The sequence below is a fragment of the Armatimonadota bacterium genome, from assembly GCA_029907255.1.
Taxonomy (GTDB): domain Bacteria; phylum Armatimonadota; class UBA5829; order DTJY01; family DTJY01; genus JAIMAU01.
In genome coordinates this window covers 1-57,671 of record JARYMF010000006.1, presented here as the reverse complement: position 1 = coordinate 57,671, position 57,671 = coordinate 1, and the positions used below count along the sequence as shown (strand labels likewise).

56 protein-coding genes and 1 tRNA gene (1 of these 57 running past the window's edge) are annotated in these 57,671 nt (G+C 47.9%); 25 read left to right on the top strand and 32 right to left on the bottom strand.

All coding sequences use genetic code 11. The features are described from left to right. The 8 genes from ppdK to QHH26_06725 form a co-directional block, all read right to left on the bottom strand. Positions 1–332: the start of a pyruvate, phosphate dikinase gene (ppdK, locus tag QHH26_06760; GenBank protein ID MDH7481661.1), read on the bottom strand. 2,350 nt of this gene lie to the left of the window's left edge; only the first 332 of its 2,682 coding nucleotides appear in the window; the start codon lies at positions 330–332; the stop codon falls past the left edge of the window. A gap of 106 nt (positions 333–438) precedes the next feature. Further along, on the bottom strand, positions 439–1,278 hold the full coding sequence (locus QHH26_06755) for a BsuPI-related putative proteinase inhibitor (protein ID MDH7481660.1): 840 nt from the start codon (positions 1,276–1,278) through the stop codon (positions 439–441). A gap of 12 nt (positions 1,279–1,290) precedes the next feature. Beyond that, positions 1,291–2,082: a nucleoside triphosphate pyrophosphohydrolase gene (mazG, locus tag QHH26_06750; protein ID MDH7481659.1), complete on the bottom strand. Its 792-nt coding sequence runs from the start codon at positions 2,080–2,082 to the stop codon at positions 1,291–1,293. Further along, positions 2,072–2,752: an SAM-dependent methyltransferase gene (locus QHH26_06745; protein ID MDH7481658.1), complete on the bottom strand. Its 681-nt coding sequence runs from the start codon at positions 2,750–2,752 to the stop codon at positions 2,072–2,074. Before QHH26_06745 ends, mazG begins: the two co-directional genes overlap by 11 nt. Then, positions 2,752–3,735, bottom strand: a complete 984-nt coding sequence (locus tag QHH26_06740) for a peptidyl-prolyl cis-trans isomerase (GenBank protein ID MDH7481657.1) — start codon at positions 3,733–3,735, stop codon at positions 2,752–2,754. The genes QHH26_06745 and QHH26_06740 overlap by 1 nt, the downstream gene beginning before the upstream one ends. 66 nt (positions 3,736–3,801) lie before the next feature. Continuing rightward, positions 3,802–4,596: a FliA/WhiG family RNA polymerase sigma factor gene (locus tag QHH26_06735; protein ID MDH7481656.1), complete on the bottom strand. Its 795-nt coding sequence runs from the start codon at positions 4,594–4,596 to the stop codon at positions 3,802–3,804. A gap of 322 nt (positions 4,597–4,918) precedes the next feature. Further along, positions 4,919–6,421 (bottom strand): glycogen synthase GlgA, encoded by a 1,503-nt coding sequence (gene glgA, locus QHH26_06730; GenBank protein MDH7481655.1) that lies wholly within the window; start codon positions 6,419–6,421, stop codon positions 4,919–4,921. A gap of 25 nt (positions 6,422–6,446) precedes the next feature. Continuing rightward, positions 6,447–6,824 carry a response regulator gene (locus QHH26_06725; GenBank protein MDH7481654.1) on the bottom strand — a complete coding sequence of 126 codons (378 nt, stop codon included), beginning with the start codon at positions 6,822–6,824 and terminating at the stop codon, positions 6,447–6,449. A gap of 311 nt (positions 6,825–7,135) precedes the next feature. Between QHH26_06725 and QHH26_06720 the strand changes: the two genes are divergently transcribed. Next, a complete protein-coding gene (locus tag QHH26_06720) occupies positions 7,136–7,624 on the top strand; it encodes a hypothetical protein (protein MDH7481653.1) in 489 nt (162 codons plus the stop codon). A gap of 293 nt (positions 7,625–7,917) precedes the next feature. On the opposite strand, the gene QHH26_06715 is transcribed toward QHH26_06720, so the two are convergent. Continuing rightward, positions 7,918–14,886, bottom strand: a complete 6,969-nt coding sequence (locus tag QHH26_06715; GenBank protein ID MDH7481652.1) for a family 10 glycosylhydrolase — start codon at positions 14,884–14,886, stop codon at positions 7,918–7,920. Positions 14,887–15,414: 528 nt separating this feature from the next. Here QHH26_06715 and ffh point away from each other — a divergent pair. The 12 genes from ffh to QHH26_06655 all read left to right on the top strand — a co-directional run bounded on the left by ffh (position 15,415) and on the right by QHH26_06655 (position 22,546). After that, positions 15,415–16,746 carry a signal recognition particle protein gene (ffh, locus tag QHH26_06710; GenBank protein ID MDH7481651.1) on the top strand — a complete coding sequence of 444 codons (1,332 nt, stop codon included), beginning with the start codon at positions 15,415–15,417 and terminating at the stop codon, positions 16,744–16,746. 85 nt (positions 16,747–16,831) lie between these two features. After that, entirely contained in the window at positions 16,832–17,365 is a 534-nt protein-coding gene (gene rpsP, locus QHH26_06705; protein MDH7481650.1) for a 30S ribosomal protein S16, read from the top strand. Between the two features lie 124 nt (positions 17,366–17,489). Then, positions 17,490–17,720, top strand: a complete 231-nt coding sequence (locus tag QHH26_06700) for a KH domain-containing protein (protein MDH7481649.1) — start codon at positions 17,490–17,492, stop codon at positions 17,718–17,720. Between the two features lie 92 nt (positions 17,721–17,812). After that, complete coding sequence (locus QHH26_06695; protein ID MDH7481648.1) at positions 17,813–18,217, top strand: YlqD family protein; 405 nt, start codon at positions 17,813–17,815, stop codon at positions 18,215–18,217. Continuing rightward, positions 18,217–18,738 carry a ribosome maturation factor RimM gene (gene rimM, locus QHH26_06690; GenBank protein ID MDH7481647.1) on the top strand — a complete coding sequence of 174 codons (522 nt, stop codon included), beginning with the start codon at positions 18,217–18,219 and terminating at the stop codon, positions 18,736–18,738. The genes QHH26_06695 and rimM overlap by 1 nt, the downstream gene beginning before the upstream one ends. Next, on the top strand, positions 18,728–19,474 hold the full coding sequence (gene trmD / locus QHH26_06685; protein MDH7481646.1) for a tRNA (guanosine(37)-N1)-methyltransferase TrmD: 747 nt from the start codon (positions 18,728–18,730) through the stop codon (positions 19,472–19,474). The genes rimM and trmD overlap by 11 nt, the downstream gene beginning before the upstream one ends. Positions 19,475–19,565: 91 nt before the next feature. Beyond that, the gene (rplS, locus tag QHH26_06680) at positions 19,566–19,919 is read left to right on the top strand and encodes a 50S ribosomal protein L19 (protein MDH7481645.1); all 354 of its coding nucleotides are present in this window, start codon (positions 19,566–19,568) and stop codon (positions 19,917–19,919) included. Next, positions 19,919–20,539 (top strand): signal peptidase I, encoded by a 621-nt coding sequence (lepB, locus tag QHH26_06675; GenBank protein ID MDH7481644.1) that lies wholly within the window; start codon positions 19,919–19,921, stop codon positions 20,537–20,539. Before rplS ends, lepB (QHH26_06675) begins: the two co-directional genes overlap by 1 nt. A 72-nt stretch (positions 20,540–20,611) precedes the next feature. Beyond that, entirely contained in the window at positions 20,612–21,232 is a 621-nt protein-coding gene (gene lepB / locus QHH26_06670) for a signal peptidase I (GenBank protein ID MDH7481643.1), read from the top strand. A gap of 83 nt (positions 21,233–21,315) precedes the next feature. After that, entirely contained in the window at positions 21,316–21,996 is a 681-nt protein-coding gene (locus QHH26_06665) for a ribonuclease HII (protein ID MDH7481642.1), read from the top strand. Further along, the gene (locus QHH26_06660) at positions 21,945–22,316 is read left to right on the top strand and encodes a YraN family protein (protein MDH7481641.1); all 372 of its coding nucleotides are present in this window, start codon (positions 21,945–21,947) and stop codon (positions 22,314–22,316) included. Before QHH26_06665 ends, QHH26_06660 begins: the two co-directional genes overlap by 52 nt. 2 nt (positions 22,317–22,318) lie before the next feature. Continuing rightward, positions 22,319–22,546, top strand: coding sequence for a hypothetical protein (locus tag QHH26_06655; protein ID MDH7481640.1), 228 nt, complete (start codon positions 22,319–22,321; stop codon positions 22,544–22,546). Positions 22,547–22,624: 78 nt separating this feature from the next. On the opposite strand, the gene QHH26_06650 is transcribed toward QHH26_06655, so the two are convergent. The 5 genes from QHH26_06650 to QHH26_06630 all read right to left on the bottom strand — a co-directional run bounded on the left by QHH26_06650 (position 22,625) and on the right by QHH26_06630 (position 26,089). Then, a complete protein-coding gene (locus QHH26_06650) occupies positions 22,625–23,914 on the bottom strand; it encodes a tetratricopeptide repeat protein (GenBank protein ID MDH7481639.1) in 1,290 nt (429 codons plus the stop codon). Positions 23,915–24,036: 122 nt separating this feature from the next. Continuing rightward, positions 24,037–24,267, bottom strand: coding sequence for a DUF3343 domain-containing protein (locus QHH26_06645; GenBank protein ID MDH7481638.1), 231 nt, complete (start codon positions 24,265–24,267; stop codon positions 24,037–24,039). Positions 24,268–24,307: 40 nt separating this feature from the next. Beyond that, a complete protein-coding gene (locus QHH26_06640; protein ID MDH7481637.1) occupies positions 24,308–24,529 on the bottom strand; it encodes a sulfurtransferase TusA family protein in 222 nt (73 codons plus the stop codon). Continuing rightward, the gene (gene yedE / locus QHH26_06635; GenBank protein ID MDH7481636.1) at positions 24,513–25,646 is read right to left on the bottom strand and encodes a YedE family putative selenium transporter; all 1,134 of its coding nucleotides are present in this window, start codon (positions 25,644–25,646) and stop codon (positions 24,513–24,515) included. Before yedE ends, QHH26_06640 begins: the two co-directional genes overlap by 17 nt. Positions 25,647–26,013: 367 nt before the next feature. Then, positions 26,014–26,089: transfer RNA gene (locus QHH26_06630), tRNA-Lys, on the bottom strand. Between the two features lie 229 nt (positions 26,090–26,318). Here QHH26_06630 and ftsY point away from each other — a divergent pair. The 9 genes from ftsY (at position 26,319) to QHH26_06585 (ending at position 35,757) form a co-directional block, all read left to right on the top strand. Beyond that, positions 26,319–27,194, top strand: coding sequence for a signal recognition particle-docking protein FtsY (gene ftsY, locus QHH26_06625; protein MDH7481635.1), 876 nt, complete (start codon positions 26,319–26,321; stop codon positions 27,192–27,194). A gap of 366 nt (positions 27,195–27,560) precedes the next feature. Beyond that, positions 27,561–29,282, top strand: a complete 1,722-nt coding sequence (locus QHH26_06620; protein MDH7481634.1) for an ABC transporter permease subunit — start codon at positions 27,561–27,563, stop codon at positions 29,280–29,282. A gap of 4 nt (positions 29,283–29,286) precedes the next feature. Continuing rightward, positions 29,287–30,597 carry a nitrate/sulfonate/bicarbonate ABC transporter ATP-binding protein gene (locus tag QHH26_06615; GenBank protein MDH7481633.1) on the top strand — a complete coding sequence of 437 codons (1,311 nt, stop codon included), beginning with the start codon at positions 29,287–29,289 and terminating at the stop codon, positions 30,595–30,597. A gap of 45 nt (positions 30,598–30,642) precedes the next feature. Continuing rightward, a complete protein-coding gene (locus QHH26_06610; GenBank protein MDH7481632.1) occupies positions 30,643–31,083 on the top strand; it encodes an arsenate reductase ArsC in 441 nt (146 codons plus the stop codon). Positions 31,084–31,259: 176 nt separating this feature from the next. Continuing rightward, complete coding sequence (locus QHH26_06605) at positions 31,260–32,234, top strand: GDP-mannose 4,6-dehydratase (protein ID MDH7481631.1); 975 nt, start codon at positions 31,260–31,262, stop codon at positions 32,232–32,234. Then, complete coding sequence (locus QHH26_06600; protein ID MDH7481630.1) at positions 32,224–33,183, top strand: GDP-mannose 4,6-dehydratase; 960 nt, start codon at positions 32,224–32,226, stop codon at positions 33,181–33,183. The genes QHH26_06605 and QHH26_06600 overlap by 11 nt, the downstream gene beginning before the upstream one ends. 295 nt (positions 33,184–33,478) lie before the next feature. Further along, positions 33,479–34,102, top strand: coding sequence for a DUF47 family protein (locus tag QHH26_06595; protein ID MDH7481629.1), 624 nt, complete (start codon positions 33,479–33,481; stop codon positions 34,100–34,102). Positions 34,103–34,115: 13 nt separating this feature from the next. Further along, a complete protein-coding gene (locus tag QHH26_06590) occupies positions 34,116–34,754 on the top strand; it encodes a DUF47 family protein (protein ID MDH7481628.1) in 639 nt (212 codons plus the stop codon). Continuing rightward, positions 34,747–35,757, top strand: a complete 1,011-nt coding sequence (locus tag QHH26_06585; protein ID MDH7481627.1) for an inorganic phosphate transporter — start codon at positions 34,747–34,749, stop codon at positions 35,755–35,757. The genes QHH26_06590 and QHH26_06585 overlap by 8 nt, the downstream gene beginning before the upstream one ends. 235 nt (positions 35,758–35,992) lie before the next feature. On the opposite strand, the gene QHH26_06580 is transcribed toward QHH26_06585, so the two are convergent. Continuing rightward, positions 35,993–38,170, bottom strand: a complete 2,178-nt coding sequence (locus tag QHH26_06580) for a DUF6259 domain-containing protein (protein ID MDH7481626.1) — start codon at positions 38,168–38,170, stop codon at positions 35,993–35,995. Positions 38,171–38,307: 137 nt separating this feature from the next. Here QHH26_06580 and QHH26_06575 point away from each other — a divergent pair, with 137 nt between their 5' ends. Then, a complete protein-coding gene (locus QHH26_06575) occupies positions 38,308–41,592 on the top strand; it encodes a polysaccharide lyase family protein (protein ID MDH7481625.1) in 3,285 nt (1,094 codons plus the stop codon). A 41-nt stretch (positions 41,593–41,633) separates the two neighbouring features. Here QHH26_06575 and QHH26_06570 read toward each other — a convergent pair whose 3' ends face one another. Next, positions 41,634–41,984: a prepilin-type N-terminal cleavage/methylation domain-containing protein gene (locus QHH26_06570; GenBank protein ID MDH7481624.1), complete on the bottom strand. Its 351-nt coding sequence runs from the start codon at positions 41,982–41,984 to the stop codon at positions 41,634–41,636. Between the two features lie 195 nt (positions 41,985–42,179). On the opposite strand from QHH26_06570, the gene QHH26_06565 reads away from it, so the two are divergent. Then, on the top strand, positions 42,180–42,677 hold the full coding sequence (locus tag QHH26_06565) for a nitroreductase family protein (GenBank protein ID MDH7481623.1): 498 nt from the start codon (positions 42,180–42,182) through the stop codon (positions 42,675–42,677). 40 nt (positions 42,678–42,717) lie between these two features. Here the strand turns inward: QHH26_06565 and QHH26_06560 are convergent, their stop codons facing one another. From QHH26_06560 to amrB, 16 genes are all read right to left on the bottom strand, one after another. After that, the gene (locus tag QHH26_06560; protein MDH7481622.1) at positions 42,718–43,584 is read right to left on the bottom strand and encodes a M55 family metallopeptidase; all 867 of its coding nucleotides are present in this window, start codon (positions 43,582–43,584) and stop codon (positions 42,718–42,720) included. A gap of 118 nt (positions 43,585–43,702) precedes the next feature. Next, complete coding sequence (locus tag QHH26_06555; GenBank protein MDH7481621.1) at positions 43,703–43,987, bottom strand: hypothetical protein; 285 nt, start codon at positions 43,985–43,987, stop codon at positions 43,703–43,705. A gap of 94 nt (positions 43,988–44,081) precedes the next feature. Next, the gene (locus QHH26_06550) at positions 44,082–44,882 is read right to left on the bottom strand and encodes an LptA/OstA family protein (GenBank protein MDH7481620.1); all 801 of its coding nucleotides are present in this window, start codon (positions 44,880–44,882) and stop codon (positions 44,082–44,084) included. Positions 44,883–44,897: 15 nt separating this feature from the next. Next, a complete protein-coding gene (locus QHH26_06545) occupies positions 44,898–45,458 on the bottom strand; it encodes a hypothetical protein (protein ID MDH7481619.1) in 561 nt (186 codons plus the stop codon). Positions 45,459–45,474: 16 nt separating this feature from the next. Next, a complete protein-coding gene (locus QHH26_06540) occupies positions 45,475–46,899 on the bottom strand; it encodes a carboxypeptidase-like regulatory domain-containing protein (protein ID MDH7481618.1) in 1,425 nt (474 codons plus the stop codon). Between the two features lie 32 nt (positions 46,900–46,931). Next, complete coding sequence (gene csaB, locus QHH26_06535) at positions 46,932–47,996, bottom strand: polysaccharide pyruvyl transferase CsaB (GenBank protein ID MDH7481617.1); 1,065 nt, start codon at positions 47,994–47,996, stop codon at positions 46,932–46,934. Continuing rightward, complete coding sequence (locus QHH26_06530) at positions 47,986–49,902, bottom strand: DUF5693 family protein (protein ID MDH7481616.1); 1,917 nt, start codon at positions 49,900–49,902, stop codon at positions 47,986–47,988. The genes csaB and QHH26_06530 overlap by 11 nt, the downstream gene beginning before the upstream one ends. 51 nt (positions 49,903–49,953) lie before the next feature. Continuing rightward, a complete protein-coding gene (locus QHH26_06525) occupies positions 49,954–50,667 on the bottom strand; it encodes a rhomboid family intramembrane serine protease (protein MDH7481615.1) in 714 nt (237 codons plus the stop codon). 154 nt (positions 50,668–50,821) lie between these two features. Next, entirely contained in the window at positions 50,822–51,172 is a 351-nt protein-coding gene (locus QHH26_06520; GenBank protein ID MDH7481614.1) for a hypothetical protein, read from the bottom strand. Positions 51,173–51,316: 144 nt separating this feature from the next. After that, on the bottom strand, positions 51,317–52,384 hold the full coding sequence (locus QHH26_06515; protein ID MDH7481613.1) for a deoxyguanosinetriphosphate triphosphohydrolase: 1,068 nt from the start codon (positions 52,382–52,384) through the stop codon (positions 51,317–51,319). 81 nt (positions 52,385–52,465) lie between these two features. After that, a complete protein-coding gene (lepB, locus tag QHH26_06510) occupies positions 52,466–52,984 on the bottom strand; it encodes a signal peptidase I (protein ID MDH7481612.1) in 519 nt (172 codons plus the stop codon). 125 nt (positions 52,985–53,109) lie between these two features. Further along, the gene (sigH, locus tag QHH26_06505; protein ID MDH7481611.1) at positions 53,110–53,763 is read right to left on the bottom strand and encodes an RNA polymerase sporulation sigma factor SigH; all 654 of its coding nucleotides are present in this window, start codon (positions 53,761–53,763) and stop codon (positions 53,110–53,112) included. Beyond that, positions 53,763–54,128 (bottom strand): hypothetical protein, encoded by a 366-nt coding sequence (locus tag QHH26_06500; GenBank protein ID MDH7481610.1) that lies wholly within the window; start codon positions 54,126–54,128, stop codon positions 53,763–53,765. The genes sigH and QHH26_06500 overlap by 1 nt, the downstream gene beginning before the upstream one ends. A gap of 240 nt (positions 54,129–54,368) precedes the next feature. Further along, positions 54,369–55,226, bottom strand: a complete 858-nt coding sequence (locus tag QHH26_06495) for a PEP-CTERM sorting domain-containing protein (GenBank protein MDH7481609.1) — start codon at positions 55,224–55,226, stop codon at positions 54,369–54,371. 340 nt (positions 55,227–55,566) lie between these two features. After that, the gene (locus tag QHH26_06490; GenBank protein ID MDH7481608.1) at positions 55,567–56,076 is read right to left on the bottom strand and encodes a CvpA family protein; all 510 of its coding nucleotides are present in this window, start codon (positions 56,074–56,076) and stop codon (positions 55,567–55,569) included. Between the two features lie 8 nt (positions 56,077–56,084). Then, positions 56,085–56,957 (bottom strand): AmmeMemoRadiSam system protein B, encoded by an 873-nt coding sequence (gene amrB, locus QHH26_06485; protein MDH7481607.1) that lies wholly within the window; start codon positions 56,955–56,957, stop codon positions 56,085–56,087. 113 nt (positions 56,958–57,070) lie between these two features. Between amrB and QHH26_06480 the strand changes: the two genes are divergently transcribed. Then, the coding region (locus QHH26_06480; GenBank protein MDH7481606.1) for a glycosyltransferase family 39 protein at positions 57,071–57,671 on the top strand (601 nt) is incomplete at its 3' end.

Below are 57,671 nucleotides of genomic sequence, written 5' to 3'. Positions count from 1 at the left end.
CCGAGGTTGAGAACTGTGTCCATCATGCCGGGCATTGAAAACTTTGCGCCGGAGCGGACGGATACGAGCAGCGGGTTGTTTGGATCGCCCAACTTTTTGCCCATATCCTTCTCGACCTCGGCGAGAGCGGCCATGACCTCTTCCCAAAGGCCATCGGGAAGGCGGCCAAGCTTGAGATACTCGTTGCATGTTTCGGTTGTGATGACGAACCCGGGCGGGACAGGTAGGCCGATATTTGTCATTTCACAAAGGTTGGCCCCTTTGCCGCCGAGGAGGTCCCTCATCTTCGCGTTGCCCTCGCGGAATAGGTAAACGCGTTTCTTGTTAGACATGAGTCATCCTCCTTAGTTTTTATTTAAAATTGGATATGCGCATCATTAGCTGATGCATGCTGGCATTTATGTTATCCGTTCGGCAGTCGATATTTCTGCCGCCAGCTTATTGTATGGTAATTTTAATCGGTCCTGCGCTTGGCCTTGCATTTCGGTCGGCTAATGTAAGTACTGCAGTGACCGAATACTCACCCGCCGTCAGCTGGGTTCCTTGGCTTCCTGTTTGCCGCCAGGTTTCTCGAAAGCTCTTCGATTCTCCAGCTTGCAGGGTCAGCGATACAAACGCTTGAGTGAAGGCTTTGCCTTTTGACCAACGCCAGACTTCGCGTCCGCCTTGAGTGATGACGAAGTCATACATTTGGCTTGAAGAGAAGTTATATGTCACCGGTGCGGTACCTACGTTTGTGATTGTGAAGGTGAGCGTTACCGGTTGACCTTTCTGGTAGGTTTCCTTATCAGCCTCTAAGGTTAACATTATATTGCCATGCATGCTTGTACTTTTTGGCGGTGTACTTGGCGTCGGATTTGGGATGGGAGCTGGTATGTATTCCATGCTACGGCTTATCCCATAAATTAGCCATTCGCACCCCTGAATGACACCGGACATTAGTTTAGCACGTATCTCATCTCCGGGCAACAGGTAGTAAGCTGCCAAAGAGTCTATATTTCGACTATCCTTGTAATCAATCTGACCGCCACTTTTCCAGAGGTAGTTTTCTGCTGTAATAATCCGTGCTCCATACGATGGGTTGAGTACTTTGTGGTTTGAGCTTGAATTAACCCGAAGTTCGAGCTTTGCACGCGGAAACTCCATTCGGCGAATGCTCAACACGGTTGCTTTGATGTCGGAAATCTCGCTTGCTGAGAAGAATTCCCTCGATTGGGCGAACACAGCCGTAGACACCCATAGAAGGATGGCGACCCAAGGTACAAATTTTGATGACATTACAGGCACCCCCTAATTAGGTTGCGTTTTTGCTCTGTCCCAAATGGCATCCATTTCTTCAATACTCATTTGACTTAGTTGTCTGCCACTTGATTGTGCGACTTCTTCGATTTGTTTGAATCGCTCGATGAAGCGGTCAATCATTCGCCTCAACGCATCTTCAGGATCGACTTTTGCCCACCTAGCGACGTTTACTACAGTAAAGAGGAGGTCGCCAATTTCGTCGGCGATTCTTTCTTTATTCCCGATTTGTATCTCGTTTTCTAACTCGGAAATTTCCTCACGAACTTTTTCAAGGACGGCATGCATATCAGGCCACTCGAACCCTGCGCCGGCGGCACGTTTTGAGATTTCCATAGCGCGTGCGAGGGCTGGAAGCGTTTTAGGCACACCGTCTAGAATTGATTTCCTTTTTTCATACCCAGGCTCGCAGGCTTTGATTTCCTCCCACCGATGGAGAACCTCTTCCGCGCAGGCAACTTTTGCATCGCCAAAAACGTGTGGATGGCGACGAATAAGCTTTTCGGAGATTGCCTCGAGCACATCCTTGATGTTGAATACCCCCTTTTCGGCGGCAATCTGGGCGTGAAAAAGAATCTGAAGCATTAGGTCGCCTAGTTCAGTTTTTAATTCAGCCATGTTGCCAGCATCAATTGCTTCTAGCACCTCGTATGTTTCTTCGAGTAGGTATTTTTTCAGCGTCTGATGAGTTTGCTCCCGATCCCATGGGCAACCATCCGGCGCTCTAAGTTTTGCCATTATGCTGACGAGTTTCTCGAAGGATGTTCCTACATTATCGTTCACTTTGGTCTCCCATTGGCGGAATATATACTGTTGTCAGGTGATCGAATTCATATCTGTCAAGCTCAAAAAGTGGGATTTCGCGCACCTTTTGTTCTGGCGTTCCAGCGGCGGAGATGATGTTAATCTGATAGTCGTCTGGATACACTTCCATAAGAGCGAGCTTTACCTCGGATGCAATTAGCTTGTCGTAAACTTGGTAAATTAGATTACCCGTGTCAAGGTCAGGCCTAACCTTGCCAATAGCTAAGGCATCGAGGATTTTTAGACCCTCGCCAAGAACAATCCCAAGTGCCTCTAAAGATGCTTCGATAAAACTTTCTGAGCCAACTATCCTTATAGGTATTCTTTTATTGGAAGCCTCGCGCAGGAGGATTCGCACTGATTCTTCACCGATTAGTGGGTGACCCGGCACTGCGTATACTACTTCAGCCGAACGATTAGCCTCTTCGAGTACTAGTTTGGCAATGCGCGAATACACTTCATCAAAGCTTTTCGCTGATTCATAAATATTATCGAAGGAAATGAATTTAATGCCATCCTTTGCTAGACCATCTATGGCAGGATGCCTGGATGTGCGCACAAAAACAGTGGGTGCAGACCGGAGAGCTTTCCGCGCACCCACCGAGATTTGTTTATAGTCGGATGGCCCAAGGCCAACTACAGTAATCACTACTTCTTCTGAGCCGCAGGGTTTGGTGTCTGCTGTCCTGGAATAGGCTGAGCCTTCGGTGGCTGTAAGAACCGCCTATATCGTTCGATGTTAATCTTGATATCCGATTCCTCGCGGAACTTATTGAGCATTGCTTCAAGGTCGTTCTTCTTTGAGCCTCGCTCTATCATCAGCTGGTTCCAAATACCGTATTTTACTTGTTCGAACGGCTGGACCTGCTTTGGCTTCTTTTCAAGTACCTTGAATATCACGTATCCATTGCCGCCAAATATTGGCTTTGTATATTCGCCTTTCTTTTTGCTGAGGACGGCGTCTTGTACTTCCTTAGGAAGCTCAGGGTCACCGCGGACAATTGCTTTTCTTAGCCGCCCGCCAACTGCGGCAGATACGCGGTCAGTAGACTTTTGCAGCGCAACCGTCCCAAAGTCTACTCCCTTTTGAAGAAGTGCATAGGCTTCATCGGCGGTCTTCTTGTCATCTGTAAATATGGCGGCAACCAATGCATATTCAGGTTGGGTATATATGGTGTCTTTATGCTTTTCGTAGTATTCGCGAACTTCCTTATCGGTAACTTTGACTCCGCGAGTCACGAGGTTGAAATGTGCTTGTTGAACTCTAAGAAGGTCCCTCGCTTGCTCTTGGGTAACGCCAGCCGCTCGTAGCCTATTCATAAAGAATGGCTGTTTTTTTGCATGATTGTAGCGTTCTTCAACCTGTTTGTCGGTGGGAGGTACGTGTTCTTTTTCAGCGAGCCCAAGTAGCAGTTGTTCGTTGATAAGATCGCGTAGCACTAAAAGACCCACTTCTTGCTGCCCGTTCGGGGTGTCAATCAGTGTTCGCTCCAACCTGTTGTAATAATCTTGCCTGGTGATTTTGTGGCCATTGACTTTGGCGACCGCTGCGCGACCGCATCCGCTTATTATACCTGCGAATATCAGGCCCACAATCGCCAGAATTAATGCTTTCTTTTGCGCATGATTCATACCCTTATTTTTCTCTCCTCTCGGTTTTTGGCCGCTATTCTCAATTTTTGCGGCAATTTTTTTTGTTTAATGGAAAAGAGCAACGTCTCTGGCAAGGTAACCACGGAGTCTCAGCACCGCCTGAGTGTGAAGTTGATACACCCTGGATTCTGATACCGATAGAACCTTACCAATTTCTTTGAATGTAAGCCCTTCATAATAGTATAGGGCAATGACCAGCCTTTCGCGCTCTGGAAGTCTGTCTATTGCAGCTGCCAAAGACCTCTGCATCTCCTTTAGTTCGACTTCCGCTAATGGCGCTGCAGCCTGGTCGTTTATCACATCAGACAAATGGATTCGTTCATTGCCATCTGTGCTTACGATTACATCATCTAGCGAAAGGAGTGTGGCCCGACCACTATCGCCTAATAGTGAATGTAGGTCATCCAGTTCGATTCCAAGAGCGTTTGCAACTTCTTCTTCGGTGGCCGGCCTTCCCAGCTTCATTTCAAGCTGTAGATACGTTCGCTCTAGATTCTTAACTCGCTCTCTTACCGACCGCGGCACCCAATCTTCCTCGCGGAGCATTTCGAGTATGGCGCCTCGGATTAAAGCGATAGCGTACGTTTCGAACTTAACTTTTCTGTCAAGGTCATATTGGTCAACGGCTTTGATGAGGCCGACGACCCCCGCGCTAACCAAATCGTCTCGTTCGACGTTGGGAGGTAAGCTAGTTACCACTCTCCCCGCCGTAATCTTGACGAGGTAGGAATACTGATTGATTAGCGCGTCTCGTGCGTTTTGGTCCCCGCCTTGCTTATACTTCCTCCAGAGCTCCTTGATATCCGGGACCGTAGTTGTTTTGCTATCTTTATTACGCATGAGAATAGGCAGTGGGTTCCTCTACGGAGGAACTATGTAAATAAAATTGTTGACATTTCTTCGAGTAAATGTAACCCCACAGATTGCAAAATTGCTTGCTCGTCGTGCGTAACCCCATCTGCCGGCTACCCACTGTGCAAAATTGTATACCACAATCATATTCTATGTCAACAATTAAACTTTTCCATAATCTGTAAAGAAATTGCATATTTCGTTTGCCAAGGCAAAAAATTAAAGACGTTTTTCTAAATAGAAAAAAAGCCGGGCCGGAGACCAAAGTCTACCGACCCGGGTGGCCGTCGAGATTATGTACCAATGCTAATCATGCCGCTGAACGTACTTCACCCATGCAATTTCGTCTTCGCAAAGAAACTGCTTCCCAATAGAGTTTTACGTATTTTTGTGCTGATGTGTTCCATGAGTAGTCACTAGAAAGCGCTCTCCGAACTAGTTTGTCCCATTCAGCCTTGTCTTTGTATACTTCCACTGCTTGCTTTACTGCTTTGAGTAGTGCTGTAGGGCTATATTCGCAAAAGCAGAACCCATTCGAATTAGGATTTGATGGTTCGTAGCCGATTATTGTGTCTGCTAAGCCACCTGTACTGCGGACGATTGGAATTGTTCCATACCTCAAGCTGATTAGCTGTCCAAGCCCACAGGGCTCGAACCTCGATGGCATAAGGAACATATCACAACCAGCGTAGATTCTTTGTGCAAGCTTAACATCAAAGCCAATATTTGCCTTGACTTGTGATGGGTATTTTTCTTCCAATTGAGTTAGGAATTTCTCGTATTTGCGGTCACCCGTGCCTAGAACAACCAACTGCACACCAAGCTTCATAATCCTTGACGCTGCTCCCCTGATGAGGTCAAGGCCCTTCTGGTCAGCGAGTCTTGATACCAATCCAATTAATGGGATGTTTGGATCCATCGGTAGGCCTAGTTCTGATTGGAGCTCTGCCTTGTTTTTTGCCTTACCTTCGGGATTGCTTGCGCTATAGTTGAAGCGTATTCGTTTGTCTGTGGCGGGGTCGAATTCTTCATAATCAATGCCGTTAAGTATACCGCGAAGGCGTCCCAAACTGTTCATATAAAAGAGTAGTCCTTCCAGCCGGCACCCATATTCGGAGGTCTGGATTTCGCAGGAATATGTTGGACTTACGGTGGTCACAAGGTCCGAGAAGACTATGCCAGCTTTTAGGAAGTTGACCTTTCCATAGCACTCGAGTTTGTCCATTGTATAGAGCGATTCCGGAAGGCCATAGTCCGGCAGGATTGAGGCATCGAACTCACCTTGGTAGGCTAAGTTGTGAATGGTAAAAACCGACGCCGCTTTCCCCAGCACGTGGTCATTGTCGTAGTAGACGCTCCGATATACCGGAAGCAGTCCAGTGTGCCAGTCGTTGCAGTGGATTATGTCGGGCTTCCATGTGGGTTTCATTGCACAAATTGTGTCCAGCACTGCCTTGGCAAAGAAAGCGTAAGGCTCGCTGCCAGGAATATAAATGCTTTTTGAATCTACACACTGCTCAAAGTATGGAGCGCAAATAAGGTACACTGGAATGGCGTCTCCCAGAGTTGTTTCTTTTATGGAAGTGCCCACATTTCGCCAGCCAAGTGTTACATTTAGGTTCTTTAAGCGCTCAGAGATATTATATGCTGGGTTATCTTTCACCATCTTGTAGCCTGGCATGGCAATTCGCACGTCATGCCCCATTGCCTTGAGTGCTTTTGGAAGCGACCCTGCCACATCTGCAAGACCGCCTACTTTTGCAAATGGTGATACCTCTGCGGAAACAAATAGAACCTTTAGCATCTTGGACATTTTCTGCTCCTGACTTTTTAGGGATTTATGCTGCCATGCGCTCCTTAAGGAGTTCCGTTAGGATTTTCAAGAGGCGCCTTGGGTTTATAGGCTTTGTAATAAAATCCTTTGCGCCTGCCTGCAATGACTCCATTGCCAGTACTCGCTGTCCCTGGCTTGCGCACATTAGAATTACTGCGTTTGGGTCAATGCGTGTAAGCTCTCTCACAGTGCTGGGGCCATCCATGTCGCGCATGGCTACATCAACAATGACCAAATCGGGCTGGAGTTCTTTGTACTTATCGAGCGATTCCTGCCCATCCTTCGCCTCACCGACAACTGAGTAGCCGAGGGACGCAAGAAGGTCCCTTAAAATCATTCGGTCGGCGAAAGAATCATTTACAACAAGCACCCTTTTGCTCAATCTGTTTACCTCTTTTGTAATTCGCAGCGAGTTTTTGAATTCGCCGACAGCCCCACATTTGCCAAGCGGCGCTAGGATTTTTTATGGCGACTGCCGGCGATACCGATTGGTTAGTATGAAACTTGGGTGCATTGCCCCTCGTTTTCGATTATTGGAAAACAGAGACATTTCTTCACAAGGTTGTGACTTTTATTTGAGAAGTTTTTGGTGGAGTGTATTGTTGAGTCTTGTGTTGAGTTGCTAAATGTCCGATATATATGATATAATTACTGCGCTTTGCTGCATCTGATGCTTCGAAACAGGAAACAAATATGAGAAAATCGAGAATAAAGCCGTGGCATCGATTATGGGTTATTATACCTGCATTAGTCATATTCCCTTTAGGCTTTTTCTTTCTTTGGTCATCGCCCCGCAGCTTGCGAAGTAAGCTTGTTATAACTTTTCTGTTTGTTGCGATAGTAGGTGGAATGGCGGTAGGGGTAGTATCTTCGGGTTTATATGATAGAATGAGAGGCGCGCATGAATTTGTTGGCGAGTACGACACATCGATGGATTCTCGAGGGAACTACCGCACGCCAGAAATACTCCCCTTTGAGCGCGAAGTATTTTCTGCTGTCGTCCGCAAAATGCGCAAACTGCAAAACGAGTATTCACCCCAGCCGGAAGATATGTCTTTGGATGTAATAATCCCTGAGGCAAAGGCATTCCAATCCGTTGCAGAGGAAAAAGGGATTCCAGTCGAAGACGTCCAACAGATATATTTCAAAGTCTCACATCAGATATATCGCAAGAAGCGCTAAAGGCTGCTGAGATGTGTTTTTGTGTTCTTCTCAGGATTTACTATGCTAACTAGCTGTTTATTGTGTTGTTTTTTATGATGCGGCTGCACCTCGATTAAAAAGATATCCTCCATCCAACTGTTTTTACTCCACTTAATCGCCATGCCAACCACGAACAATTTCTTGAAGGCTTTTGGGTAACTGCCATATTTTCAGAATGCTTGAAAAAAAAAGAGGGGGCCGGCTTTCGCCGGCCCATATCTCACTCTCGGTGGAGAGAGTCATGCTGGTCTTTTAGTACAGCACTGCTTTTCCTACTGCCGAACCAGCTTTATGGCATCAGCAACTACTATGTAGCCGGTGGTCGCCCAGCAAGAGAGGTTGACGTGGTTGCTCCCTCCTGCGAATGTCTTCGTTGTAAGGGAGTTCCACTTTCCACCATTGGTCTGCTGGTTTACCTTTATGGTTGTATTTCCGCCACTATAGTAGACGATGTATGGGGCTTGAGTAGACCGGTTTGTTCCAACCGTCCACCACGCGTAGACGGTAAAGCTTCCCGGACCTATGAGGCTGAAGTTCCATACTGCATGGTCGCTGGTGGCGGCAGTGGGTCTCCAGCGGTAGTTCGACCCATACTTGTCTGTGGAGGAAGTACCTGTGGACCAGTTGGCCGATGCGGAGAATCCAGCGTCGGAGTTGTCTACGATCACTTGGGATTCCCATGTAGTTGCGGTTGCCTGATTGCTCTGGCTAGACTCGTTTTCAGCCGCATCGTATGCCGACACTTTGTATGAATAGGTTGTCTTCTCTGGAAGCCCAGTATTCGAGTAACTAGTGCCGGTTACGGATGTCAGGTACGTGCCGTTCCTGTAAATCTTGTAGCCAGCTACGCCGACGTTATCCGTGGATGCGGTCCAGCTTAGGTTAATCTGGCTCTTCGAAACAGCCGTGGCAGTAAGGTTGGTTGGTGTGCTCGGCGGTGTAAGGTCAGACGAGGTCATCTGGAAGCGCACTGCATCTGCAACAACGATGTAGCCGGTCGAGCCGGTGCCGTTGTGTAGCTTTACTGAGCCGCTGATGCCTTGCATGTATACTTTCCTAGTAACCAGCGTGACCCATGTACCTCCGCCGGACTGCTGGTTGATGTTCACTGTTTGCGAGCCATTATACCAGGTGACTACATAGGGTGCATTAGTCGCCCTGTTGGAGCCCTGGGTATACCAGCAGTAGACAGTGTAGTAGCCTGACACGTCAATAGGCGGGGTCCACGTCGCCGAGCCTGTTTCTGTCACCGCAGTGCTTCGGTAAATATAGTCCGCACCGTACTTGCCTGTTGTAGAAGTTCCTGAGGTCCAGGCTCCTACAAGCGTGGCTGCGGTGTTGTCCATGATAATGTCTGTAACAGCTGGGGTTGTTCGTACCGAGGCTGAGCTTTGCGCCGATTCGTTGCCTCGAGCGTCGTAGGCGCTTACCTTGTAGGTATAGGTTGTGTTCCCCCAGCAGGTGGTGTCAGAGTAGCTAGTCGTGGTGCTTGTGCCGATCTGGACGGAATTCCTATAGATCTTATACCCTGCCACACCAACGTTGTCTGTGGAAGCTGTCCACGACAGGTTAATCTGCGACCGCGATACTGCCGTGGTAGTCAAGTTTGTTGGCACACTCGGCGGAGTCGAATCCTGATTCGTGGTGGCAGTCACAGGCGAACACAAGGCTGACACGTTATGGTCTGCATCCTCGGCCGCTACCTGATAGGTGTAAGTAGTTGATGGGACGAGGTTTGTATCCGAGTAAGTCGTCGTCACCGGTACGGCGATTTCAACGCCGTTTCGATATAGCCTGTAGTTGGTTACCCCAACATTATCAGTTGAGGCATTCCAGCTCAGGTCAATTCGACTTTCGGATATGGGAGTCGCGGTCAGCCCCGTAGGCACGCTAGGAGGTGTGCCATCAAGTGTCCTGCCTTCATAAGGGGCACTCCTGGATGACTCGTTATTTGCGGCGTCGGATGCTGACACCTCGTAGGTATAAGTCGTAAGTTCAGCCAGTCCAGTATCGCTGTAAGAGGTATTGGTTGTCGTTGCAATCTGGTTGCCGTTGCGATAGACCTTATACCCAACGACCTCTACGTTGTCGGTTGAAGTTGTCCACGCAATGTCTATTTGCGATGGCGACTTCCCGTCCGCCTTAATGATTTGAGGTACACTCGGCGGAATTCTGTCGCCGCCAGGCATGGTTATCTCGGCGGGAACGCTTCTATCCGACTCGTTTCCTGCTGCGTCATAAGCCGAAACCTCGTATGTGTAAGACATTCCAGCCTCACAGGTTGTGTCAGAGTAGCTGTTTGTGGAGCTGGTGCCTATCTGCGTATCATCTCGGTAAATCTTGTAGCCAGCAACTCCGATGTTATCGCTCGAAGCTGTCCAGCTCAGATTCGCCTGGGTTTCGGAAACAGCCGTTGCCACGAGGTCGGTAGGTACGCTGGGTTTGGTAGTGTCGGCATAAGAGAGCTTGACGGCATCTGCCATTACGTTTAGCGAGCTTTCGCCTGTGCCATTGCCAAGTTTAATGTAGCCAGACGTGCCAGTTGCGAATGGATGCCTGCCAAGCAGGTTCCATTTGCCGCCGTTTGTCTGCTGGTTCACGTTATATGTCTTCGAGCCACCATTGTAATAAATGGTGAATGGCGCCTTCTGCGAGCGGTTGGTGCCTTGAGGATACCAAACGAAGACATCGTAACTGCCAGCAACTATGATGTTAGGCGTCCACCTTGCCGACTTATCTTCAGTCTGCTGAGTCGTGCAGTAGTAGTAGTCTGCCCCGTACTTATCGGTGGAAGAAGTACCGGTAAACCAAGAACCAACAAGCGTTGCCTGCGGGTTGTCAATGATTATATCGGCAACGACATCGTTCCCAATAGTGGTGAACGTGTAGTCGGAGGAAGTAGCCAGATTACCTGCACCGTCCCTGCTCTTCACGCGATAGTGGTATAGGGTATTCTGCGTGAGATTGACAAGCTGAACGGTATGGTCTGTTACGAGCTGGTTGTCTTCTGCAGTCTGGTTGCCATAGGATTGCGTCAACCCATACTCGACCTGGCTGGTTGCAGGCTCATTTGTATCCCATACAACCTGGGCATTGGTCCCCCAGACATTCTTTGTTTCCACGTTCGTAATGACAGGCGGAGTGTTGTCAACGCCAAGGATTATGTCCTGCGTTGTTACCACTCCTTCAGTTATTGTCACCTGGGCAGAATTGGCAACATATCCCGGAGCGCTTGCTGTGACAGTGTAGGTTCCCGGAGTCAAGTCAACGAATCCATAGAAGCCGGTTCCGCTGTTCTTCGTTGATTTGCCCTGGATGGTAACTGTTGCCGGATAGATCGCCGTGCCAGAGCTGGTCTTGATAAAGCCCTTGAGCATGCCGGTTGTTGGCGCATCAATCCAGTACATTGGCGAAACAGTGCGGGGTGCCGAGAATGGCCCACCTGTGCCAATCAGAGCATCCCTGAAGGCAGGTCTGTCGACCGTGCCGCTATTAGTTCGCCGGTAGTCATACAGGGTTACACCCGGGAAGCCTAGATTCTGTACCGAAAGAATCTGGGTCATTGAGTTGCTGATTGTATTCAGGTAGCTGCCCTGGGCGGGGTAGATGTGGCGTCCGTACTGTCTTCCTATGCTGTCCTGGTTGTCACCATCGAAGACGTTGTTGTTGTCGGTGTAGTTCATTGGGCAGACATAGTCAAGCCAGTGGTTGCTCATCCACTGATCCCAATTCTGCAGGTAGCTTGCATTTCCAGTCGATGCCGGGCTCCAAACAGCAGCGCCTATTTTGATGTATGGCTTGATGGCTTTGGCTTCGAGATAGATCCTTTTCACCATGTTGGTAACCTGGTCTCTTCTCCAGTTCAGCCAGCGTGTATCCGTTGTGGATGGGTTGCCTGAAGTGCCATACTCAGCATTATATCGGGCGACTGCAGTTGGATTATAACCAAAGCTCGTGCTCGGATATCGGATATAGTCCAAAGTTAAGCCATCAATGTCGTAGTTCTGGACTATTTCCATGAAGACGTTCTTGTGGTAGTTCTCGACATCTGGATGGCCTGGGTCGAGCCAACTGTCGTCTCCATAGAACATCGACCCAGTGGAGCTTAGCGAGAACCACTCCGGGTGGGTGTTGAACACATGGTTGGGTGTCGTTTGAGGCGGAGGAGTTTGGCTAGTCCATACGCGGTTCACGACCACCCAAGCATGCACCTCGATATTCCGGTTATGTGCCTTCGTGACTATATCTGCAAGACAGTCGTAGCCAGGCTCGGGGGTTATATTAGTTCCCGTTGGCTCATATGAGGATGTGTAATATGCGTCTCCGCGTTTTCTCATCTCAACCAAGACTGCATTTGCATTGCACGACTGCACATAGTCCAGCATAGTTGTAGTGGCTGAGGAATTCTCATAACCGGATCCCCAAGCGTCTACCCAGAAAGCACGGAATTCGTTCATGCCCTCGGTTGTTGCTGGAGCACTCTGCGCCGACTCGTTATTCGCGGCGTCATATGCGCTCACTGTGTAGGTATAAGTAACATTCGGCTGAACTGTCGTGTCTGAGTAGCTGGGTCCACCTGCCTTTTGGGCTAGGAGAGCGCCGTTTCGGTAAATCTTATATCCGACGACTCCTACGTTGTCGGTCGAGGCTGTCCAGGTTAGGTTTACTTGGTTTAGCGATACCCTGGTCGCCACTAGGTTGGTCGGAACGCTCGGCGGAATTGTATCAGGGCCGGTGTCAACTGAGATAGTCACAAAGCGGACTGCATCCGCCACAACGATATAACCTGTGCTACCTGTGCCATTGCCCAGCTTTACATAACCCGATGTACCTGTGGCGAAAACATTCCCTGACCGCAGGAGGTTCCATCGGCCGCCGTTTGTCTGCTGATTCACCCTTACGGTCTCGTTTCCGCCATAGTAGAACACGGTGAACGGTGAGGCGGTAGATCTATTGGACCCCTGTGGGTACCAGACGTAGATGTCGTACGTGCCGCCGTATGCCAGGTTTGGCCGCCATATTGCGGTCTTGCCCTCAGTCTCAGCCGTGCTTGCGAATGCATAGTCTGCGCCATACTTGTCGGTAGACGAAGTGGCTGTAGTCCACACGCCAGTGAATTCGGCGGATGGATTGTCAATAATTATCTCCGCTGGCGGAGTCGTTGCTGAAGCAGGCGAGCTCTGGGAGGATTCATTTCCGGAGGCATCATATGCGCTCACCGTATAGGTATAGCTGGTGCTTGCGGAACAAGTGGTGTCCGTGTAGCCGCTTGCGTTTGGCGCCGTTCCTATGAGAGTGCCGCCACGGTAAATCTTGTAACCAGCCACCCCTGTATTGTCCGTTGATGCCGTCCAGGTTAGGCTAATCCTTGTCGGCGCGGTTGCGCGAGCTACGAGGTTGGTTGGTGTGCTCGGCGGTGTTGTGTCAGTCGGCACCAAAGCAAAGTTCTTTGTGGTCGTCGCACCAGCGGTTACGGTAACTGATGCGCTCTTCGCGGTGTAGCCCGACTTGCTTACGGTTACTGTGTAAGTTCCAGCGCTCAGGCCAGTGATGTTGTAAACGCCCGAGGTATTTGTGGTAGTTGACGGACCGCCTGTTACAGCTACCGTGGCTCCCGAAATTGCTGCTCCTGTAACTGAGTTGGTGACGGTGCCAGTGATGTTTCCAGTAGCGGCAGTAACCGTAATAGTCCACGTAATTTCAGGGCCAAACCACGTTACTCCTTCCTGGACCAGCCTGTATTTTTCGGTGTACGTGCCTGGGGTGGTGGGCGCCTTCAATATGAAGGTGAAGCGTCCAACCTGTCCATTGGTAACACTGCTTTGGTCCACATCAGTGGGCCTATTGCTGCTAATCCAGTTTGAGGAGTTGTAGAATGGGCTCGCTCTGTCTTGTGGACTCGAGGTTCCAAGTCGGGTGTTCCCATGGGTCCAGGTGCCTGTGCCGGTGTTTGTAAACTCCACCCATGCGATGGCGGTTGACCCAGCGACCATGCTGGACGGATAAGACTGCGCTTTGTAGCTGGCAGCCCAGGTCGGCGTTGTTGGCGTACCCTTCACTACGCTCATGAAGTAGTTCCAATCCCAGCCGTTGCCTGGATCCCAGTGGTCGCCACCGCAAACGCATACATTTATATCCTTGTGGCCAAGGACACCAGGAGGACAAGAGCGATGCTCCTTTACGATTCCCCAGTCGTTGCACATGTCGCGCGTCAACAGGCCGGCTGCATCATACAAGGTCTTTGGATGAGAGGAAGATGCGGCATATCCCTCGTTCTCAATGCCAAGGGAGTAAGAGTTCGCACATCCGCAGTGCCAGGCCGTGTATATCTCTCGCACCATCTGCCACACGCCTCCGGCTTCGGAGACGACATAGTGGGAGGTTACGTTGGAGTCACAGTTTTTCATCCACGCCCGAGCACCTGCTGCAGTGCCCTCAATGGTGTGGATTACAACCGTGGTCTTGTTGTACTGCGAATAAGAGAAGTTGCAGCTAGGTGCAGGGTCCCAAATTGCTGGGCCATAGTCGGTGGATAAGACACTTGCACCACCATTCCCTGTTGCTTCTGCATCCGCGAGGCTTCCTGATTCTTTTTGTCTTCCAACGCCCTCCTTGGGGAAGAGATCAGAAAGATCTATTGCCCCTATCTCCTGAGGTGGGAAATAAAACCGTTCCCCTGCAGAGTTTGTGTAGTCCATGCCAGTGAGGAGTTTTTCATAAACCTCAGCAGCAAAGAAGCGGCTGTTCTCCTCATCCAATCCAGCATACTTGATAATAGGCTCAAGCCATGCTTCGAGTCCTTTGCTACGGTCAATTTTGAACTTGTTCGCATAGGCCGATAGCACAGCTGCCGCAGCGTTGATGTTGCCGGCAGCATGAACTTTGAGAAGCCCTGGTGGCATTTTTATAAGGTCTGCGCCCTCTAAAAGCGAGTTGCATCCCCATTTGTTGTTTTCACGGAGTGCCATTACGCCGTAACCGCCTTCGATGGTTGGCGCATCACCTCGGTTTTCAAAGTTGCTGCCAAAGTATCCCAATGTGAGCAACAAAGGTAAGGGAACGTTGTGTCGCTCAGCGGCTGCTTCGAAGAGTGGCATGAGCGGTTGGTTCCAACGCCCTGGTGGAGCGGGAACCAACGAAGCACAAACTTCGCCTTCATAACAGAAGGCAGGGGGTATGTTTGCCGCCACCAGTAGCACTACAGCCACCAGCAGCGACATCAGCACCCATGATCTCGCCATTCCTTTGCTCCTTTCCTTTTTCACGGTTGTTGTTCTCCAAAAAACCAATGGCAAATGTCGGCATCTTTTATCTTGCAAAACACCTCCTTCCCCCGACAGTTTTTTGCAAGATTTGGCACTTTGGAGAACCAAACAACCTCGCTACTGGCTGGTGGCCGAGCCAAAAACTAACAAGGTGCACATCCTTAAACTTCTATGGGGGAAATTATTGGGTGATATGCTAGCATTTAATTAAGAAAACTGCAATAGTTTTTTTCTGGAAATAAAAAATTTAGTGATTTTTTGATGAGGAAGATGCTACTTGAACAATCTTTGATGCGATTCTCGCCAATTCTGCTACTTTGCAAGCAAGTTGGGGATTCGTTTTAATGTAATTCCATACAAGAAACACTCGATGATAATTTTTGTTTTCTTCTTTTTGAAGCTATCGCTAAGGAAAATTTACTAAGGTATTGAAGTAAAGTTTGACAGAGAACCTTTATTTTTGTATACTTTACTTCTGTCCATCTTTTGGAAGCTTGCAACAAAATGTTTGAGAGCCTTACCGAAAAACTTCAGAATGTTTTCAAAAAGCTGCGTGGCAAGGGCACGCTCTCCGAGCAAGATGTCGCAGATGCCTTGCGAGAGATACGGCTCGTTTTGCTTGAGGCAGATGTCAATTATAAGGTTGTAAAAGATTTTACAAACACTGTGAGGGAGCGAGCAATTGGCCAGGATGTCCTCAAGAGCCTAACGCCAACACAGCAGGTAATTAAAATCGTTAACGAAGAATTGACGAGTCTGCTGGGTGGTTCAGAAGTTGGGCTTGACTTAGCTGGCAAACCGGCTGTTGTAATGCTTGTCGGTCTCCATGGATCGGGCAAGACGACAAGCGCCGCCAAGCTTGCAAACATGGTGCGTAAACAAAACCGAAAACCGCTCCTTGTCGCACTTGATGTATACCGACCGGCAGCTGTAAAGCAGCTGCAGGTGCTAGGAGATCAATTGGGCATACCAGTATTTGCATTAGGTGACAAGCACGATCCCGTAGACATAGCAAAGGCGGCAGTGAGTTCAGCGGCAAACGCAGGCCAAGACGTGGTAATTATGGATACGGCAGGCCGGCTGCACATTGATGAAGAGCTGATGGGCGAACTTTCACGCATCCGCGACGCTGTTTCCCCGAAGGAAATTCTTCTTGTTGTAGATGCGATGACAGGGCAGGATGCTGTAAACATTGCAGAGCAGTTTAACAATGCTCTTGGGGTAACCGGTTTCATCCTGACCAAGCTTGATGGGGATGCACGAGGTGGTGCAGCGCTCTCTATAAAGGCTGTTACAGGCAAGCCCATCAAACTTGTAGGCGTGGGTGAGAAGCTTGATGCTCTTGAGACGTTCCATCCCGAAAGAATGGCGTCGCGGATTCTGGGCATGGGCGACGTGCTTAGCCTAATTGAGAAAGCCGAGGCTGTTCTTGATAAACAAAAAGCAGAAGACCTTGAACGCAAGCTTAAGGAGAACAAATTTGATTTTGAGGACTATCTCGATCAGCTTCAACAGATGAGGAAAATGGGGCCGCTTGATCAAATTCTCAGCATGCTTCCAGGGTTCAACGCACGTGCAATGCAAGGTATGGAAATTGACGAGCGGCAGTTGGCGCGGACCGAAGCGATTATTCGTTCTATGACCAAGCAAGAGCGTCGGCACCCAGAGATACTAAATGGCAGCAGAAGGCGCCGGATAGCAAATGGGAGCGGCACCAGCATTCAGGAAGTAAACCGCTTGATAAAACAATTTGAAGAAATGAAGAAAATGATAAGAGGTTTTGCTGAAATTGAACAAGGGGGACGCCGACGAAAAGCAATTTCATGGCCCTTCTGATATAATAGATTTCGTTGCCGTTAGAATATGGGCACGATTAAACATATGGTAGTGAAAAATTTGTAAACACCGAGGAGGTTAGGCTTTGGCAGTAAAGATAAGACTTAGGAGGATGGGAGCTCGCAGCAAGCCGTTCTATAGGTTGGTGGTAGCGGACAGCCGGTCGCCACGTGATGGTCGGTTCATCGAAATGGTGGGATATTATGACCCACGAGCTGAACCGCCGGTGATAAATGTAAATGCAGAGAAGGTTCTTTTGTGGCTAAATCGCGGAGCTCAACCAACGGATACAGCTGCGGCGCTACTAAAAAAAGTGGGTATTTCTCATAAAGCCCTAGGAAATAAAGAGCGAACGAAGGAAGAACCAGAAAGTCCAGCTAAACCGGCCGCTGGGGAGCTTAAAGCAGAGGCTGCTTCTGAGGCAGTCAAGGGAACGGTTGCGGAGGCTGAGCCGGCGGTAGAAACGGAAGTTGAGCCTGAATCAAAAACTAGGTCTACTCGCAAAAAGAAGGCTTCTTCGGAAGACGAGGGAGCTGATACAGAAACTGCGCCTTCTGCGACCGAAACAGAAACTATTGGCAACGCTGAGGCCGCAGACGAAAAAGAGACAACTGGATAGCAGGGGCTACGGGACAGAGATACAGGCCGTAATGGCCACCGGCATGCCACGTCTAAAAGGTGTTTCATGTCGCGTGCCTGCGTCTTGCTTCCTTTCAGCCCTGCGTCTGAAAGGAGTGTTCAGATTGAAGGAATTGATAGAGTATCTAGTCAAAGCGTTGGTTGATGAGCCCGCGCAGGTGGATATCAGGGAAGTCGTTGGCGAAGAATCCACCACGTTTGAAATTCGCGTGGCACCAAACGACCTAGGCAAGGTGATTGGCAAACAAGGCAAAATTGCAAATGCGCTCCGTACCGTAGCCAAAGCTGCGGCAATGCGTGAAAAAAAGCGAGTCTATCTAGAAATCATCCCCTAAGAAGCATATCGCTGTATAATTCGGCCATTGCGAAAATGGTAGAGAAGGACTAATAGTGCCTGCCGCCTATTGGCAGGCGAATTGCTGCCAAAATGCTAGTCAAACGCAGAGTTATTATAAAGGCGGTAGTTACTGAGAAGTTCAAGAAGCAACTGATTTCGCGGTTGGAGCAGGCTCTTCAAGAGGTAAAACGCACACAACAGCAGATTGAAACTCAAGGTACGCGATATCTTGCAGAGCTAGAAGGAAGGGATCCAACGCAAGCAGTAGCTTTCGCTAAAAAACTCGAGCGCCAGAAGCGCAAGCAGGAGGCGGTAAGAGCGCGGCTAGACGAGGAGCTCTCAAAAGTCCGAATGCTTGAGTTGGGTGCTGAGCACCCCCAAGGGACGGTTGAGGGGTTAGTGGAGATAAATATAGGCGACAACATTAATGAAAAGCTTTGTGCCACTGAAGTAATTGTTGAAGACGGCTTTGTCAAGGAAATACGCAACCCCTGATGACAAGCGACGAGTGGAACGTTCTTATTGGCGAAGTGGTTGCACCGTTTGGACGTAGGGGAGAAGTGAAGGTGCTCCCCTACACCGATTACCCAGAGCACTTTTTTGAGCTTAAGGAAGTTCGGCCAGACCGCGCCACAGAAGAGCAAAACCTGAAAATTGAAGCAGTTCGACAGCATAAAAACCTACTGCTCGTGAAGTTTGAAGGTTTCAACGATATTTCGGCTGCAGAGCGGCTTAGGGGAGCAAAGCTTTATATTCGCGAAAAAGATTTAGTACCGCTTGGAAAAGACGAGTATTACATTCATGACATAATCGGACTTGAAGTGGTTACCCCCGAGGGGAAGAGCCTTGGCAAGATTAAGGAGGTCATTCGTGGGCCAGCGAATGATGTGTACGTAACTGAGCGAGCGATGATCCCGGCCGTGAAGGAGTTCGTTGTGAGTATCGACCTCCGCGAAAAGCGAATGGTCGTGCGCCCTATTCCAGGAATGGTCGAGGAAAATGAAAATGAGAGTTGATGTTCTCACCATCTTTCCGGAAATGGTGCGCTGTGGGGTGGATTATAGCATTCTTAAACGCGCCCAAGAGAACAATCTTCTCACGGTTTGCGTACATAATATCAGAGATTTTGCGGAGGATAAACACAAAACCACCGACGAGCCGCCATATGGCGGGGGCGCCGGCATGGTAATGAAACCTGAGCCAATCTTTAAAGCTGCAGAACATGTAAAAGCCGAATACTGGACTGACCAAAGCAGGATAATCCTGACCACGCCTCAAGGACAGCTTTTTAATCAAGAAAAAGCTGCCGAGCTATCAAAATGTCCTCATTTGGTTTTTATCTGTGGCCATTACGAAGGCGTGGATGAACGTGTTCGAGAGCATCTAGTAACAGATGAGCTATCAATCGGAGATTATATTTTGACTGGCGGTGAACTGCCTGCACTTGTCATACTCGATGCAGTGGCAAGGTTGATTCCGGGTGTGTTGGGGAGGGAGCAGTCTGCTCTTGAGGAATCGTTCTCGGAGGGTTTGCTCGAATACCCACAGTATACTAGGCCGGTAGAATTTCGAGGCTGGCGGGTGCCAGATGTCCTTCTATCTGGACATCATGCGGAAATTCAGAAGTGGCGTCGCTTTCAATCGTTGAAACGAACGCTAGAGCGTAGGCCAGACCTTTTGGAAAAGGCACATCTTACTGAGGAAGATTTGCGAATCCTTGATGAACTGAGGAGGTCAAAGGATTCAAGGTAAAATCGGCAAAACTAGCCGGAAGTAAGAGTCTTTTTATTTAAAAGGCTCCTCTGCCATACTAAACGCAGTACTAGCAAAAGGAGTAGTTGGAATGTCTACAGTAATACAAGAGATTGAGAAGGAACAACTGAAAGCTGAAAAGCCAGAAATTAACGTTGGCGACACAGTTCGAGTCCATGTTCGGGTCGTCGAAGCCGGTAAAGAACGAATACAGGTTTTCGAGGGCATTGTCATCGCAAAGCGCCATGATTCAGTGCGGGAAACTTTTACGGTTCGTAAAATCTCTCATGGCATTGGAGTTGAACGCACTTTCTTACTACATAGCCCCAGGATTGCTAAAATCGAGGTGGTGCGCAAAGGAAAGGTGCGTCGCGCAAAGCTCTTCTATCTGAGAGAGAAGGTAGGAAAAGCGACACGGATAAAGGAAGATAAGAACCGCGGATAATGGAGTGGCTGGCTAACCTAAAAATCGAATATGTCATAATCATATCCGTTGTTTTACTTATACTTCGCCTATGGCTTGGCCGCTACAAAACCGTGGTGGCAAAGTCGGCCGCTGAAATAGTCGAGTCGGTGCTAATTGCCATCGTACTCGTCTTCTTGATTATCCGGCCATTCATAATCCAGGCGTTTTTCATTCCATCGGGATCGATGGAGCCTACCCTTTTGGTGCATGACCACATTTTGGTCAATAAATTCATTTATCGATTCAAGGAACCTCAGCGGGGGGATATAATCGTTTTCAAGGCGCCGGAGAATGCTACTACCGATGGAGTGGAGCGAGACTACATTAAACGGCTCATTGGCTTGCCAGGTGACGTAATAGAGGTTCGCAATGGTATACTTTATAGGAATGGCAAACCCGTCCGCGAGCCATACATCAAAGAGCCAATGGATTATGAGATGCCGCCGTTTAAGGTTCCGAAAGGAATGCTTTTCGTTATGGGTGACAACCGCAATGACAGCAACGACAGCCATAGGTGGGGCCCACTCGATCGAAACCGTGTTCTCGGCAAGGCGTTAGTAATCTTCTGGCCGCCCAGCCGAATCGGAATTCCCCGCTGAAAACCTCGCTCCGCTCGTCTAGCTGGAGGCCAACTAGCCGAAGGCGGTTGTAAAAGCAGGAGCCCACGGACAATGGACTGGCTTGCAAATGTCAGAATTGAATATGTTGTCGCGGCAATTGTCATACTTTTCATCGCGCGGCTGTGGCTTGCACGTTATAAGACTCCCATTGGTAAATCGGCCGCCGAAGTAGTTGAATCTGCCCTCGTAGCAATAATCCTTGTTTTCCTCATTATCCGTCCGTTTTTTATTCAGGTTTACACCATTCGGTCGGCTTCCATGGAGCCAACGCTTCGCGAAGGCGACCACATACTTCTAAATAAACTTGTCTATCGCTTGCGGCCGCCAAGGGATGGAGAAATAATTGTATTTAGAGCACCCAAAAGTTGGACTGCTGACGGGACCGAGCGGGAATTTATAAAGAGACTTGTTGGTGTGCCTGGTGACCTAATAGCCGTTAAAAATGGAAAACTGTTACGAAATGGAAAACCTGTAGACGAACCATATATCAAAGAGCCAATGAACTACGAAATGGACCCGATTCGTGTGCCCCGCGGCAAGCTCTTCGTGATGGGGGACAATCGAAACAACAGTAATGATAGCGTAAAAGAAGGCTTGCTAGATTTGAAACGAGTTCTGGGGAAATCAATAGCCATATTTTGGCCACCTAACCGAGCGAGAATAATAAAATAAGTTGCCAATAAAACCCTATTGCTACGTATAGTTGAAAGACTAACGCAAAATGAGAAAATTTGGGCAAGGATGATAAGCTAGGGATGGAGGAAAGCCAAGATTCTGCAGACTTGTGGCATTACGAGCGAGCAGTCCGGGCACAGGGTTATCGCGTTGTCGCCGGCGTTGATGAATCAGGCCGAGGGCCGCTTGCTGGACCGGTGGTTGCGGCTGCGGTAATTCTTCCTTTCGAATGTGATATCGGCGGCATATACGATTCAAAGCAGCTTTCTCCAGCAAATCGCGAGGCCGCTTACGATAAAATTCTAAGCATTGCTTTAGGTGTTGGGGTTGGCATAGTGGATGCCGACGAAATAGACCGCTTAAATATCCTTCAAGCTACCTATCAGGCAATGCGAATTGCCATTGGCAAGCTGACCACTGCTGCCGATATCTTTCTGGTGGATGGTTATCCAATTCGCAATTTTGAATTTCCACAAGTCGGAATAATTGACGGCGATTGCAAGAGCGCAAGTATAGCAGCTGCTTCTATAATCGCAAAAGTTACGAGAGACCGCATTATGCTGAACTATGACAGATTGTATCCTCAATATGGCTTTGCTAAACACAAAGGCTATCCTACGGAAGAGCATTTGCGAAACCTTGCCATTTACGGACCTTGCGATATCCATAGGAAAACGTTCGGTCCAGTGGCGGAGGAGTTAAACCTTCTATGGGCACGGCAAGATCTGCTCTCGGCAGAGCAGGCGAAGAAAGAGCTATAAGGCATTTGGAGTCAATTGGCTATAAGGTTGTTGAGAGAAATTTCCGATGCAGCAGCGGCGAAATTGACGCAATCGCCTACGACGGAAGCGACCTGGTATTCATTGAGGTCAAAGCCAGACGAGGTACTTCATTTGGCTATCCTTCTGAGGCTGTTGACTCATTGAAACAAGCGAAGTTGATACGCTCAGCAGAGATATATCTTGCCGACCGCAACCTGGGGGAGGTTGGCGCACGCTTTGACATTGTAGAAGTCTATTTTGAAAAAGGGAAACTAGTAAGGATAGAGGTTATCAAGGGCGCTTTTATGGAGGACCGCTGAGCATGAACTATGAAGTTCGAGAAGGGAAGGAACGGCTGCCTGAAGAAGAAGATGTCTACGGAGTTAATGAGAGTACAGAGAATGAATATGATTATGAGTTCTGGATGCCCCATGAGGCGAAGCTTCGCCGCCGCAAGACACGCCTGCGCGCTCTTGCCGTTGTTGTCATCCTCGCCTTTGTCATTACAATAGGATTTTTCGAGATTATACAGCTCCTATTGAATAAGTGATACCCCTTTCATAAACCGCCAGCTTAAGGTTCTGCCGTCGGTTAAAAGTATTGGGATAAAAAAGAGATAAAACGCTTACTAAAGCACACGCAAGACTTGTTGAGCAAGAGAGTCCATGGCAGGGGCAATGTTGGGTGGAACTTTCTCAAAGCGTTTGTGCTCAAAGTCTCCTGAGTAGAGGACTGCCACGAAGTTACCTTTGCGAAAAATTAGGCGGATGTTACCGTTTTTGTCGTCGGCGGAATATGTTTCGTCTCCAATTATTCTTCCTTCAAGAGAGTGGTTGGCCCATGGGAATGAGGACCACTCGGCGCCCGGGAGGGAAAGCTTTCTTAGCGCGGAAACTGCCCATTTAGCATGGTCAACGGTGGAGAAAAAGTAATAGCATGCGACAAAGCCGTATTCAAACCTACGTGGATCGCCGACTTCATAATCAGCTGATACCATGCAATCATTGGCGTAAGCTAGAAGAACATCGCGAGAAAAACCGGCGTGATGTGCATTTATTTGTGCAAACTCATATGATAGCGGAAATTCGCGTCTAAAACCAGGAACTGTGATTTGGGCGCAGTATATTTTTGTGGCTATGCTCCTAGCTTTTGCATGTTGATTAGCTTTTTCTATCAGCTTGTCGAATCCAGGCAAAGTGCGAACTTTCTCAAAAAGCCTGCTATTTGTTGCGGCATTAATCCATCCTTGAATGCGGACATTTTGGCTTCCGTCCCCGGCGCCTACGCCAATCATGAATGGATGGTTGAAAAGGCTAGATAGATATTCGAATGCCTTGCCAGCTTCCCCATCGCGTGCTTTGCAAACCGCGGCATCAAAGTATATTTCAGGCCTACGTACCGCGGCTTTATACTTAATTGCTTTCTCATACTCGCGAGCCGCGGAGGAGTAATCTCCCTTCTTGCGGTAAAGTTCGGCGAGCCTTACTCGCAAAAAACCCTGCCTGGCAGAAGTAAAACCTGAGGTCAAGTTTCTAGTGTAATAGTCTATTGCTGCGTCGTAGTCGCCCAAGTCCTCATACAATTCTGCTAAAGCCGAGTTGATTCGTCTCTTAATAAACGCGGATTCCTTGCTAGATTCAGAAAACTTCAAACCACTTTTGAATACCCCTATGGCTGCCTTGTGCTTTCCTTGCTGTGCAAGCGATTCACCTAGCAGAAAATATACGCTGGGGTTGCGCGGTTGAATTTTAAGACACTCACGCATTAACCTTTCGGCTTCTTGGGGTTCTGCCTCAAGAGCAAGGCGAAAATATTCTCGTGTTTTCTCTTTAATTTTTTGGGCTTTGAAGTAATGAAAGACCCCCAAAATAGCTACAATGGCGACAATAACGACACTTACTTTTTGTGTTTTGGACATAGGCTTCACTTGGTTTCCTTTGAATTAAAAATTTCTTAGCGGCACGCAAAATAAAGTCTATTTCTATTAGCTATGACGAGTTGGCTTGCCCCACGGTTTCAAAAACACGCCGCTTATTCGATTTACCGTGAGGGCATTGGATGAATCCCTTGGATTTCAACATCCGCAGCATTGAGCGCTCGTTCGACATCAGCAACTCGTGCCCATTCGAATCGTGCTGCCACACCGCAGTCGCTTGATAAACTGCGTGGTATGGGAATGAGGCGGCACTCAATCCCAGCCTTAAGGAGAATCTTCTCGGCGCGGAATGCTGAGGACTGACTGTGAAAGAGTACCACCCCGTATTTTTCCAATTTTGTTTCTCCTTTTAGATTGCTTTAGCTGTGCTACGGGTCATTTTGATATGGTTAATCGGAATTCGCCAGAGCCAATGTCTTCGATGATAACATTCCATCCAGAACTTTTGGCGATTCGCTCCACGTTATCGCGTGCAGCGTATGAGTCAACTATTATCTCTATTTTTCCACGTTCACGACCCTTGATTGCCTTTTTTGCCATCATTGCAGGCATCGGACAAGATAGCCCGCGTGCATCAAGTTTAATCAAGTCGCTCATTAAAGATCCTCCTTGGATTTTTTACTTCGCGCATCGTCAGGCCAATAACAACGCAAAATACTAGTCCGATGACGAGCGCCCAAAGTCCAAATGCACCTGGTCCTTTTGGCGAGCTGGCGAGTGAGAAGTTATGTGCAAAGCCAGCTCCCACCAACATCCCGAGTACAAAAATGCCAGCATCACCATCGCCCTCCCCGGAGAGGAAAATTTGGCGTCCTGGGCACCCACCTGCAAGTGTGAACGACAATCCTGCTAGGAGCATCCCGCCAAAGTTGAAAAGTTGATTTGTATGCGCTACTGGTTGCTGGGCGAACCCTGGCTTGAACTGCCCAAGCACTACATTGGTTATGAACGCAGTGGCAATAAGTGCCAATATTCCACTAAAGAGATGTGCATCCCTAAGAAGAACAAGGTCTCGTAGTGCACCAACCGTACAGAATCTCGACCGCTGGGCAAGTAGTCCGATAAGAGCTCCTACCCCAAGAGAGATGAGAATGGGCGCATGCATGCTCCCGGGTCCTTCCGCGGAGAAAAACACGGGGCCAGTCGGTTTCCCACTGGGGTCGAAGCCCAGCTTAGGTTCGGTAATTAAAAGTACAAGCAATCCAATTGCAACCAGCGGCATCATCCATCCCAAGGCTACTGGCGCTGGTTTGCTCCTTCCAAGGTTGAATCCAGATTTCACGAAGGCTGTGCCGAGCAGTACCCCAGCAAATAGCCCTGCAATTCCAAAAATTGCATTCCAATCGCCGCCGGAAAGCCTTAGGTATGCGCGCCATGGGCATCCAAGGAACATAAGCGCCCCTATCATTGAAAACGCTCCGAGAAAAAAACGCACAATGGGTGAAGAGCCGGTCCGTGGTTTGAATTCTCGGAAGACTAAAGCGGCGACCAATGACCCGAGAATGAAACCTATTATTTCCGGGCGGATATACTGAACCACCGATGCTCGATGGAGCCCAAGAGAACCGGCAATGTCGCGAGTGAAGCATGCAACACAAATTCCCATATTGCCAGGGTTGCCACTTCTTACCAATACTGGAGCGAGTACCCCAACGGCAATACCTGTGATGATTGGTCCTGAGCTAGAACTTAGAAACCGACGAAAAGAAAGCATAGCTTGGCTCCTTTCAAATTAGGTTTAGGCTGCCACAACCGGCACGAAAGGAGCGAGAGGTTGTTTAACTTAAGAGGAAGGGTATTCGGCCGGAAACGGCAGCATTATTCTGTAATCCAATTTTTGAGCGCAACACGTGCGCCGTTGTTGAGGCATATCAAGTCTTTCTATATGCTGGCACGGTTTCCGACCTCCTTCCGGATGGGTTTGCGGGATTTAATTTGGCACTATTATATTATGGAATTGTCGGTATATACAATGCCGGCTAATGAGACATGAGGCTTTATGGAATGCTGCAAGTATTTGTTTTTGAGGTGGCTGAATTGGGGGTTTGTTGACTAGTTTGTAGGCTAGTTGATTAGAGAAATGGTGAGCCCGGTGCGAATCGAACGCACGACCCACGCCTTAAAAGGGCGTTGCTCTGCCGACTGAGCTACGGGCCCACGTTGGCGAACACATAATTATACCACATGTGGTACAAAATAATCAATAGTTTAGATTTCGCGGAAGACAATAAATGTGTTTGGAAATCGCGCCGAGTTCATGAGGAAGCTTATTAGGTATAAAAGGACGGCGTGCTTGACGGCGTCGTAAAATCATGTTAAATTTTATATAAAACGCCCCGACATAGTCGGGGTATTTTTATTGCGTAAAGTCGGGATTGATTGCTAAATGAGGTTGTTCAAAGGATTATTTCAAAAAGTTGACCAGCTTCTTTCTCGTGGCAGGCTTGTGGATGACGAGTTTTTTGATGAACTTGAGGAGGCGCTCATACAGGCCGACTTAAACGTCCACACTACAATGCGCATAGTTTCTGGCCTGAGGGAAGACGCTCGAAAAGAGCGAATCTCAGAACCAGAGCAGGTGCGCGAAAGGCTCAAGCAGCAGCTGGCTGAAATATTATCCCAAGGAGAGGGTCCTGCACTGCGTAGTTCTGATGGGCTTTCTGCCTACCTTATAGTTGGCGTAAATGGCACGGGGAAGACGACTTCGATTGCGAAACTTGCGCACAGATTCAAATCGCAGGGGAAGCGTGTAATCCTAGCCGCGGCAGACACCTTCCGTGCGGCGGCAATTGACCAACTCGAGATATGGGCGAATCGAATTGGAGTTGACCTCATTAGACAGCGCGAAGGTGCCGACCCAGCAGCAGTAGTCTATGATGCTATTCAGGCGGCAAAATCGAGGAAAGCCGATGTTCTGATTGCTGATACAGCAGGTCGCCTTCACACAAGAAGCAATCTTATGGAAGAACTGAAAAAAATTAGTCGAGTAATTGAACGTGAGCTAGGCCGCCCCGCCGATGAAACGCTGCTGGTGCTTGATGCGACCACCGGCCAGAACGCAATCAGCCAGGCTAGAGAGTTTCTAAGCGCCGTTAAGGTTACTGGAATTGTGCTGGCAAAGCTTGACGGTACTGCAAAGGGCGGAATTGTTGTAACAATAAAGGACGAATTGGGTATACCTATCAAGCTTGTTGGTACTGGAGAGAAACTTGAAGACTTGGAAGAGTTTAACTGCAATGACTTCGTGGAGTCTCTTTTATAGAAATTGATTTCCTTTCAACTTAGTTATTTAAGAGGCGCCAAAAAGCACAGTCGCGAGTAAGTACACATAATTTAGCTAAAATTGGCGAAAAGCCCCCGGAGAATTCGGAACTAGCCGGGGGCTTTTTATTTCAATGCCTCAGAGCTGCTACGAGTATTATTGCTGTTTGCGACAATTTTAGGCGTTGAATTGCCAGCCCTATTAGATTTTTACAGGAAATTGCAAGTTTTGATTGATATTTGGATTGGTGATTAATGAATTAGGGAATGGTAGCAATATCGTTTGAATTTGCACGAGGTTACCCTTAAAGTTGGCTAGTTGAAAGGAACGTATCATTTATACGCTGAAACCAGGGGAGATGTTCTAATGAACCGTCAGCCTCGAATTTTTGGTCTTGTATGGCCGCCAAGCAGATTTGCTACGTGGGCGGATGTTATCATCATAGTTGGAATCGGCGTTTTAATTTATATAGGGGTTGAGTTAGCAAGAGGTGCGCCTAGGGTAATTAGCGGGCCTAAGATATCCCTTGAACCGTCTGCATTGGCGCTGTACGCTGTGTTATCTACTGCAAGAATGGCTGCCGCATACATACTATCTATGTTATTCACGATTGTGTATGGTTATATCGCCGCGAGAAACCGAAGTGCCGAATGGATAATGATACCGCTTCTCGATGTCTTTCAAAGTGTGCCAATACTTTCTTTTCTTCCGGTCGTTTTACTAAGTCTTTCTGCGATAATGCCAGAAAAAATAGCTGCTGGGTTGGCATCTATCGTGCTAATATTCACCAGCCAAGTTTGGAACCTAACATTCGCTTGGTATCAATCGCTTACGACAATTCCAAGCGAGCTCAGCGAGGTCAGTGCGATCTTTCGATTTAACACCTGGTTTCGCCTTAAGGTTCTAGAGCTTCCGTTTGCCGCTATTAGCCTAATTTGGAATAGTATGATGAGCTGGGCAGGCGGTTGGTTTTTCTTAATGGCAGCGGAGATATTCACGGTTGGCAACCGCGATTTTCGGCTGCCTGGGCTAGGTAGTTACCTACAGACCGCCGCAAACGAAGGCAACGTGCGCTCTATTTTACTGGGAATTTTGACCTTAGTTTTGGTTATAGTTGCTTTGGACCAGCTTGTTTGGCGTCCTCTTCTGGTATGGGCTAAACGTTTCAGATTGGAAATGGTTACTGGCGCTCCTGAGCCTCATTCTTGGTTTTACGATGTTTTACATAATTCATTACTTGTTAAGCGGTTCAATAGCAGCGTATTGCAGCCACTTGGGGAAAAACTCGATGCTTGGTCATTGCGGCACTTCCCGGCCGATATCAAAAAAGCTGAAAGTCATCGCAGGCCTTCCATGGCTATCGCTGTGTTTGCGATTTTAATAGGCGGGCTTGCGTATGGTGTATATCGTGCGTCGGAAATGCTTGTCGAATTATCGTTGGCAGAATGGTTGGATATAGGCATAGGTGTGCTTGCAACGTTAGCACGCGTGGCAATTTCGCTCGTTGTGGCTCTTGCGTGGACAATACCCGTGGGAACCATTTTGGGAACTAACCGAAAGCTGGCAACTTGGATTCAGCCAGTGGTTCAGGTGATGGCGTCAATTCCTGCTACTGCTTTCTTCCCCATTCTAGTTATGTTGCTAATCGGTCTGAAAGGTGGAATTAATTTTGCGGCGGTTCTTCTAATGCTGATGGGCACCCAGTGGTATCTTCTTTTTAATGTGATTGCTGGAGCAAGCGAGATCCCGCAGGACCTTAAGTATACATCAATTTTATTGGGATTAAACAAATGGGAGCAGTGGCGAACACTTACGCTTCCTGCGTTGTTTCCCTATATTATCACAGGAGCAATAACAGCAAGTGGCGGAGCGTGGAATGCTAGCATTGTTGCCGAATACGTTGAGTTCGGCAAGAAAACTATTTTTACAACCGGTATAGGTTCCACTATTGCGCGTGCGACTGCCACGGGAAACTTCCCGCTTCTGCTAGCATCTACAATCAGCATGATTCTGGCAGTCGTGCTTATAAACCGATTGTTTTGGCGGCGCCTTTATCGGATAGCCGCAGATAGGTATAAATTGGAGTAAGCCTATGGCAGTTGAAGCGTTGGTCAAGCTTGATAGGGTGACTCAGAAATATTTTACGGGCAAAAAAGAATTCATTGCTATTCGCGATGTAAGCCTTACTGTATACGATGGCGAATTTGTTGTGCTCGTTGGGCCTTCGGGTTGTGGAAAGAGCACTTTGTTGAGGATTGTTACTGGCTTGCAAAAACCAACCGAAGGAGAAGTTTTTTACCGTGGACAGCCTGTCGTAGGTGTAAACCCTCATGCAACGATTGTCTTTCAAACATTTGCGCTTTTCCCATGGCTGACTGTCCAGCAAAATGTGGAGGTTGTTCTTAAAGCTCGTGGTGTTCCAGGTCCTGACCGCATTCGCAGAACCATCGAACTCCTTGACCGTGTGGGACTAGATGGTTTTGAAACGGCGTATCCACGCGAGCTTTCAGGAGGTATGCGCCAAAAAGTTGGATTTGCACGGGCAATGGCGGTTGAGCCAGAATTATTATGTCTAGACGAACCCTTCTCAGCACTGGATGTGCTGAGTGCTGAATCATTGCGCGGCGAGCTACTTGAGCTCTGGTTGAGTGGGGGCATTCCTACGAAGGCGATACTGATGGTTACGCATAATATAGAAGAAGCCGTTTTTCTGGCAGATAGGATTGTTGTAATGGAAAAGGAGCCTGGTAGAATAGTGGCGGATGTAGTCGTGGATTTACCGCAGCCTCGCCAACGTAAATCTCCAAGTTTTGCGAACTTAGTAGACCGTGTCTATTCAATACTTGCAGGTCAGACGCAGCCCGAGCATATCGAGCTTGGCACGGCGCCTGGAGAGCCAGGGCACACTCGAGCTTTGCCCAACGTGGCGATAGCTGACCTAGCAGGCGTGCTTGAGCGGCTAATAGAAATGCCCAATCATACTGCTGATATATTCAGGCTTGCGGAGGAACTGCGAGTTGATTCAGATCGTTTGCTAAGGGTTACTGATGCGGCGGAGCTCCTAGGGTTTGCAACTCTTTCTCAAGGCGATATTACTTTAACCCCACTGGGTGAGGCATTTGCCGAAGCCCGAATCAACACCCGAAAAGAGATATTTGCAACGCGCATACGCAGGTTACCGCTATTTCAATGGTTGCTTAGAATGCTTGATGCAGCAGATAAGCACCAAATTGAGCGGGACGTTGCAATTGCAGCGCTTGAATTGGAATTTCCGCCGCGGGAAGCCAAACGTCAGCTTGATTTGATCATCGAGTGGGGTCGATATGCTGAGTTATTGGAATATGACCATGCGAGCGGCTTGATATTCCTTAGCGCCAGGAGTGTTGTTACAGCACAGGCTTAGTCACGCATGAAAAAGTTTTTATAATTTCAAGAAGGAGTTTTTCAAGTGAAAAAAGTTCTTTTTGTTTGTATTCACAATTCGGGGCGAAGTCAGATGGCCGAGGCTTTCGCAAAGGAATTTGGCAAGGGCAAAATCATTGCCGAGTCAGCCGGAACATCGCCTGCAAAAACTATTAATCCATCGGTCGTTCAAGTGATGGAAGAGATAGGCTATGATATGAGTGGCCACTATCCAAAGGTTTTGACGCTAGACATGATTAAGAGTGCGGATAGGGTAATTACAATGGGCTGTGGGGTGAATATGGGTGACGCAGGCCGCAATAGTGCTGTGTGCCCGGTTGTATTTGTCGAATCCGAAGATTGGGGCATTGAAGATCCCGAAGGTCAGCCTATTGAGAAAGTCCGCGAGATTCGAGACCGGATTAAAGCGAAGGTAAAAAAGCTAGTTGAAGAGTTGACGGGGATTAAGACCAACAATGAAGGATAATAGGGTTGGTAACCTAAGTCTGTTATCATTTTTTGAAAAGATGTCATCAAATTGACATCTTTTGGCGCTAGGGTTAGAATTGGCTAGAGCCAGGGTGACCGATTAGAACATTTAGTTCTAGACCAATCATCCCGACAATTACTTTGTAAGACCATATTAGTCATCGGAGGCACTGCATGAGGGTACTCATCACTGGAATTACAGGAATGGCAGGCAGCCATTTGGCGGACTATCTGCTTTCACTCCCTGAAAAAATTGAAATATACGGTACTTTTCGCTGGCGTAGCCGCATGGAGAATGTTGCTCATCTCGAGGGCAAAATAAATCTCATCCAATGTGAGCTGACGGATTTTAGCAATACCGTCAGAGCGTTAGAAATCTCCAAACCTGATTTCATATTCCATCTTGCCGCTCAGAGCTATGTCCTTGCCAGCTGGAGTTCGCCGACTGCGACCATGCTAGAAAATCCCAGGATGCAAATAAATTTATTCGAGGCAATGTTGCTCCTAGGCATAGATTGTCCGATTCAGGTTGCCTTAAGCTCGGAAGAATACGGTATGGTTTATCCTAATGAACTGCCAATTAACGAGGATAACCCGCTGAGGCCATTGAGCCCTTATGCCGTTAGCAAGGTAACGCAAGATATGATGGCATATCAGTATTATAAAAGCCATGGGTTGAAGACAATTCGCACGCGCGCATTCAACCATGAAGGTCCTCGTCGTGGCGATGTTTTCGTAACAAGCAACTTTGCCAAACAAATTGCACTGATAGAGGCCGGGAAGCAGGAGCCTGTGATTTACGTTGGCAACCTAAAAGCCAAGCGAGATTGGAGCGACGTCCGAGACGTGGTTCGTGCCTATTGGCTTGCGGTTAACAAATGCATTCCTGGCGAAGTCTATGTAATAGCGTCAGGCAAGTGCTATAGTGTTGAAGAAATGCTAAACATGTTGCTTGATATGTCAACAGTCAAGGTTGAAATACGAGAAGATCCAGCAAGAATGCGGCCTTCTGATGTCATGGTACTTCAAGGTGATGCCTCCAAATTCAGAGCCCAAACAGGATGGGAGCCGACGATTCCACTGGAGCAAACGCTAGCTGATCTGCTGAACCATTGGAGGGAGGAGGTTCAGCGACAAAATGCCCCATGAGACGACGCTGATAACGGGAGTTGGCGGTTTCGTCGGGCGACATCTTGCCGAGCTATTAGTCAAATCAGGCGCCTTCGTATATGGAACAATACTTTCGCCTGAGGAAGTATCCTCAGACAATCCAATTCCCGGCGTCGAGCTGATGGTTTGCCATCTTGAAAACCAGTCCAATGTCGAGGAAGTAATAAATAGCGTACAGCCTTCGGTTGTGTATCATCTGGCGGCTCAAAGCTCGGTTTCACGTTCACTAAGCGATCCCATTGGGACCTTCAAAACGAACGTGATGGGAACACTTCATTTGTTGGAATCGCTAAGGGGCCTGCCAAATTTGAGAGTGTTGGTGTTAATAAGTTCAGCCGAAGTGTATGGCATAGTTTCCGAATCTGACCTTCCCATTACCGAAAGGGCATCCCTTGACCCTGCTAATCCATATGCATGCAGTAAGGCTTGTGCGGACCTGCTTGGAGTTCAATATTTCCGCATATTCCAAGTCCCGGTAATTAGGTTGCGGCCGTTCAACCATATTGGGCCTGGGCAATCGGACGCTTTTGTGGCATCAAACTTTGCACGTCAAATTGCTGAAATCGAAGCTGGAATTCGTCCCCCAAAGCTGATGGTTGGTAACCTTGATGCAAAACGTGATTTTACTGATGTTAGAGATATCGTTCGTGCATATGTGTTAGCAGCAGAGAGGTGTTCGCCTGGAGATGTATACAATATTTGCTCTGGCAAGGCAGTAAGCATACGTGAAGTGTTAGACCAGCTTCTTACTTTGACATCTGTTCAGATTGAGGTTGTCCAGGAACCCGACCGCATGCGTCCGTCGGATCTCCCAATACTTGTAGGTGATTGCTCAAAGTTCCATGCTGAAACAGGTTGGGCTCCCGAAATTTCGCTCGCCCAGACACTCAAAGATCTTCTGAATTTCTGGCGTGCGAGGGTATCCTGAACAGAGTTTTATGGTTTTTAGAAAATATGTCGTTTTAGCAGTAATATAGAATCGAACCTTCTAGGTTATTGAGGGATAAGCAATTGACATCTTTTGCCACCACTGATATAATAATTCGGTTTTCTTAACGCGGTGTGTTGGTGGTTTCAACAAGTGAGATACATTTGGAAAATCTTAATCTAAAAGGTCAGCAAAGAAGCAGTGCTGACCTTTTATTTTTTACTGCTCATCCAGGACTACGGTCACTTTTTAAGTACGGTGAACGATCGCTTCTTAGATCGGGAGGATTTATCGCATGATACGCCTTTTACCTAAGCAGGAGTCATTCTACGATTTACTTGAGAAACAGGTTCAGATGGTAAACGAAGCAGCCCATATTCTTGTCCAGCTGATGGCCGATTGCCGTGATGCCGAAGACATTGCCTTCAAGATAAGAGCAATGGAGCATGACGCAGATGAGCTAACCCATGAGGTAATTCGGAAATTGAATACTACTTTTGTCACCCCACTTGACCGCGAGGACATTCATGCCCTCACAAGCGCTCTCGACGACATCATGGATTATATTGAGGCTGCAGCCGACCGAATACTTCTATACGAGATCACTCAGCCTACGGAGGCGGGGGCCAAGCTTTCGAAGATTCTTGCTGAAGCCACTGAACAGACCGTTCAAGCTGTTGGATGTCTTAGGGATATCAAACGCTCGGCGCCGGTGCGCGAAGCGTGCATTTTGATAAATCGTCTAGAAAATCAAGGCGATCAAGTAAATCGTGCCGCTCTTGCAAAGCTATTCCAAATGCATGATAAGCCAATTGAGGCTCTCAAATGGCGTGAAATCTATGATCATATTGAGACAGCAATTGATAAGTGCGAAGATGTTGCCGATATAATTGAGTCAACTTGCCTGAAAAATGCTTAACGCGGGATGAAAAATGAAACGCTTTCGCTTCATGCCTACGGAAGAAAACTTTTTTGAGCTTTTTGAGGAAATAGCCCAAGCCCTTGTCGAAGCCGCCAAGGTGCTCCACGAATTAATCACTAATTACGAGGACATTGAGCATAAAACTCACTTACTTCGTGAGATGGAGAAGCGGATAGACCGAGCGACTGGTGGAATATGCGATCGATTGAATATTAGCTTCGTAACGCCAATTGACCGGGAAGATATACACAACCTTGCGGTTTCAATGGATGAGGTTCTGGATTATATAGAGGCATCTGCCGACCGCATGAAGCTTTATGGTGTTGAGGACCCGGCAGCGGAAGTGCCTGAGACGGCGGAGATATCTGCTATCCTTGTCCAGGCAACTGAGCAAATTCAAATAGGCATCAAGGCGCTTTCAAATCTTCGGCAGATTGACCAAGTACTGAATCCTTGCGTTAGAATAAACGAGCTGGAAAACGACGCGGATAAGTTGCTTAGGAAAGCACTGAACCGATTGTTTAAGGAAAAGACGAGGCCACTCGATATAGTCAAGTGGCAGGAGATTATCTACAGATTAGAATTAGCCACAGATAAGTGTGAAGATGTGGCAAATGTTTTGGAAAGCATAGTGGTGAAAAATGCCTGATGCAACAATTATACTTCTCGGGACAGTAGTTGTTCTTGCACTAGCTTTCGACTTCATAAATGGCTTTCATGATACAGCAAACGCCATAGCTACTTCGGTTCTCACTCGCGCGCTCTCCATTCGGAATGCGATATTTCTTTCTGCTATGCAAAATTTTGTGGGAGCGATGATGTGGACAGGCGTAGCGCAAACGATAGGAAAGGGTATTGTAGACCCAAGCCTGGTTACTGGCAAAGGCGGGCAGATTCTTGTGCTTTCAGCACTTGTCGGAGCAATTACGTGGAATCTCATAACATGGTACTTCGGCCTTCCTAGCAGCTCGTCTCATGCGTTAATAGGCGGGGTTATGGGGGCTGCCGTTGCATATAAAGGAATTGGCGTGCTCAACGAGGAAGGACTTAAAAAAATCTTTATTTCCCTTATAGGGTCTCCTATCGTGGGCTTCCTGGCGGGCGCAACGCTAATGATTTTGGTGATGAACATTTTTGCCCAGCAGGCCCCTTCGAAGCTTAATAGATATTTCAAGGTTCTCCAAGTCCTCTCAGCCAATTTTATGGCTTTCACCCATGGGTCCAACGATGCTCAGAAGTCAATGGGAATTATTACCATGGCGTTGGTTGTTGGCGGTTTTTTACCCACTGTGCAAGTTCCACTTTGGGTGAAGGTAACATGTGCGGCAGCGATGGCATTGGGAACTGCAGCTGGTGGTTGGCGGATTATTAAAACTGTTGGAAAAAAAATTATGGGGCTTCAACCTGTTCACGGTTTCGCCTCCGAGACAGCAGCCGCGTTGGTAGTTCTTTCCGCAACCTTATGGCATGCACCGGTTAGCACCACTCATGTGATATCATCCTCAGTGATGGGTGTTGGTTCGGCAAAACGACTTTCGGCAGTAAGATGGGGGATCGTCGGCCAAATTGTCCTAGCTTGGCTGATGACGCTGCCTATTTCGGCGCTGCTTAGCATGATTAGCTATGCCCTACTACACATTGTATTACATTAAGAAGCTGAACTTGGAAAGCTTGCTTGCTATGCTTCCCAAAAATGACAGCAAAAATTTGCAAGCGTTACTGGCTCGGCACAGATTTCCTGATCTGTGCATTTTCTCGGATGTCCTCGTCCGTGCCGCAGTTGGAATTTACGCAGATGAAGGCGCGATACGCAAAGAACCTATAACGTAAAAAGGTAGCTGGGTTTAAAACTGGCAACGGTTTATAAAATCAGCTAGGGCGCTTAGCTTACTTTTTAATTTTAAGCAGAATTGCATTTCTGGCTGGGATTGTTACTTTTTGGATGGCTGTTGTACTTTGCCAATCGGATTCCTTGCCTTCAGAACCAAATTTCTCAACAGAAAATCCTTTATCAGCTTGAATCCCCACTTTGTTAAGCGGGAGACACACCTGCACATTATGATCTTCATTTGATTGGTTTACCATAAGGATGCCCAAGCTTCCGTTCTCCGCAAGCCAAGCGGATGTGAGAACCGATGGCAGTTCCATGGCATAAGTTCCACTGCCGAATGAGGGTTTACCTTCAATTCGTAACAGTGGATTGTCTCCTTGCGCATTAAGCATTCCCAGGAAGCGCCCAGTAACAACATATTCGTGCGCAAATCTTCGGCATCTTGCAAGCGTGCGCAGGAATTCAGCTTCCTGCCTAACTTCTGGTGCCATGAGAACACTTAGGCTCACCCAGCCGAGCTGTGAGCCAAATACAAATGCTTGCGCCATCTTTGCCCTCCACGGAGCGGAATCTCGGAGGTCTTCTGGAAGTGTGTATTGAAATCCAAATGTGATTGTTCTGCCTGAGTATACAGCCGGGAATAGAGGGATGACCTTCTTTGTGCCAACGGGTGTGTTCACAAGAAGCAAAGCGTCAAATTGGTCTAGCCAGCACTCGGCATTTTCCTCGGTAGTCAAAATTTTTCCTTTGGGCAGACGTGACCTTGCCATATCGAGCATCTTTCGGTAGCCATCTGCCCAGAACTTACCACCGCCTATTGGGTGGTTATGTTCGCTATTGAAGCACTGGACTGAACTAGCCGCGCTGATTTGGTCGATATAAACCCCATCCACATTATATTCATTCACTAAACGGTCAACCAACGCTGTAATCTTTTCTTGCCACTGCTGGGTGTAGGGACACATAACGTTGAGCGGGACTTTTGAGCCATAAATCTCGGTATATGGCTCTCCGTCTTCCTTCCTAGCTGCCGACCGGTCGGCTCGCTCTTCGATCCAGGTCTTTGATTTCGGGTCGCATAGCCGTCCGTTGATGTAGGGCATAACATGGAAGCCAATTGCTTGGAGTGCTTTTACTCCTTCGGCGAAGTTTGGTTTTGCGGGGAAGTATTCGGGATAAAGAGTGTCAAATGGAATTTGGTGCCAGGTATACCAGTGCAATGCAATAGGGATGCCGAAAAAATCGGCGGCCTCTTTGGCCATTTCGAGGTTTTCAACTGGCTCGGATTCGGTATCGCTCCAAACATCTTTAACCCTAATCCATAAATCGGTGTCTTTCAACCACTGAGGGATTGTTCGCTTGGATATCGGTCCACCTTTTCCCCATGGAGCGTCGAATGTCCATTCGCGGTAAATCTGTGCTGCATCGTAGTAATCGCCCGTAAAGACACCAACTGCCGCCTCGTAAGGAAGCTTCCATGCACCGCCACCTTTCTCGGGAATTGCTGGGAGGTTAGTTATTGTAAAGCCGATGCCGTCTTGACGGGCTTTCATGCTAAAACGCTTGTGGTTCGCCTGCGGGTCATGCGTTCCAATATAGAGACCGTGCCCACGGTTGTAAAATGCAACGAACTGCATAGCAGCGACAAGCGATGGGTATGTGGCATCGTATGCTTCTCCGGGTTTCAACTCATATTCGAGTCCCCAGCCAAATGGAGCGGCCATTCTTAAACCCTTCTCGGGCTTTATGTTGGGTATTATTGGGAAATCTACCCTATAGATTTTCCATCTGTCAGGAAGTTTAGCGGAAATTGACCAGTATGAAAGATGACTCTTGTCATTAAGACGCACCGACATGTGAACCTCGGCTTGTACTTCTCCAAGGGGCACTATCCATTTGAACTTATTCATCTGTTGCCCTAAAAACGATGCTTTGTTACTTTCAACCTCTTTCGATTCTCCACTTGGGCTTCGGAAAACAATTCGCCAAATTGACGTATTGTCTTGGGCATCGCCGAGAAACTCGTGGTCCGAGGAATCCTTGATACTGTTCAGGCGTAAACGGCCGTCTTCAATGCCTAAAGTAATACTCAAGTATTCATTCCTCAGAACGATTGGGTCTTCTGAGGGGTTGTTATTTTTCATATCTGCCTCCATTGCTCCGCATACTGTGCAAATAGGGATTAGGATGGTGGTTATGATAATTAAGTAATGGCATGTTATCTTGCGCCTCATATTTATCCTCACCTTGCAAGTGAAAGTTTAACACATGTGGGGTTGATAAGGGAACATCCTGCAGGATTTTACACCTCTTGGGTTGAACCATATGCCAAGCATGAAATTTGATTTTTTCAATTAATTTCGGGGCTAAAATGAAAACTGTTCATTCGTTGCTATTTCTACTTCTTGTAGCATCGCATGCTTTTGCTTTTGAAACTGTCGTTTGGCGGATAGGGAAAGCTGATAATTCTTATGGCGAATTTGCTTTAGCTGGAAATTACAATGGCTATGCGAAGGCATTCCCTAAGGATGTCATGTTCCAACCTGATAAGGACGATCCTTCAAGGGCTTGGAGCTTCATACATCCGGGACCGTCGGACTCATGGGCTGGCTCGAAGCCTCACGTATTCACAATTATTTTCAGCTTGCCACGGCAACCCAAGGGAGTATTTTCTTTCACGATTGACATGGTGGATACTCATGCCTCGGCGCCGCCTGCAATCAAGTTGTCAATAAATGGTCAATCAGGCGTAATCAAACTTCCGGCGGGTGCGGGTGATGATTCGCTTGTGAATCCTGGGGCTGGCAGGGAGTATGTGTTTAATACCTCATTGCCCGCTTCAACTTTGCGCAAAGGTGAAAATAAGATTGAGATTCTAAATGAAAAAGGCTCATGGTTCCTCTATGATACAGTAATTCTTAAGAATGACCCGGAGGGCGTGGTGGAGGCAAGTGTCAAGAGAATCGAGCTACACCCAACGATTAGGTTTGTTCGCTCGGGCGGGGCTCTTATGCAAGTAGTGGACCTCGAAGCTGAGTTCACAAATGCACCAGCGGATTGCAAAGGAATTCTAAGGATGGGAAAGTGGAGCACCGCGGTTACGCTCAATCCGCCGTTCTTGGGAACTCTTCGCAAGGAACTTGCGGTTCCCGAGGTGCACGAACCATCGAAGTTAGAGCTATTCGTAGAAGTGGGCGAAAAGACTGCAACCGCATCATGTGAGGTCAAGCCAGAAAGGCATTGGTTATTCTACCTTCAGCCCAGCTCCCATGTGGACATCGGCTACACGGATTTTCAAGATAGAGTAATTAAATTGCACAACGACAATATGTCGCTTGCGCTTTCTCTTTGTAAGAAGTACCCCGGCTTTGTCTGGAACACCGAGGCGGCATGGGTTGAAGACAATTATCTTTCTCTTATGCCGCCGGAAAAGGTGAACGATTTCCTAAAGGCGGCGAAAGAGGGCCGGATAGGTTGCCAGGCGGTCTATGGGAACATGCTCACTGGAATCTGCTCGCATGAGTCTTTTATACGCACCCTATATTTTGCTCACTCGATTGCCCAAAAATATGGGATTCCATTTGACATAGCAATGAGCAGCGACGTCCCAACTCAGGTATGGACACTGCCTACAATTTTGGCGCAAAGTGGCATCAAATACTTTAGCGCTGGATTGAACCTCACGCGGGGCGATTCGTTTAACAAGCTTTTTGGTAAATCGCCTTTCTATTGGCAAGGACCTGATGGCAGCAAAGTTCTTACCTGGTACATGAATGGCTATGCAAAGGCTGTCCATTCGGGGCTGGCTATAGACATAGACCGCGCAAGAGCAGGCGTAGAGTCGCTCCTGCGAGAGTATGACCGCGACGACTATCCATACGATGCAGTTCTCGGTTTCGGCGGTTATGGAGACAACCAGCGGCTCAGCGAGAGCCTTGCGAAGACGGTGCAGGAGTGGAATGACCGCTATGCTTATCCGCGCATAATTCTTTGCCGCGGTCCCGAGTTCTTCGAATACATTGAGCATGGTTTCAGGGACAGAATACCCACAATAGAAGGCGACGGTGGCGTATATTGGGAGGACGGAGCCGGTTCTTCTGCACGTGAAACGGCTCTGGTTCGCATCGCCAAGGAAGATCTTGTTACTGCTGAGAAAGTCTTTTCTCTTGCTTCCACAGTCTTTGGGGAGAAGCATCCGAAGGATGAGCTCGACGCGGCTTGGAAAAATGCAATCCTATATGATGAGCACACGTGGGGCGCACATTGCAGTATTAGCCAGCCGAAGAGCGAACAGACGACAAAGCAGTGGGTCTATAAGGCTCGTTTTGCATACGACGCTTCGAGGCAAGCCAAGAAAGTTCTCCAAGCTGGGCTTCGCTCCCTTGCCTGTTCGGTCAAAGCCGATAAACCTTCGCTCCTGGTATTTAACCCGCTCGATGTTTCTGTAAGCGGGTTGGTGCATGCTAGGAATAAATCTGGCGAATTGGTTGAACTTTGGGCGGAGGATGTGCCTCCTCTTGGGTATCGTGTATTTCCGCTATCAACTGCAAACCCGATGGACAGAACTTTTCAGACTGTCAGTACAACTTCTCAAATCAGCATCCCGAAATTTGAAAATCAATTCTATCGCTTAGAGCTTGATCCTCTCACTGGTGCTGTGAAGAGCCTTATCGACAAGGAACTTAATCGTGATTTGGTTGATTCCAAGTCGCCGTATGGTCTCAACCGTTATCTTTACGTCTCGGGCCACGGCAAATCCATGACCATTCATACCGACGCTAGGCCCGTGAAGATAAGCACAGCAGTGCTTCCCCATCGGCGGGTGATACGAATCGATAGCTCTGCATATATGACCCCTGAGCTCACTACCGAAATTGTGCTTTGGGATAAAATTAAGCGCATTGACTTCAACAATACGCTTAGGAAAAAAGGTACTTACATGAAGGAGGCGGGATACTTCGCCTTCCCGTTTAACTTGGAGAAGCCTGAATTCCACATTGAGATACCTGACGGCATTATCCAGCCAAGTAAGGATATGCTCCCTGGTGCATGCATGCAGTGGTATTGTGCACAAGACTTTGTTGTAGCGACTGAACCAGGATGCACTATTGTTTGGACGGCGCTTGAAAGCCCACTAATCACATTGGGTGACATCAACCGTGATACTTTTAAGTCGCCGCTCCCTATTGATAATGGCCACTTGTATGCTTATATATTCAATAACTATTGGTTTACTAACTACAAAGCATCGCAGAGTGGGCAATTCACGTTTCGCTTTTCACTCACTAGCATGGCTGAGTATAACCCAGCGGCGGCATCGCGCTTTGGACGGTCGGTTAGGAACCCTCTAATCGCGGCCGAGGTTGCAGGCAAGGGGAAGGCTGGTGTTCATACTTTGAGCCTTGTGTCTGTTGCGCCTTCGAATGTCATCATCCAGGCTTTAAAGCCTGCGGAATCCGGCAAGGGAATTATTGTTCGACTCAGGGAAGTTGCTGGCAGGGATGCCGAAGCAGTCCTGCAATTGCCGGCGATGTTCAAGCGTGCGTGGAAGTGCAATCTGGTGGAAGATGTGGGGCAGTCGCTTCCAATATCAAAAGGCACTTTGAAGGTAGCACTCCGGCCGAACGGCATGGCTACGGTACTAATCTCGCCATAGCAGGCGCCAAATAAGTATGCAGTGGCGAGGGTCAAGAATTGTCAGATATTAAGCTCGTGCCCGGTTATTGAGCAGGAAACCGTTTCGCCGATAGTTAGGAGACTATAATTACCACCAGCCGGGCATTCAGGCTGTTCCCTTATATATTCAGGCACAAGGTCATCCCATGTTACCGAGTCACCATTGGATTTGTTGTTCTCCATTGCAAACTGTTCTTTGGCTGTGTAAATCTGTTTCATATTCTCAATACAAGACTTCGTCCGAGACGTATTTTGTGCGTGAATAAAGCACGGAGCAGCTATCATCATTAGAATGCTAACGACCAAGATCACAATCATTATTTCTATGATTGTGAAACCGGCGTTCTCACGAACAATGCGCCTTCTAACCACAATTGCCACCCCCGATACAAAAGGCAAAGCAGTTTGCCCATAGCCTACATATTAGGATGCTGTATTATTAGATTTCATCAGAATTATTCCATAAGTTGCATTGGATGTTCACGAACTATGTGTATACACAAGAAACTCAGCGGGGTAGGAATAAATTACAACAATATAGAACCGACATTTTAGGAGGTGGAGAACATGGATGCGATTGAATGCATGAAGACTAGGCGAAGTGTTAGAGTATATCAGGATAAACCCATCCCTCGAGAAATCATCGAAGATATTGTTGACTGCGGAAGACTTGCTGCAACGGCGATTAATATTCAGCCTTGGCAGTTCATCGTGGTGCAAGACCCAGGGATGCGCAAAAAGATCGCCGATACTACCGATTATGGTAAGTTTATAGCTCAAGCGCCAGTTTGTATAGCCGTCTTTTGCCAGGACACCAAATATTACCTTGAAGATGGGAGTGCCGCAACGCAGAATATCCTCAATGCGGCACGAGCGCATGAGCTCGGTTCGTGCTGGGTTGCAGGTGACAAGAAAGCATATGCACCAAAAATAGGAGAAATGCTGGGGATGCCGCCGAACTATAAATTAGTCTCACTAGTATCCATAGGCTATCCAATTGAAACTCCAAACCCAGGTAAGAAGCCATTGTCCGAAGTGTTACATTGGGAAAGGTATTCGGGCTAATAAGCTTTTAGTTTTTCAAAGCACGGTTGCAATATAATACTCATTTGGGCAGGATTGCCAATGGATCGCTTGTAACCCACCGAATTGTGCGGGCGTCTATGCGTTCGACGTAGCTAAGCCTTTCCACAGCTGAGTCACAATAGTCCGAGCGATTATATTTAAGTACGATTGTCATCGGCTTTTCGGGAATAAAGGGTTTGGCTTTACCGATAAGCGAAATAGCTTTTTTTGCTGCTTCACGGATGCGAGCTCGTGCTTCATCCAAGGGCACGAGCTCTGCTTTGTTTCGCCCAATTCCCCTTTTTACTACAGCCGTTTCTATTGGGTCGAAGAAGTCTCTTGCCTCTTTGCATGCAGCTTCGTCACCGCTTACCATGAGCATAGGAACGCCGAAATTCCCAGCTACAATCGCCCATTGTGCCAGCTCACCCATTTTGCGACCATTGATTGAGTAGTCATGCCAGTGCGTGGATGATTGAGTATGGTCGAGAAAACCGTTAAGCGTGCCAGCCATCGCATGCGCACCTATAAAGAATGTGCCGGAATAGGTTTCATCCAACGCACCCCACCATTTTTTGTTTGCACGAGGGTCTTGCACTGCCCGCTTGTCAAGCATCTCGGGAATAAAATTGTGGGCCCCGTTATGACTATCTAGAACTGTTACTTCGTCAGCACCGCCTTCAAAAGCTCCAGCAACTGCAGCGTTAATGTCTTCCATTAGAAGCCTGCGTGCTTTCTGATAACCTTCGGTAGTTTGGTCCATCATTTCATATGCATCAACGCCCGAGACACCTTCCAAATCTGTGTGGATATAAATCTTGATCTTTTTCACAGGCTTGTCTCCTTCGTCAGCCAGTACGAGCCCGGCTATAGCTATTATTAGAATACTGAGAAGTATGTATCTCATCGCTGTCCTCGAGGATACGTGGAGGATTTGATATTAATATTAAACAGGCGGTCCATGATTACCTTCGACGGTCTGAACCGTTTCATGAGGAATTCGGTTGCTTTCGCATGTTAGCGATTCAAGAATGGCAATGTACTGCGCCGTCTGGTTCTTCGAAAACCATTTTTTGGACCACGATGCCGTCTATTTGTCGGAGGGTGTCCTCAAGCTGGTTGATTTGCTTTTCATCGCCAAACATCTCAAGCAGAATCAGGCCAGAGTTTGAGCATGCATTCTCGGTAACATTGTGTAGCCCAATTCGGGTTTTTATATTGCACCCAAATTTCGTGAGGACTTCCTGAAACGCTAGCGCTTCTTTAAATCTATCCGTTAGCAAAGCGCCTAAGATAATTCGTTTTGCCATTGCTTACCTCCTTGCATTATTTGTAATGTTTTACCGCATGTCGGAGCGAAATCAACCTATCATCGAATATTGTGAGATGGGAACCTAAGGTAGCTTATTTTCTCGCCGCTTCTTGTGCAGGTTTGACTTCTTGTGTTTCCTCTTGCTCTTCTTTTACATAAAAAGTGCCGCTGGCTTTTTCGGCTTCTATCCATTCATCATCTTCTTTAAGCGAAATAATTACCTTTGGTGCGGAGAAGGAATGCTTTTCCTTCTCATCATAACCTTTGACGTTACCAACAAGCTCAACTCTATCTTCCTTGCCGAAGTATGTTGCAGAGTCTGCGGTGACAATGCGGTTTTTCTGGGCAATCTTTAAGCCGCCGGAAACGATAGCCTTCTTTTGCTTATAGTAATACTCGATTTTATCGCAAGTTATGACTGCTTCGTCTTTCCACTCTGAGCTAAGGGATTTGGGTGCATCTTTCTTTTCCTGTGTCTCCTTTTTGGGCTTTGGCTTGGCAACCATGCGAACGTTTCCAGTTAGAGTGCCCTTTTTCTCTTCAAAGTTTATCGTACAAATATCCGCTGTGATATTGTTCCTATCGTCGAAGATTTTTAGGTTTCCGGTGGCTTGGGCGGTTTTGGTCTTTTCACTATAGTCAACTTTGTCGGCTATAAGGGTTGTATCGCCTTGGACAAACATCACGTTGCCTCTGAGGACCACAATACGGTCCTCACCGTCCCAGCGGTAGGTAGAGCTATCAGCTGAATACTTAACTTCCTTGTACATTGGCTCGGTTGGTTTCGCCGAAGTATTCCCCTGCTGAGCCCCACCTACTGAAGCGAGAATCAAGGCCAGCAGGGCGGCCGATGCTATGCTGAACGCCGCATATTGCTTTAATAGTTTTGTCATACAAATCATCCTTGTCTAGTCGGGAATTCGAATTGTGCCTCTTACTTTGTTAATCGTAATCTCTTTCTTTTCGAAGTCTGCGGTCAGCCGCTCGCCTTCCAAAGTGCTCCCATCAAAGTTTGCGCGAATGCCACCAGTGCATACGAGTTTCGACTTCTGGCCGTTCCAGTAGATATTCTTTACTTTGAGTGTTGGGCCATTCACAATTTTTACTTCTGACAACCCTGGAGCTGATATTTTGCCGATTAAAGAATCATATATAACTTTTTTGGCGGAAAGGGATGCTATTACATTGCCATCTTTTATTAAAGTGCCATTTATTATATTTTGGAAGGTTACGAGTCTCCGATCCCGACTTACTTCTATGCTTTTTGCACGGAAACTCCAAACTTTCTTTCCATCTTGGCGACCTATTATATTGGCATCCCTAAAGAATAGTCCAATGCCAGAAAGTTCGTCCTGTTTAAGTTTGGCTTCCATAGCTCCAAATGGGTGCAGAGCTTTTAAGTAAAGGAAAGCCCAGATGAGAGCGGCAATGACTACGCCGCCAGTTATCCAAGGAAGCCACTTTTTCAATTTTATTGCCAACATTTCACCGCACAATGAAGGGCCGAAGATCCCCATATGAGAATGCTGTTCCCGAATTGTCCTGCGCAAGTACAACCCAATAATATTTGCCTGGCCCTAATGCCGGTCCTATCATTGAGGTGGCAGGAGCAGAAACTGTCCGGTGCCATATTGGGAAAGTGCCAACTAGTACAGCAGGGTCCGTACCGTAATCTACATCAGGGTCAAGCGGAAGCGTCGGAAAGCGATCATATATGTAGACAGAGTATTTGTCAGCTCTGTCAAGAGCTTGCCATTTGAATACCGGTGGACTGCTGATGGTTGCGCTGTGTGCCGGAGATATCGAACGAAGCTGGTCAAGAGGCACAACGTCGAGTAGATTGCTAAGTTCGCTTACTGCGCGTTCATCAGGCTGATTGAATTCATCTAAGAATTCTACATCCACCGACGCGACGGCATAGTAGTACTTTAAGCCAGGAGTTATTTCCACACCGGTGTCGCCATAAAAAGTTGCGTATGGATCACGCACAAAATCAATTGCTCTGACAGTTGGGCTTTGCCCACGATAGATGCCATACCCAGCAATGTCTCGCGAAGGATTGTTAGGGTCCGACCAGTATAGGTCAATTTCGATGAGCGACCCTGGCGGTGTTGATCTTACAATCCTTGTGGGCTTCTTCTTTGCAAGAGCCGCTCGGAATCTTGGAGACGTGAACGCCCTAATTGCATCGAATGCGTTTTCGCTTCGTGTAATAGAGTCAGGCATGGTGTATGCTTCGATTGCGTCCAATCTTGGGGCTTCCGGTCCTTCTCTTAGGTTCGAGCGTATGAGGTGAAAATTAATAAAATCAATTGAGGGTGTAAGATTTGCGATTTCTACTTCGTCATTTGTAAAGCCAACTTTCGAGGCGGTAATTACTGCAGGAACGCCTGTCGGCACATCTTGAAGCACGTAATGCCCGTTCCTGTCGGTAATCGCTACTATAGAACCATATGGGCCTACTTGCCCCTCACCTGTGGGTTGGAGCAGCAGGAATACTCTTGCTCCCTCGACTCTATGGTTGGTGTCATCGAATACAATACCTTCAATGGATGTTGTGTTTGACACAGGTGCGATAATTATGTTGACATTCATAGTCGGCTCGTCTCTGAGAATTTCAGCCGCGGTGCAACCTATCCATGTCTTACCGTTGATTGTTGTCCTTGCACGAATAGTACGCCATCCGCTTGGCACATTTTCTAGGCGGTAGACGCCGGTGACAAGTGACCTTGTTTTGCGCGCTCCATCGTAATAAACCTCGGCATCTACAATAACATTTTGGTTCATATCTGAAACGGTGCCGCTGACCACACTCCTAGGCCTATGTCCTCCACCGCATCCCTGCAAAACAGTGAGAACCAAAAGCATTATCGCTGGCAAACCTAGAAAATGCTTCATTTGCTTTGTCATTGAGGATTCCTCCGTTCTATACAATATAAGAGCTATTCCAAGAGCTCCAGCGCCAGGCGGATGTTTTCTTTTGCAGCATCTTTGATTGCAGGCACCTTTTCAGCTAATTGTGCAGAAAGAACATCGCGCTTGTGCCATGTATCTAATACCCTTCTTGGAAGTTTGCCAGACTTCAAGTCTTCAAGAGACATATTTTCTTGACCAACAGACTTTAGGAAGCTTTCGACTTTTGGGTCGTAGGTGATGCCGAGCATAGGAATGCCAGAAGCAGCGGCGAATATCAGTGCATGTAGCCGCATTGACACCACCATTTTCGATGCGCAAATGATGCCCAAGAGTTTCTCTGGCATTAGGTTTTCTTTTTGAACGATTACGGAATCTCCGACTTGCCTGCCAATTCTTGAAGCCATTTCCAGGTCGCCTGGTGTGTGCATTGCCATGAGAAATATTTTCGCTGGCAGTTCTTTCGATAGCTGCTTTAGCGATTCGATTGCATATTGTTCCACCCACGGCGCTTCACGCCATTCGCGGAGGGCAAAGGTTATAATATCTCCCTCGAATTGCTCCGTTGGTTCGGCTTTGAGAAGAAACGCGGGGTCAGCAGTCACGTAAATTGGTGGCCTTGCTACCCCAATTTTTTTAAGCAGATTGGCCGAGTCTGGATCGCGAACTGCTATGATATCAACTCTATCAAGCACGCGGCGGGCGAGTATGCAAGATATTTTTCGCCTTAGAGGGCCTATTCCTTGGCCGAGAATCATTACTTTGCGGCGAAACCGCTGTGCCTGCATGATAACCCATAGATAATATAAAAGCGAGCGAAAGCTTGTAGCATCTTGGATGAGACTGCCGCCGCCGCTTATTACTAGGTCGCTCTCCCGAATCGCGGCGAGTACCTCGGCGATGGAGCGCCTTGACAGCGCCCGAACGCCATGCTGTAGCTGGGTTTCTTTGGGAGCGCCCGAGATTACGGTAATCTCGATGTCTTTTTTTGAGTGTTCCCTAAGGCCAGCGACGATGGCAGACAGAACTGCCTCATCGCCCATGTTGGAGAATCCGTAGTATCCTGAAATAATTATACGTTTTCTAGCTATCACTGGTTAACTTACGTGAGACCCCGGTATTGCGCTTGCCGAAAATCAGCCAAGCGGCCAATCCAAGTATAAAGCCGAGCACCAGCCCATTAATGGTGCGCATTGCCGACAGCGCAAGTGGGGTGTGTATGTGACAGAAGGTATTCAGCATAGAAACCTGACCGAGCGTACCAAGCGCGATTAGTGGTAGACCCCAGGCACGGCGCCTGCTCACTAGAAGAGCAATGCCGAGGAACATAGCGGGGTGGCCGATTAGGAACTCCTTTGTTCGCGGGCGAACGAAAAGGATTTTATCGAGTATTGCTCGGAATTTGAGTTCGACTGTTGATACCCCAATTGCCGCATCGTTTCCTGTACGCATGAGTGCAATAAGAAGAATGATTAGTGCAAAGCTAACCGCTATCGCATGCCATACAAAAAGCGGATGTGCCATCACTGAGTGAAGATTCTCACGAACCTTTGCCCAAACACGCCCAAGAGGTTCATTTATCATTGGCAACCCTGCTGCCATGACGAAGATTACTACAAAAAGTGGGACAATATGCGCTAGCTTGATGCCTATAAACTGTTCGACTTTGACCATATATAGCCGGTTCCCAAGCATCCCGGCGATGTGAAAGGCGCCAATGAGTGTAAAAATTGATGTTCCAATGAATAGTTTTGTTGCTGTTAATGCTGGCGACTTTTCGTTTGTTTTACACGCAAAGCGTGGGCCTATCACGCCAACGACTCCTAGGGTCGGGAATATGATAGCAGCTTTAAGAGCAACTAGTTGTTTGCCAAGTTCGCTTGAGGCTATTAAGCCGGCGAATGCAGCAAAGGCGAGTATTAGGATTCCATATTTAAATATTCCCGGCAGAGTGACTATTGAGTCGAGAAGTATAATCCCAGCTGAGGCGATGGAGAGCGCCATTAGCAAGAGGAGTATTATCGGTTGTGAGGATGTTCCAAAGGGCCTGGCAGTGCCGATTTTGTAGCCGGCTTTTTCGATGGCTTTGCGTATTGAACTAACGAATTGTACATTTTTATCTATATCCGACTGGCCGGATGATTCTATTAAGCGTATATAGCAAAGTCGTATGTTGCGTTCCTTTACTGCGCGGGCAAACCGCTCGATAGCTGCCGATGGAGCCATGCCAGCCATCTCAGTGTAGGGAATACTGTGGGCGCGGATGAAATTCCCCTCAAGCTCCCTGCACATTATAGTATCGCCCTTCTGTTTGGCAAACTCAATTGACCCGTAGATTAGGCTGTTTTTCTCAAGTTGTTTTGCGGCATGGGAGAGGAGTCCTCTGAAACCAATCACCTCGTCGCCGGCACAAATCAGCCTTGATATGCCATCTTGCCTCAGCTCCTTGGCTGCCGAATCTATTGCTTTTGTGGTTATCGCAGGGTGGTTTTGGAGTCGGGCTACAACGTCAAAGCCGCATTGCCTAATAAGATTTACAGCTTCTGGAGGTAGCCCTATGCCTATTGTGTTGAGCGTTTCTGGGGTTGCCTTGATAACAAAGCAAGTTGGCTTATTAGCAAAATGGATGTGCAAATAGTTGCGTTTGAGCAGCGCCTCCCAAACACGTTTTGCCAGCGTGGAATCAGGGATGATAACCTCGGTACACGGTTCATTATTATAAAGGGTTGCTCTAAAACGAATTTGGCCTGTTGATGCCAGGTCCTCCAGGGTTTGCTCGGTGATTGCTATGCCGGTCACGCCTGCTTGGCGGAAACTGCTTAGGACGTCCGAAAGTGCCGTTGATTCCGACAAAGCAACATTTTGGAGTTCTTGGTAGTCAAGAATAAGCTCAACATTGCGGTTTGCTATTTCTAGCTTGTACCGACGGTCTGCGAGGACAAAAGCACTCAGCAGGCCGGGTATAATAAGAATAAGCAGTAGCCAGTTTCGTTTAAGCACTTGGCAGTACCCCCAGTTGCTTTTTTCGGCTTAAGACTAATTTGCCGGTCTTTACCAATATGGTCGCCTATAATACCAATATCCAACTGCGCGTCTCCTACGAAGGAGCTTTCGCCCACCTAGAAGATATGTGATGAAAACTCCGGTAATGAAGCCGCCAACGTGGGCGGCATATGCTACCCCTCCAGCGGCTGCATCCATTCCACTGAGACTGATGATTTGAATTAATATCCAAAGGCCAAGCACTATGGATGCCGGATACTCTACCAGTTGGACGAAAAAGAAGAACGTTAAGGTTATGATTCTTGCATGAGGAAAAAGAATCAAGTATGCGCCTAGCACTCCGGCAATTGCTCCGCTCGCTCCTACCATTGGGATAGTAGAAAATGGAGCAACCAGTACCTGCAAGAGCGCCGCACCAACACCAGATAAAAGGTAAAAAAGCAAGAATCTAAAGTGCCCAAATGTATCCTCTACGTTGTTGCCAAATATCCATAAATAAAGCATGTTGCCGGCAATATGGAGCCAATTTGCATGCATAAACGCTGAAGTGAAGATTGTGAGCCAAGGGGTAATAGGCGTCACGGGACCGACATCACGTCCGGTTGTTAGTTCGTATGGGACGAGCTCGAATCCCGCAAGTGGATTGTGAATCCCTGGTCTGAGCGGTCCGTTGTAGAGATATATTAGCACGTTGGCTGCGATTAGCCCATAGACTACGAGCGGTGTTGTGCTAGTGGGGTTTTCATCCCTTAAAGGAATCACTAAGGACCTCCACTTTAAACATTTATAAGCATTCTATCACACGTCTTGCTGGCTGTAAACATAATTAAAAATTGGGATTATCTTGTTTTATAAAGTTTAAAGGGCTCGGATAATCCTCCGAGCCCTTTATAATTTCGGTTTTTATGCAGACTTTCTATGTTTTTTCGTTATTTTGTTCTCGGAAATACTCGTTTAACTTTGCGAGGGCATCCGGCTCTTCCAATGAGAAATGAAAATCAATTGCCTCATGGATATCAATTGTTCCCATTGCCTGGAACTTTTGCCGTTCGTCGTCCATTATCTCGCAGGGAGTATCCTTCAGTATGCTATCTTCCCACTCTTCTTGTTTTATGAATTGTTCTCCGAGCTTCTTGCAACGCGAGCATCTATACTTGACGTATACGAAACTCGGGCCAAACAAGCGCAAGTAATAGCCCGTCTGCATGACGTCTTTTGCGATTATACGTTGCCCACAGTCGCATCTTATCAAGGGTCTGGTACTCATTGCATACACCTCCGTGAGAAGATTTGGAACCTCTCGATGCTCGCGCGCGTGCCTCTGGAGTGAGGAGAAGCGCGAAGTCATACTGGCAATTAATTATAACATAGCTACCGAGGTTTTTCCAATGCCAAAGCTTTTCAAGCGTCATTATTTTGTTGAAAATATGTTCGAGTGCGGCATGAAATATTCTTCATATTTCTGTTCCGCATATCTGTCCGTCATCCCAGCAATGAAGTCGCATACTGCGCGTGCCCTTCCTGGAATATCCTGCAGTTTTGCGTTGTACCAGGTGGGAAGAAGTTCCGGATGCTCCATATAGAAGTAAAAAAGTTCTTTGAGAATTTTCTGCGCTTTTTTGAGTTCTCGCAATACGGGGGTGTCAACATAGTATACGCGTTCGAATAAGAAATCTTTTAGTTTGTTGGCAGCCGCAAGTACTTCGTCGCTCATGCCTAGCTCTGGCTTACCAGTGCTGTTCTCGACAAGGTCAATCACCATTATCGCAATGCGCTCGGAGGGCTGCCGTCCGAGAACTTTTGTGCAATCTTTTGGCAGGTCAGTTTCTCGGAGAATTCCAGCTCTGATGGCGTCGTCAATGTCGTGGTTTATATAGGCAATTCGGTCGGCAATGCGTACAACTTGCCCTTCAAGCGTGCCGTTTCCTTGCCTGTTAAGGTCCACGTCTTCGCTTCCCTTTGAGTGCTGAACGATGCCCTCGCGAACTTCAGCAGTCAAGTTTAAGCCACAACCGTCTTTTTCGATTATATCAATGACCCTCAAACTTTGCTCGTTATGCCGAAAACGCGCATTAGGAACGAACTCGCGGTATACCTCGTCAAGTGCTTCTTCTCCTGCATGGCCGAATGGTGTGTGTCCAAGATCATGGCCGAGAGCGATGGCTTCGGTAAGGTCTTCATTTAGCCGCAGCCCTCGGCTGATGGTGCGTGCGATTTGTGAAACTTCAAGCGTGTGCGTTAATCGAGTGCGGTAGTGATCTTCTTCGGGGTCGATGAAGACTTGCGTTTTGTGTTTCAGGCGGCGGAAGGCTTTTGAGTGAATAATTCTGTCACGGTCGCGCTGAAAGTCTGTGCGGATTGGACATTTCTCCTCCGGCTTTGCGCGTCCTTTTGATTCAGCGCTCAGCGTTGCAAAGGGTGATAAAATCTGCCGCTCTAGTTCTTCTTGTTGCAGTCTTATGAAAGGAGTATTTAACATCTGATATAACCTGAGGACAACCCTAATTCATTTTTGTGATTGAAATCGTATGAAGGTCAATTTGGCTTGCTTTAAATGGTATTATTTGAAAACATGTAATCTAGACAAAGGCCAGTAACGAAGCCATGCTTTTGCCTGAATGTTCTTAATGGGCAGATCGCCCCAGAACCTGCTGTCGTTGCTTTCGTCACGGTTGTCTCCGAGCACGAATACGCACCCCTCAGGCACCTTTTGGGGCGGGAAGTCGCCGTGAGCATTGCATGAAAGATACGGCTCTTTTATTTCTTTGTTGTTTATGAATACCTTGCCCGAGCGTATCTCAATTATTTCACCCGGAAGAGCAATGATTCGTTTGATGAATATCTTGCGAGGATCCGCCGGGAATCGGAATACGATAATATCACCTCTTACAGGCTTCTCAAACCTGTAGATAAATTTGTTGCCTAGAAGACGCTCGCCACTTCGAAGATGCGGCTCCATGCAACGCCCACATACTTTGAAGCCTTGGACTATAAATGTTACAAGGAATGCGAACACCACCGCTGTCATAACGATAGTTTCGCACAATTCCCTTAGAACTCGTGAATATTTTTTCTTCATTTGAAAAGCCATCGGTGGTAGGTCGCCGGCAAAAAATCTCTCCTTTAGCCGAGACATTTATAAGTGCGCGAGGTAGCCGCAACTTTGTGCCCGGCCTGAGGACGACAGACTTGTGGGCAAGATGATTAACCTACCAGCATATCGAGTGGTGTATTAGATACTTTTCGTTTTATGCGCGCCAGAGCATTATCCACTGATTTTGTTTTGCACTGAAGCTCGGACGCAATCTCCCTGTACGACTTGCCGACTCGATATCCAGAAAGCACCCGCCATTCAAAGTCGCTTAGCATTTGCTGAAGCCTCTCTTGCAGCTGATTCGAATCTTCCTGCCTGAGCACCACCTCTTCTGGGTCGACGACATTCTCAGAAGTAAGAATGTCGGAAAGCGTCCATTCGGAACTCGACTCATCGGGCGGCGACTCGAGCGAAAGAGAGGTGTTCAGCGGAATTTGCTTTTGGCGCGTAGCGGTCTTAATGGCGGTAATAATGTGCCGCTGGATGCAGATTCTGGCAAATGCGGGGAATGAAATGGCTTTGTCGGCTCTATAATCCACCACCGCTTGCCAGAGGCCAATCATCCCGACCTGCAGAAGGTCTTCTTTCTCTGCGCCCACAAGGAAATAAGATCTCACTTTGTTGCGAACAAGGTTTCTGTATTTATAGAGAAGATACTCGGCGGCTTGCTCTTCACCCGCCTGCGCACGCTCGACGACTCCGGCGTCCGACATACCTTCGTATTGAGCATGCCTTTGTGGCACAAGGTCCTGATCGTATTCCATTAGCTAGCAGCCTCTCCTTGGTCCTTCTCCACCTCTATGACCAGTTTGCTGACCAGCAGGGCGGCGAGTCCGACGGCCACCGCAGTGGCAGCGCTAAGAACCACTGGCATTTCGGTGAGCGTCCGATCGCCGTACCTGATTCTCAGCTTTCTAATCGGTCCGCCGCTTGTTATTTTTTGCAGCTCATCAGCCATTTCTACGCCCAGGGCAATCAAGTCTGCCCTGTCTTGCTTCTTTTTTTCTTCAAGCGCGGCTAGGGCTGCTACCACATCGCCCGAAGCCTCATTGAGTGCCTTTCGTGCGTCTGCATAGCTTACCCTTAGCCTGTTACGGATGGCATCTATCTTTTCGAGCTCACTGTCCAAGCGGCATCACCCGCCAAATTATACACTAGCTTCTGAAGATATGCAATAGCGATGGAAAGATTTTTGTGGAATATATTTTGGAGGAATTTTAGCAGAGCATGGCACACTAGGGCTGTGTTTGTTTTTTACTCTAGCTTAGTGAAAAGAAAACCGCCGAGATTTAGTCTCGGCGGTTTTTAACTTCTTGATTTAAAATCGGATGCCGACTATGTTAGCCGACGTCCGATTTTATGTTTGGGGCTACCTTCTGCGTCGGATGAATCCGGCGAGTCCGAACAGGCCGGCGCCAAGCGCAAGCAAGCTTGTTGGCTCAGGCACCATGTTCCAGGTGCCGCGCCATACGACGTCATCGACGTAGTTGTAGCCATGGGCTACCGCTGACCAGTTGCCAAGGATTAGGGTTGCTGGCGTGCTTGTGTTAGCCCACCGAGCGCAGGTGTTGTTCATGGTCATTGTCATCTTCGGCGCAAGGGTGCTGTCCACATACCACTTGATTGTGCCTACACCTGCGTCATAGTCGAATGACCAGGTTATTCTCCACCTGTGCCAACCTAGGCTCCTAGGAGCAGCTGAACCAACGGTCCACGTGGTGCCAGCAAATGTTGGAACAGTCACGCCGTCCAGCTTGGCGTAGGTGTACGACCACATCAAGCAGTAGTAGTCGGTGCTACCCCAACCCGTGCTGGTGTTGGTAATTGCGCCTGTGATGTAGCCAGCTGGTGAGTTTGTCGCAGTCCAAGAGGTGCACTTGGTGGTGACTACGCCCAACCGCATGTCGTCGTTCGGGCTGAAGGTCATGTCATCGTAGACCCAAGCCTCTGCCTGGCCTTCCTTGAACCAGAACTGCTGGCTGTTGTTGTTGAAGTTGCGCCCGATTCTGTCAACGGTCGAGTTGCCCTGGCGTGCGGACCAATAACCAGTTCTCACCTGATACCCCTGGGCCGCAGTGCCTACGCTGAACGTACCCCAAGCACCTATGTTCCATGCGGCTAGATTTCCCGACTCAAAGCCGTCGGTAACTTCTAAGTCCCATGCGTATGCAGGGGCGATTGCGAGCGCCATTGCAACAACTGTTAAGGCTACTAATATCTTCTTCATCTTTTTCTCCTTCACGCTGCAATTGTGCGTCAATCTAGTTTATGATTGACTTAGCGATCTTTGGATTTTCACCTCCTTCTCTCGCTTTTGGTGGTTAGCGGTTGAGATGCAAATATTTGTTTGCATCATTCCCGCTTTTGGCTAGGCTAGTTTTGCGGAGTGCTTCCTGTGCTTGGAGCTGATCAGACCTCCCGCAAGTTGCGACTGTTCTCGGCCGCATTTTCTTGACTTGCAGGTTTTTCTTGGTGCACGCGTCAGAGGATTTCCGTTACAAGCGCATAATACACCTTCTTCGCTGTCTTGTCAACCCCTATAATGAAAAACAGGTAAAAATACTAGGTTATTTTTCGGGAACAACAGCTGAATCTGGTCTATGAAAGTTGTAAAGCGCCTGAACGATTCGGTGATAGGTGTCAAAATAGAGGAATTCCCTGCCCAAGGCTGAGTCTGTAATGAGCGAAGGGAGCTCTTTCGTACCGGCGGCAAACACAATAGTTCGAACAAACACATGGTCAATGGTAATGCCAATCAATATGCCGCAAATTCCGCCGAGGAGAGGGTCAAAAATCTCTGCGGATATGAGCGTTGCTTCGTAGACAAGCTTACCTAGAAACCAAAGCAATGCTGACAGGACAATAAATGGCGCTACAAATGCAATGGTTTGGTTTGTTGCAGGATTCGCCGAAACCTTGATTGATGCCGAAAGCGGGTCAGCAACCATATATGCGATTCGTACTGCCACGAGAGCGGCGGCAAGGTCAAAGACGGCACGGCCAAAACCACGCTTGGTTTCTATTATCACCGCCAAAGCAAGCATTATAATTGTTGCCAAATCTATCCAGTTGCCCATTGCTAAACCTACCTGCCTATCTCAAGTGAAGCATATCCGACTACTTGAAGGTAATCGCCGGTTACATCGCCAGAGGTGCGATATGCCAGCTGATGGCATGATGTTGCTCCTAAACCTTTACAAGTCTCAATGGTGACTGCTGTTGGAACGACGCCGCACATTGAAATATCCATTTCTCTTACTGTTTTTATGAGTCCGTCGGCATCGAGCGCTAGGATTTGCTCAATTGCTGCCAAGTCCTTTCGCTTTGCTAATTGCTGAGGTTCATAGTGAGAAAAATCAGTGCTTGCTATCACGACCACATTTTCCCCTTGTAGGATTTTTACTAGTGCTTTGCCAAGGGTATGCACGAACTCTGAAGCGTTTGGATCGTATATTGAGACGCCTATGATAAGTGGAACAATTTTCACTTCTTGGCCTGTTTTGGAGGCGATGTACTGAAGAAAGGGCAGCTGAACTTCAATTGAGTGTTCTGCACGGTGGGCGCGCGAATTCAGAACGGCGGCTGGATATTCGGAAACGATGTTTCTAGCGATTGTAGTATTGATGGGAACATTGCCTAGTGGAGTGCGCCATGCTTCATCGTCGGCGACGGCAACTGGCGCCATTATCGGCCGATGGCTTGGACCGATGAGCACAATATTGGGGGGAATTCCGTCTTCAGCAAGTCGGAGGTAGGCGTGTGCCGCAACTGGGCCTGAATATACGAAGCCGGCATGAGGGCTGACTAAACCAACAATTCGGCGCGCTCCTTCCTTTTTTACGTCAGGCAATCGCCCAGGGCCCCCAGGCCCAAGGAAGCAGGATTCCACTTCTTTTATTAATGCCGCCTGCCCGGCTTCGTAGAACATCCCAGCAACAGCGGGATGGCGTACTGACATGGTACCCCTCCTGCCGCATTTCTATATAAACATTATTCCACATCTGCGGCGAAGTTCCTTCTAACAGCTCCTAATTTCTGGCTTTCAAAGGATAGTAACGTAAAGGATTTCAATTGACAACGCAGGCACGCATACACTACACTACTTCTGAAGCTTATATCATCAGCGCTTTTCCATTCGTGTCGGAGAGGTATCCGGCTAAAATGACTATCAAAACAGGTAAGTGTGGTCGCCCCTCGGATGACCAGGCTAAAGGCGGAGCAACTTCTAGACGCTTCGAGGCGCTTGTCGTCACCGCTCTTCTCCTCATAGCAATTATCATCAGGGTAATCTATATTCTCCAATACAAAAACAATACTCCGTGTTATTTGGCGCCCATGATGGATTCGCAATATTACGATTTATGGGCTCAGAGGGTAGCAAGGGGTGAGGGGTATGGGGCGAAGCCGTTTTACATGGCGCCGCTATATCCGTATGTGTTGGCAGGGATATACAAGATATTTGGTCATAATTATGGGGTTGTTTATGTAATTCAGGCGGTGTTGGGAATAGGGAATCTATTGATGGTGTATTTGATAGGGAGGAGGATATTTGGGCATTGGGCTGGGGTAGTAGGGATGGTATTGGTGATGGGGTATGGGCCTGTGATGTATTTAGAGAGCAAGTTATTGACTGAGACGTTATCGATAGCGATAGGGTTAGGGACTATATTGG

What these genes read in the sequence shown, in the direction of transcription:
- sigH (MDH7481611.1), bottom strand. Translation starts at nt 53,763, where the DNA reads ATGGAATACGATCAGGACCTTGTGCCACAAAGGCATGCTCAATACGAA.
- QHH26_06640 (MDH7481637.1), bottom strand. Translation starts at nt 24,529, where the DNA reads ATGAGCGACTTGATTAAACTTGATGCACGCGGGCTATCTTGTCCGATG.
- lepB (MDH7481612.1), bottom strand. Translation starts at nt 52,984, where the DNA reads ATGAAGAAAAAATATTCACGAGTTCTAAGGGAATTGTGCGAAACTATC.
- yedE (MDH7481636.1), bottom strand. Translation starts at nt 25,646, where the DNA reads ATGCTTTCTTTTCGTCGGTTTCTAAGTTCTAGCTCAGGACCAATCATC.
- lepB (MDH7481644.1), top strand. Translation starts at nt 19,919, where the DNA reads ATGGAGTGGCTGGCTAACCTAAAAATCGAATATGTCATAATCATATCC.
- QHH26_06605 (MDH7481631.1), top strand. Translation starts at nt 31,260, where the DNA reads ATGAGGGTACTCATCACTGGAATTACAGGAATGGCAGGCAGCCATTTG.
- QHH26_06590 (MDH7481628.1), top strand. Translation starts at nt 34,116, where the DNA reads ATGAAACGCTTTCGCTTCATGCCTACGGAAGAAAACTTTTTTGAGCTT.
- QHH26_06620 (MDH7481634.1), top strand. Translation starts at nt 27,561, where the DNA reads ATGAACCGTCAGCCTCGAATTTTTGGTCTTGTATGGCCGCCAAGCAGA.
- amrB (MDH7481607.1), bottom strand. Translation starts at nt 56,957, where the DNA reads ATGTCAGTACGCCATCCCGCTGTTGCTGGGATGTTCTACGAAGCCGGG.
- QHH26_06515 (MDH7481613.1), bottom strand. Translation starts at nt 52,384, where the DNA reads ATGTTAAATACTCCTTTCATAAGACTGCAACAAGAAGAACTAGAGCGG.
- QHH26_06655 (MDH7481640.1), top strand. Translation starts at nt 22,319, where the DNA reads ATGAACTATGAAGTTCGAGAAGGGAAGGAACGGCTGCCTGAAGAAGAA.
- QHH26_06600 (MDH7481630.1), top strand. Translation starts at nt 32,224, where the DNA reads ATGCCCCATGAGACGACGCTGATAACGGGAGTTGGCGGTTTCGTCGGG.
- QHH26_06720 (MDH7481653.1), top strand. Translation starts at nt 7,136, where the DNA reads ATGAGAAAATCGAGAATAAAGCCGTGGCATCGATTATGGGTTATTATA.
- QHH26_06695 (MDH7481648.1), top strand. Translation starts at nt 17,813, where the DNA reads ATGCTAGTCAAACGCAGAGTTATTATAAAGGCGGTAGTTACTGAGAAG.
- lepB (MDH7481643.1), top strand. Translation starts at nt 20,612, where the DNA reads ATGGACTGGCTTGCAAATGTCAGAATTGAATATGTTGTCGCGGCAATT.
- trmD (MDH7481646.1), top strand. Translation starts at nt 18,728, where the DNA reads ATGAGAGTTGATGTTCTCACCATCTTTCCGGAAATGGTGCGCTGTGGG.
- QHH26_06755 (MDH7481660.1), bottom strand. Translation starts at nt 1,278, where the DNA reads ATGTCATCAAAATTTGTACCTTGGGTCGCCATCCTTCTATGGGTGTCT.
- QHH26_06580 (MDH7481626.1), bottom strand. Translation starts at nt 38,170, where the DNA reads ATGAGGCGCAAGATAACATGCCATTACTTAATTATCATAACCACCATC.
- QHH26_06650 (MDH7481639.1), bottom strand. Translation starts at nt 23,914, where the DNA reads ATGTCCAAAACACAAAAAGTAAGTGTCGTTATTGTCGCCATTGTAGCT.
- QHH26_06560 (MDH7481622.1), bottom strand. Translation starts at nt 43,584, where the DNA reads ATGAGATACATACTTCTCAGTATTCTAATAATAGCTATAGCCGGGCTC.
- QHH26_06565 (MDH7481623.1), top strand. Translation starts at nt 42,180, where the DNA reads ATGGATGCGATTGAATGCATGAAGACTAGGCGAAGTGTTAGAGTATAT.
- QHH26_06575 (MDH7481625.1), top strand. Translation starts at nt 38,308, where the DNA reads ATGAAAACTGTTCATTCGTTGCTATTTCTACTTCTTGTAGCATCGCAT.
- rplS (MDH7481645.1), top strand. Translation starts at nt 19,566, where the DNA reads ATGTCTACAGTAATACAAGAGATTGAGAAGGAACAACTGAAAGCTGAA.
- QHH26_06660 (MDH7481641.1), top strand. Translation starts at nt 21,945, where the DNA reads ATGGGCACGGCAAGATCTGCTCTCGGCAGAGCAGGCGAAGAAAGAGCT.
- QHH26_06540 (MDH7481618.1), bottom strand. Translation starts at nt 46,899, where the DNA reads ATGACAAAGCAAATGAAGCATTTTCTAGGTTTGCCAGCGATAATGCTT.
- rimM (MDH7481647.1), top strand. Translation starts at nt 18,217, where the DNA reads ATGACAAGCGACGAGTGGAACGTTCTTATTGGCGAAGTGGTTGCACCG.
- QHH26_06490 (MDH7481608.1), bottom strand. Translation starts at nt 56,076, where the DNA reads ATGGGCAACTGGATAGATTTGGCAACAATTATAATGCTTGCTTTGGCG.
- QHH26_06595 (MDH7481629.1), top strand. Translation starts at nt 33,479, where the DNA reads ATGATACGCCTTTTACCTAAGCAGGAGTCATTCTACGATTTACTTGAG.
- QHH26_06555 (MDH7481621.1), bottom strand. Translation starts at nt 43,987, where the DNA reads ATGGCAAAACGAATTATCTTAGGCGCTTTGCTAACGGATAGATTTAAA.
- glgA (MDH7481655.1), bottom strand. Translation starts at nt 6,421, where the DNA reads ATGTCCAAGATGCTAAAGGTTCTATTTGTTTCCGCAGAGGTATCACCA.
- QHH26_06735 (MDH7481656.1), bottom strand. Translation starts at nt 4,596, where the DNA reads ATGCGTAATAAAGATAGCAAAACAACTACGGTCCCGGATATCAAGGAG.
- ftsY (MDH7481635.1), top strand. Translation starts at nt 26,319, where the DNA reads ATGAGGTTGTTCAAAGGATTATTTCAAAAAGTTGACCAGCTTCTTTCT.
- QHH26_06740 (MDH7481657.1), bottom strand. Translation starts at nt 3,735, where the DNA reads ATGAATCATGCGCAAAAGAAAGCATTAATTCTGGCGATTGTGGGCCTG.
- QHH26_06520 (MDH7481614.1), bottom strand. Translation starts at nt 51,172, where the DNA reads ATGAGTACCAGACCCTTGATAAGATGCGACTGTGGGCAACGTATAATC.
- QHH26_06715 (MDH7481652.1), bottom strand. Translation starts at nt 14,886, where the DNA reads ATGGCGAGATCATGGGTGCTGATGTCGCTGCTGGTGGCTGTAGTGCTA.
- QHH26_06665 (MDH7481642.1), top strand. Translation starts at nt 21,316, where the DNA reads ATGGAGGAAAGCCAAGATTCTGCAGACTTGTGGCATTACGAGCGAGCA.
- QHH26_06495 (MDH7481609.1), bottom strand. Translation starts at nt 55,226, where the DNA reads ATGAAGAAGATATTAGTAGCCTTAACAGTTGTTGCAATGGCGCTCGCA.
- QHH26_06585 (MDH7481627.1), top strand. Translation starts at nt 34,747, where the DNA reads ATGCCTGATGCAACAATTATACTTCTCGGGACAGTAGTTGTTCTTGCA.
- ffh (MDH7481651.1), top strand. Translation starts at nt 15,415, where the DNA reads ATGTTTGAGAGCCTTACCGAAAAACTTCAGAATGTTTTCAAAAAGCTG.
- QHH26_06615 (MDH7481633.1), top strand. Translation starts at nt 29,287, where the DNA reads ATGGCAGTTGAAGCGTTGGTCAAGCTTGATAGGGTGACTCAGAAATAT.
- QHH26_06550 (MDH7481620.1), bottom strand. Translation starts at nt 44,882, where the DNA reads ATGACAAAACTATTAAAGCAATATGCGGCGTTCAGCATAGCATCGGCC.